Annotated in this window: 47 protein-coding genes, 4 pseudogenes and 1 riboswitch (1 of these 52 running past the window's edge); of the genes and pseudogenes, 34 read left to right on the top strand and 17 right to left on the bottom strand. The window is 66.9% G+C overall.

Annotated elements, in window-relative coordinates:
- The 6 genes from AO398_RS12775 to AO398_RS12800 all read left to right on the top strand — a co-directional run.
- Positions 1-513, top strand: a 513-nt coding sequence (locus AO398_RS12775; RefSeq protein WP_152997509.1) for an integrase core domain-containing protein, incomplete at its 5' end; no start/stop codon positions are given.
- Between the two features lie 361 nt (positions 514-874).
- Positions 875-2,113, top strand: a complete 1,239-nt coding sequence (locus AO398_RS12780) for an amidohydrolase (protein WP_058192424.1) — start codon at positions 875-877, stop codon at positions 2,111-2,113.
- Positions 2,110-3,024 carry a LysR substrate-binding domain-containing protein gene (locus AO398_RS12785; RefSeq protein WP_058192425.1) on the top strand — a complete coding sequence of 305 codons (915 nt, stop codon included), beginning with the start codon at positions 2,110-2,112 and terminating at the stop codon, positions 3,022-3,024. The genes AO398_RS12780 and AO398_RS12785 overlap by 4 nt, the downstream gene beginning before the upstream one ends.
- Before the next feature lie 98 nt (positions 3,025-3,122).
- On the top strand, positions 3,123-4,007 hold the full coding sequence (locus tag AO398_RS12790) for an NAD(P)-dependent oxidoreductase (RefSeq protein WP_058192426.1): 885 nt from the start codon (positions 3,123-3,125) through the stop codon (positions 4,005-4,007).
- Entirely contained in the window at positions 4,007-5,545 is a 1,539-nt protein-coding gene (locus AO398_RS12795) for an aldehyde dehydrogenase family protein (RefSeq protein ID WP_058192427.1), read from the top strand. The genes AO398_RS12790 and AO398_RS12795 overlap by 1 nt, the downstream gene beginning before the upstream one ends.
- Before the next feature lie 72 nt (positions 5,546-5,617).
- Positions 5,618-6,979 carry a DUF3100 domain-containing protein gene (locus AO398_RS12800; RefSeq protein ID WP_058192428.1) on the top strand — a complete coding sequence of 454 codons (1,362 nt, stop codon included), beginning with the start codon at positions 5,618-5,620 and terminating at the stop codon, positions 6,977-6,979.
- Positions 6,980-7,169: 190 nt separating this feature from the next.
- On the opposite strand, the gene AO398_RS12805 is transcribed toward AO398_RS12800, so the two are convergent.
- Positions 7,170-7,718, bottom strand: a complete 549-nt coding sequence (locus AO398_RS12805; RefSeq protein WP_082643260.1) for an XRE family transcriptional regulator — start codon at positions 7,716-7,718, stop codon at positions 7,170-7,172.
- Positions 7,719-7,769: 51 nt separating this feature from the next.
- Positions 7,770-8,911 (bottom strand): annotated as a pseudogene (locus AO398_RS12810) (IS3 family transposase).
- A gap of 133 nt (positions 8,912-9,044) precedes the next feature.
- On the opposite strand from AO398_RS12810, the gene AO398_RS12820 reads away from it, so the two are divergent.
- The 6 genes and pseudogenes from AO398_RS12820 to AO398_RS12850 all read left to right on the top strand — a co-directional run bounded on the left by AO398_RS12820 (position 9,045) and on the right by AO398_RS12850 (position 16,396).
- Positions 9,045-9,542 (top strand): DUF892 family protein, encoded by a 498-nt coding sequence (locus AO398_RS12820; protein ID WP_058192430.1) that lies wholly within the window; start codon positions 9,045-9,047, stop codon positions 9,540-9,542.
- A gap of 202 nt (positions 9,543-9,744) precedes the next feature.
- Positions 9,745-10,927: pseudogene (locus tag AO398_RS12830) on the top strand (IS3 family transposase).
- A gap of 263 nt (positions 10,928-11,190) precedes the next feature.
- Positions 11,191-12,309: a branched-chain amino acid ABC transporter substrate-binding protein gene (locus tag AO398_RS12835; RefSeq protein ID WP_058192432.1), complete on the top strand. Its 1,119-nt coding sequence runs from the start codon at positions 11,191-11,193 to the stop codon at positions 12,307-12,309.
- 40 nt (positions 12,310-12,349) lie between these two features.
- Positions 12,350-14,140 (top strand): peptide ABC transporter substrate-binding protein, encoded by a 1,791-nt coding sequence (locus AO398_RS12840; protein ID WP_058192434.1) that lies wholly within the window; start codon positions 12,350-12,352, stop codon positions 14,138-14,140.
- 185 nt (positions 14,141-14,325) lie between these two features.
- Positions 14,326-15,204: an EamA family transporter gene (locus tag AO398_RS12845; RefSeq protein WP_058192519.1), complete on the top strand. Its 879-nt coding sequence runs from the start codon at positions 14,326-14,328 to the stop codon at positions 15,202-15,204.
- Positions 15,205-15,403: 199 nt separating this feature from the next.
- Positions 15,404-16,396 (top strand): IS481 family transposase, encoded by a 993-nt coding sequence (locus tag AO398_RS12850; protein WP_058192436.1) that lies wholly within the window; start codon positions 15,404-15,406, stop codon positions 16,394-16,396.
- Between the two features lie 58 nt (positions 16,397-16,454).
- Here AO398_RS12850 and AO398_RS12855 read toward each other — a convergent pair whose 3' ends face one another.
- The 5 genes from AO398_RS12855 to AO398_RS12875 form a co-directional block, all read right to left on the bottom strand.
- The gene (locus AO398_RS12855; RefSeq protein ID WP_058192438.1) at positions 16,455-17,621 is read right to left on the bottom strand and encodes a Xaa-Pro peptidase family protein; all 1,167 of its coding nucleotides are present in this window, start codon (positions 17,619-17,621) and stop codon (positions 16,455-16,457) included.
- Positions 17,622-17,635: 14 nt separating this feature from the next.
- Positions 17,636-18,316: a GntR family transcriptional regulator gene (locus tag AO398_RS12860; RefSeq protein WP_058192442.1), complete on the bottom strand. Its 681-nt coding sequence runs from the start codon at positions 18,314-18,316 to the stop codon at positions 17,636-17,638.
- Positions 18,317-18,386: 70 nt separating this feature from the next.
- Positions 18,387-19,184 (bottom strand): transporter substrate-binding domain-containing protein, encoded by a 798-nt coding sequence (locus tag AO398_RS12865; RefSeq protein WP_058192443.1) that lies wholly within the window; start codon positions 19,182-19,184, stop codon positions 18,387-18,389.
- Positions 19,185-19,250: 66 nt separating this feature from the next.
- A complete protein-coding gene (locus AO398_RS12870) occupies positions 19,251-19,934 on the bottom strand; it encodes an amino acid ABC transporter permease (RefSeq protein ID WP_058192445.1) in 684 nt (227 codons plus the stop codon).
- A gap of 34 nt (positions 19,935-19,968) precedes the next feature.
- Complete coding sequence (locus AO398_RS12875; protein ID WP_058192447.1) at positions 19,969-20,775, bottom strand: amino acid ABC transporter ATP-binding protein; 807 nt, start codon at positions 20,773-20,775, stop codon at positions 19,969-19,971.
- A gap of 215 nt (positions 20,776-20,990) precedes the next feature.
- Between AO398_RS12875 and AO398_RS12880 the strand changes: the two genes are divergently transcribed.
- From AO398_RS12880 to AO398_RS12905, 6 genes are read left to right on the top strand one after another with little or no spacing between them, the layout of a single operon-like run.
- Positions 20,991-22,034: a hydroxyacid dehydrogenase gene (locus tag AO398_RS12880; RefSeq protein ID WP_058192449.1), complete on the top strand. Its 1,044-nt coding sequence runs from the start codon at positions 20,991-20,993 to the stop codon at positions 22,032-22,034.
- On the top strand, positions 22,031-23,314 hold the full coding sequence (locus AO398_RS12885; RefSeq protein ID WP_058192451.1) for a Zn-dependent hydrolase: 1,284 nt from the start codon (positions 22,031-22,033) through the stop codon (positions 23,312-23,314). Before AO398_RS12880 ends, AO398_RS12885 begins: the two co-directional genes overlap by 4 nt.
- Before the next feature lie 35 nt (positions 23,315-23,349).
- Positions 23,350-24,123 carry a 5-oxoprolinase subunit PxpA gene (locus AO398_RS12890; RefSeq protein ID WP_058192453.1) on the top strand — a complete coding sequence of 258 codons (774 nt, stop codon included), beginning with the start codon at positions 23,350-23,352 and terminating at the stop codon, positions 24,121-24,123.
- Positions 24,116-24,850 carry a 5-oxoprolinase subunit PxpB gene (pxpB, locus tag AO398_RS12895; RefSeq protein WP_082643262.1) on the top strand — a complete coding sequence of 245 codons (735 nt, stop codon included), beginning with the start codon at positions 24,116-24,118 and terminating at the stop codon, positions 24,848-24,850. The genes AO398_RS12890 and pxpB overlap by 8 nt, the downstream gene beginning before the upstream one ends.
- Positions 24,843-25,877 carry a biotin-dependent carboxyltransferase family protein gene (locus tag AO398_RS12900; RefSeq protein WP_058192455.1) on the top strand — a complete coding sequence of 345 codons (1,035 nt, stop codon included), beginning with the start codon at positions 24,843-24,845 and terminating at the stop codon, positions 25,875-25,877. Before pxpB ends, AO398_RS12900 begins: the two co-directional genes overlap by 8 nt.
- A gap of 42 nt (positions 25,878-25,919) precedes the next feature.
- Positions 25,920-26,333, top strand: a complete 414-nt coding sequence (locus AO398_RS12905; RefSeq protein WP_058192456.1) for a VOC family protein — start codon at positions 25,920-25,922, stop codon at positions 26,331-26,333.
- Between the two features lie 540 nt (positions 26,334-26,873).
- On the opposite strand, the gene AO398_RS12910 is transcribed toward AO398_RS12905, so the two are convergent.
- The 4 genes from AO398_RS12910 to AO398_RS12925 all read right to left on the bottom strand — a co-directional run bounded on the left by AO398_RS12910 (position 26,874) and on the right by AO398_RS12925 (position 31,514).
- Entirely contained in the window at positions 26,874-28,340 is a 1,467-nt protein-coding gene (locus AO398_RS12910; protein WP_244498757.1) for an MFS transporter, read from the bottom strand.
- Between the two features lies 1 nt (position 28,341).
- Positions 28,342-29,712 (bottom strand): MFS transporter, encoded by a 1,371-nt coding sequence (locus AO398_RS12915; RefSeq protein WP_058192459.1) that lies wholly within the window; start codon positions 29,710-29,712, stop codon positions 28,342-28,344.
- 1 nt (position 29,713) lies between these two features.
- The gene (locus tag AO398_RS12920; RefSeq protein ID WP_201025758.1) at positions 29,714-30,724 is read right to left on the bottom strand and encodes a phosphoglycerate dehydrogenase; all 1,011 of its coding nucleotides are present in this window, start codon (positions 30,722-30,724) and stop codon (positions 29,714-29,716) included.
- A 142-nt stretch (positions 30,725-30,866) separates the two neighbouring features.
- Positions 30,867-31,514: an RraA family protein gene (locus tag AO398_RS12925; RefSeq protein WP_058192464.1), complete on the bottom strand. Its 648-nt coding sequence runs from the start codon at positions 31,512-31,514 to the stop codon at positions 30,867-30,869.
- A 96-nt stretch (positions 31,515-31,610) separates the two neighbouring features.
- On the opposite strand from AO398_RS12925, the gene AO398_RS12930 reads away from it, so the two are divergent.
- Entirely contained in the window at positions 31,611-32,477 is an 867-nt protein-coding gene (locus AO398_RS12930; protein WP_058192466.1) for a LysR family transcriptional regulator, read from the top strand.
- A gap of 38 nt (positions 32,478-32,515) precedes the next feature.
- On the opposite strand, the gene AO398_RS12935 is transcribed toward AO398_RS12930, so the two are convergent.
- Positions 32,516-32,710 carry a hypothetical protein gene (locus AO398_RS12935; protein WP_058192468.1) on the bottom strand — a complete coding sequence of 65 codons (195 nt, stop codon included), beginning with the start codon at positions 32,708-32,710 and terminating at the stop codon, positions 32,516-32,518.
- 201 nt (positions 32,711-32,911) lie between these two features.
- Here AO398_RS12935 and AO398_RS12940 point away from each other — a divergent pair, with 201 nt between their 5' ends.
- From AO398_RS12940 to AO398_RS12950, 3 genes are read left to right on the top strand one after another with little or no spacing between them, the layout of a single operon-like run.
- Positions 32,912-33,736, top strand: coding sequence for an ABC transporter substrate-binding protein (locus AO398_RS12940; protein WP_058192470.1), 825 nt, complete (start codon positions 32,912-32,914; stop codon positions 33,734-33,736).
- A 41-nt stretch (positions 33,737-33,777) separates the two neighbouring features.
- Positions 33,778-34,476 (top strand): amino acid ABC transporter permease, encoded by a 699-nt coding sequence (locus tag AO398_RS12945; protein WP_058192472.1) that lies wholly within the window; start codon positions 33,778-33,780, stop codon positions 34,474-34,476.
- A complete protein-coding gene (locus AO398_RS12950; protein ID WP_058192474.1) occupies positions 34,476-35,225 on the top strand; it encodes an amino acid ABC transporter permease in 750 nt (249 codons plus the stop codon). The genes AO398_RS12945 and AO398_RS12950 overlap by 1 nt, the downstream gene beginning before the upstream one ends.
- 99 nt (positions 35,226-35,324) lie before the next feature.
- On the opposite strand, the gene AO398_RS12955 is transcribed toward AO398_RS12950, so the two are convergent.
- Positions 35,325-36,029 carry an IclR family transcriptional regulator gene (locus AO398_RS12955; protein ID WP_058192476.1) on the bottom strand — a complete coding sequence of 235 codons (705 nt, stop codon included), beginning with the start codon at positions 36,027-36,029 and terminating at the stop codon, positions 35,325-35,327.
- Positions 36,030-36,201: 172 nt separating this feature from the next.
- Between AO398_RS12955 and AO398_RS12960 the strand changes: the two genes are divergently transcribed.
- The 10 genes from AO398_RS12960 (at position 36,202) to AO398_RS13005 (ending at position 50,673) form a co-directional block, all read left to right on the top strand.
- Positions 36,202-37,536 carry an MFS transporter gene (locus AO398_RS12960; RefSeq protein ID WP_058192524.1) on the top strand — a complete coding sequence of 445 codons (1,335 nt, stop codon included), beginning with the start codon at positions 36,202-36,204 and terminating at the stop codon, positions 37,534-37,536.
- Positions 37,537-37,540: 4 nt separating this feature from the next.
- A complete protein-coding gene (locus AO398_RS12965; RefSeq protein ID WP_058192478.1) occupies positions 37,541-40,735 on the top strand; it encodes an FAD-binding and (Fe-S)-binding domain-containing protein in 3,195 nt (1,064 codons plus the stop codon).
- Between the two features lie 33 nt (positions 40,736-40,768).
- On the top strand, positions 40,769-41,677 hold the full coding sequence (locus tag AO398_RS12970; RefSeq protein WP_058192480.1) for a DUF1932 domain-containing protein: 909 nt from the start codon (positions 40,769-40,771) through the stop codon (positions 41,675-41,677).
- Positions 41,678-41,712: 35 nt separating this feature from the next.
- Positions 41,713-42,387 (top strand): RraA family protein, encoded by a 675-nt coding sequence (locus AO398_RS12975; protein ID WP_058192482.1) that lies wholly within the window; start codon positions 41,713-41,715, stop codon positions 42,385-42,387.
- An 82-nt stretch (positions 42,388-42,469) separates the two neighbouring features.
- Entirely contained in the window at positions 42,470-43,789 is a 1,320-nt protein-coding gene (locus tag AO398_RS12980) for an MFS transporter (protein WP_082643268.1), read from the top strand.
- A 34-nt stretch (positions 43,790-43,823) separates the two neighbouring features.
- Positions 43,824-44,744: an SMP-30/gluconolactonase/LRE family protein gene (locus AO398_RS12985; RefSeq protein WP_058192486.1), complete on the top strand. Its 921-nt coding sequence runs from the start codon at positions 43,824-43,826 to the stop codon at positions 44,742-44,744.
- 12 nt (positions 44,745-44,756) lie between these two features.
- The gene (locus AO398_RS12990; RefSeq protein WP_058192488.1) at positions 44,757-45,695 is read left to right on the top strand and encodes an amidohydrolase family protein; all 939 of its coding nucleotides are present in this window, start codon (positions 44,757-44,759) and stop codon (positions 45,693-45,695) included.
- A gap of 28 nt (positions 45,696-45,723) precedes the next feature.
- Positions 45,724-46,452 carry an amidohydrolase family protein gene (locus AO398_RS12995; RefSeq protein WP_244498758.1) on the top strand — a complete coding sequence of 243 codons (729 nt, stop codon included), beginning with the start codon at positions 45,724-45,726 and terminating at the stop codon, positions 46,450-46,452.
- Between the two features lie 446 nt (positions 46,453-46,898).
- Complete coding sequence (locus AO398_RS13000) at positions 46,899-48,827, top strand: PAS domain-containing sensor histidine kinase (protein WP_082643263.1); 1,929 nt, start codon at positions 46,899-46,901, stop codon at positions 48,825-48,827.
- Positions 48,828-49,311: 484 nt separating this feature from the next.
- Positions 49,312-50,673: an MFS transporter gene (locus tag AO398_RS13005; protein WP_058192490.1), complete on the top strand. Its 1,362-nt coding sequence runs from the start codon at positions 49,312-49,314 to the stop codon at positions 50,671-50,673.
- Between the two features lie 73 nt (positions 50,674-50,746).
- Here AO398_RS13005 and AO398_RS29390 read toward each other — a convergent pair.
- From AO398_RS29390 to AO398_RS13015, 3 genes and pseudogenes are all read right to left on the bottom strand, one after another.
- A pseudogene (locus tag AO398_RS29390) lies at positions 50,747-50,902 on the bottom strand (methyl-accepting chemotaxis protein); the annotation flags it as partial.
- Positions 50,903-50,987: 85 nt separating this feature from the next.
- On the bottom strand, positions 50,988-51,839 hold the full coding sequence (locus AO398_RS13010) for a helix-turn-helix domain-containing protein (RefSeq protein WP_152997512.1): 852 nt from the start codon (positions 51,837-51,839) through the stop codon (positions 50,988-50,990).
- A gap of 368 nt (positions 51,840-52,207) precedes the next feature.
- Positions 52,208-52,406: riboswitch (cobalamin riboswitch) on the top strand.
- 292 nt (positions 52,407-52,698) lie between these two features.
- Complete coding sequence (locus tag AO398_RS13015) at positions 52,699-53,646, bottom strand: IS110 family transposase (RefSeq protein WP_058192527.1); 948 nt, start codon at positions 53,644-53,646, stop codon at positions 52,699-52,701.
- 246 nt (positions 53,647-53,892) lie between these two features.
- Here AO398_RS13015 and AO398_RS13020 point away from each other — a divergent pair.
- A pseudogene (locus AO398_RS13020) lies at positions 53,893-54,786 on the top strand (IS481 family transposase).
- 412 nt (positions 54,787-55,198) lie between these two features.
- Positions 55,199-56,875: a methyl-accepting chemotaxis protein gene (locus AO398_RS13025; RefSeq protein ID WP_058192494.1), complete on the top strand. Its 1,677-nt coding sequence runs from the start codon at positions 55,199-55,201 to the stop codon at positions 56,873-56,875.
- A 275-nt stretch (positions 56,876-57,150) separates the two neighbouring features.
- On the opposite strand, the gene AO398_RS13030 is transcribed toward AO398_RS13025, so the two are convergent.
- Positions 57,151-57,671 carry the 3' portion of an IS110 family transposase gene (locus AO398_RS13030; RefSeq protein ID WP_058192496.1) on the bottom strand. It continues 508 nt past the right edge of the window, so only the last 521 of its 1,029 coding nucleotides appear in the window; its start codon lies beyond the right edge, outside the window; it ends in the stop codon at positions 57,151-57,153.

The raw sequence follows: 57,671 nt of genomic DNA on the forward strand, positions 1-57,671 counted from the left end.
CTGTCGACGGTCCTGGACGACTTCTCACGCACCATCGTCGCCTGGAAGCTGTGCACGACGATGCAGGCCAGCGACGTCACCGCCACGCTCGACCTCACGCTGGGTGCGGCGGGGCTCGATCAGGCGCGGGTGATGCCACGACCACGTCTACTCTCCGACAACGGGCCGAGCTACGTCGCCAGCGACTTGGCTGACTGGCTCGGCATTCGGGGCATGACCCACATCCGCGGTGCGCCATGCCATCCTCAAACGCAGGGCAAGATCGAGCGTTGGCACCAGACGCTCAAGAACCGCATCCTACTCGAACACGCCGACTTGCCCGGCGAGTTGGAGACGCAGGTTGCCGACTTCGTCGAACACTACAACCATGCCCGAGCCCATGAGAGCCTGAGCGACCTCACGCCCGCTGACGTCTACTTCGGACGCGGCGAAGGGATCCTGGCCGAGCGGGAACGCATCAAGCGCCAGACCCTGATGGATCGCCGCTTGCGCCACCACGCGCAGGCCGCCTAACCTCTTACCCCAGATGGACCAGAGCCTCCGCTCCTGAACACCGCAGACTGTCCCAAATCATCTGACGACGGACAGTCGACGGAGGCTGGATGGCGGCTTGAAGTCCAGCTACCGGCGCGAACGCGCGCTTGGTCGGTTCCGAGCGACAATCCATGGCAACCGATTTCATCGCCTGGCCCGCATCTCAGTCTTTGCCGCATGAGCGCGATGCTGCCGATTACGGGCGGCTGCACAACAATGTCTTGTCGCGCCCGCCGGGGGGGCGCCCGGCCGCAGTCGAGCTTCGCCATCCGGACTGTCGTGGCGGCGGACCAGCCGCGCTGATGGCTGACGCGGACTAGGATGCGTGAGGAACCCCGGCATGACGTCGACCCCCGAACCGAACGCGGGCGCCCCGTGCGACCTGCGCCTGCACGACGCCACGACCGCCGGGGGGCGCCGGGTGACCATCGACATCCTGGGCGACCGCGTGGCCGCCCTGCGGGATGCCGACGCGCCGCTGCCGCCCGCTGGCCGCACGATCGACCTCGGCGGTGCCCTGGTGCTGCCCGGACTCACGGACGGGCACGTCCACCTCGACAAGTGCCTGCTCGGCCTCGACTGGCGCCCGCACCGGGCGCAGGGATCCGTCCGCGCGCTCATCGCGGACGAGAAAGCCTTCCGCCGGACCACGCGGGTCCCGCTCGCCGAGCAGGGGGCTGAGGCGCTCCTCGAGCGCATGATCCGCGGCGGCACCACGAGTCTGCGCACCCATGTCGACATCGACGACGTGACGCGCCTCGATCACCTCGCCCAGATCCTCGATCTACGGGCGCGCTGGGCCGACCGGCTGCAGATTCAGATCGTCGCCTTCCCGCAGAGCGGGATCCTGAGCTGCCAGCTGGTCGCGGGTGATCTGGACGCGGCCCTGCGGATGGGCGCGGATCTCGTCGGCGGCCTCGATCCCGTTGGTATCGACGGCGACCCCGACGGGCCCCTCGATATCGTCTTCGCCCTGGCCGAGCGCCACGGACGCGGGATCGATATCCATCTCCACGACGGCGGCGCGGCCGGCCTCGATACGATCGGATCGATCGCGGCCCGTACGGAAGCGGCCGGGCTCGGCGGGCAGGTCACGATCAGCCATGCCTTCGCCCTCGCGGAGGCCGATGACCTGCAGCTCGGCCGGATCGCGGAAAGCCTGAGCCGGGCGAGCGTCGCAATCCTCAGCAGCGTGCCGGGCGGGCGTCGATGCCCGCCGATTCAGCGTCTGCGTGAGCTCGGTGTTTCGGTCTGCTTCGGTACCGACAACGTGCGCGATTGCTGGAATCCCGCCACGGTCACCAGCATGGTCGACCGCGTTCAGCTCGCCGCATACCGGTTCGATCTCCGCACCGACGCGGATCTCACGGCGCTCCTCGACCCCGTCACTGCCGTCCCGGCGCGGGTTCTGGGCTTGGGACCGGGCGTGGTGGCGCCCGGCGCGCGGGCCGACCTGATCGCCTTCGGTGCAGGCGGCGTGCCGCAGCTGATCGTCGAGCGTCAGGCGCCGGTGCTCGTGGTGGCTAAGGGCGCCGTCGCGATCGACCGGCGCACCGCAGGTAAGGTGCCGCAGCCGTGAACGACCGCGCCCTGCGCTACCTCCTCGCCGTCGTGCGCGCGGGCTCGGTCCGGGCCGCCGCCGAGGTCCTAAACGTCGCGGCCTCGGCCGTCAGTCGGCAGATCATCGAGCTGGAGGCGCAAGTCGGCGAGCCCCTGCTCGAACGCCTGTCCCGGGGCGTGATCCCAACCGAGGCCGGCCGTCTGGTCGCCGAGCACGCGCAGCGGCAGGCCGACGAGGCGGCGCTGCTGGAGGACCAGCTGAAGCGCCTGCGCGGGGTGCAGCGGGGCACGATCAGCCTGCGCTGCGGTGCCGGCTTCCTGATCGACCTCCTCGACAACGCCCTGGCGGGCTTCGCCCAAGACCATCCGGGCATCGCCTATCAGGTCGAGATCGGCACCACCGACGGCATCCTCGCGGCGATCGCGCGGGGCGAGGCCGATATCGGCCTCGTGTACAATCCGCCCGCGCATCCGGATGTCCGCGGCGTCGTCTCCGCCCGGCAGCCCCTGCTCGCCGTCCTGCCGAAGGGCCATCCCTTAGCCGACGGGGCGGCCCCGGTTCCGCTGCGCAGCTTCGCCACCGAACCGGCCGCCCTCCTGCCGCCCGACCACGGGGTGCGCCAGCTGATCGGCCGCGTCGAGGCGGATGGCGGCTTCCGGCTGGTCCCGCGGTTGGAGACCGCGTCCTTCGATATGCACCGCCGCTTCGTGATGGCGGCTATGGGTGTCGCCTTTTTGCCCCGCTTCGTGGTCGCGGCCGAGCTGCGCGACAGAGTCGTTGATGCGGTGCCGCTGCGCGACGCCATCCTGTCGGAGGCGAGCGCCCACCTCGTCATCCGGGCCCGACGGCGGCTGCCCGAGGGCGCCGCGCGGCTGCTCAGCTGGCTGGCCGACCACATGGTAGCGTTCCGGCCGCCGCCGGTCTCATGAAAGCGTGCTGAATTTCCGCACGGATCGTGCAGAAATCGGTTGTTGTCGCAACACGCGTTTACCGGAACGATCTTGCCGCATCGCGAGGACGGATCGGCATGACCATCGCAACGGTAGGAGTCGTCGGGCTCGGCAACATGGGGCTGGGCATGGCCGCGACCCCGGCCCGCGCGGGCTTCGCGGTCCTGGGCTACGACATCGCCGCGGAACGGCGGCCCACCGCCGCGGCGGCCGGCGTAACCACCCTCAACGCTCTGAACGACGTCTTGCGCCGGGCCGACGCGCTGGTCTTCTCGCTGCCGCTGGCGCGGGACGTCGAGGCGGTGGTCACCGCAGAGGGCGGCCTCCTGTCCCGGACCGACCGGAAGGTGGTCGTCGTTGACACCTCGACCTCAGATCCCGGCACGACCCGGCGCCTGGCGGAGCGCCTCGCCGCCGCCGGCCACGGCCTCCTCGACGCGCCGGTGAGCGGCGGCCCGTCCGGCGCCACCGAAGGCACCCTGACCATGATGGTCGGCGGGGCGGAGGCTGACTACGACCTGGCCCGGCCGGTCCTGGAGGCAATGTCGGCGCGCGCGCCGCATGTCGGTCCGTCGGGGGCCGGCAACATCGTCAAGCTAATCAACAACCTGCTGGTCGCGGCGCATCTCGTCACCACCGGCGAGGCCCTGCGGCTGTCCGAGGCGGCCGGCCTCCCGGCCGAGGAGGCCGTCAAGGTCGTCAACACTGCCACCGGCCGCAGCGCGATCAGCGAGGTCATGGTCCCGCGCTGGGTCCAGTCCGGCACCTTCGACAGCGGCTTCTCGGCCGGCTTGATGCGCAAGGACGTGCGCCTCGCGCTCGAACTCGCCGCCGAATGCGGCATCGACCTGCCGCTCTCCGCCGCGGTGAAGCAGATCTGGCAGGCCGCGCAGGACACCATTCCTGACACGGCCGACTTCACCCGCATGGCCGATTACCGCGATCGCAAGGGAGCCCACTGATGTCCGGGATGCCGCACTCGCCCGCCGCCGAGCGGGGCCCCGCCCTACTGGCCGACCTGCTGCCGGGCGGCCGCATCGGCAGCGTCGTGGCCGGCGAGATCCTCGACGGGACCGGCGGCGCCCTCGATCTGGTCAACCCCGCCGATGGCGGCGTGCTGGCGCGCTTCGCCGATGCTGGGCCGTCGGTGATCGAGGCCGCCATGGCGGCGGCGCGGGACGCCCAGCGCGCGTGGTGGGGCCTGAGTGCCGCCGCCCGCGGCCGGGCACTATGGGCGGTGGCCGCCCTGGTCCGGCAGCACGCCGCGGCGCTCGCCGAGCTGGAGACCCTCTCGGCCGGCAAACCGATCCGCGACACGTGCGGCGAGGTCGCCAAGGTCGCCGAGATGTTCGAGTACTATGCCGGCTGGTGCGACAAGCTCCACGGCGAGGTCATCCCGGTCCCGACCTCGCACCTGAACTACACCCGCCACGAGCCCTTCGGCACCGTGGTGCAGATCACCCCCTGGAACGCGCCGATCTTCACCGCCGGCTGGCAGATCGCCCCGGCCCTCTGCGCCGGCAAGGCCGCGCTGTTGAAGCCCTCCGAGCTGACGCCGCTGACTTCGCTGGCGCTGGGCCTGCTCTGCGACCGCGCCGAGGGGATACCGCGCGGCCTCGTCTCGGTCCTCGCCGGCGCCGGCCCGACCACCGGGGCGGCGGCGGTGGCCCATCCCGACACGCGCCTCGTGGTGTTCGTCGGCTCGGCCGAGGCCGGGGCGCAGATCGCCGCCGCGGCGGCCCGCAACATCGTGCCGAGCGTGCTCGAACTCGGCGGCAAGTCGGCCAACATCGTGTTCGCCGATGCCGATCTCGACCGGGCGCTGATCGGTGCGCAGGCCGCGATCTTCGGCGGCGCCGGCCAGAGCTGCGTGGCCGGCTCCCGGCTCCTCGTGCACCGCTCGATCCACGCATCCTTCGTCGAGCGCCTGTCCCATGCCGCCGCGCGCATCCCGGTCGGTGCGCCGACCGACCCGGCGACGCAGATCGGACCGATCAACAACCTGCGTCAGCGCGACAAGATCGCCGACATGGTCGAGGCCGCCGCGGGTGCCGGCGCGACCATCGCGGCGGGCGGGGGCTGCCCCCCGGACCTGCGGGACACGGGGGGCTTCTATTACGGCCCGACCATCGTCGATGGCGTGGCGCCAGACGCGGCGATCGCCCGGGAGGAGGTGTTCGGCCCGGTCCTGACGGTCCTGCCGTTTGAGAGCGAGGCGGAGGCGGTCGCACTGGCCAACGGTACGCCCTACGGCCTCGCCGGCGCGGTCTGGACCGGCGATGGCGGGCGCGGCCACCGGGTTGCGGCGGCGCTCCGGGCCCGGACGATCTGGGTCAACGGCTACAAGACGATCAACGTGGCCTCGCCGTTCGGCGGATTCGGCCGATCGGGCTTCGGCCGCTCCTCCGGCCGCGAGGCGCTGATGGCCTACAGCCAGACCAAGAGTGTCTGGGTCGAGACCGCCGCCGAGCCGGCGGTGACCTTCGGCTACGTGGGCTGAAGCCTTCCGCGCGCCGGGCATCGGATCAACCGACGGGACCGGCGGGCCGGGCAGCAGGCAGAAAGGACGGCGATGGCGGGCGAACTCTCTGAGGCGGATGCGCGGCCGGGCGCGCCACCTGTCTCGGGCGGCGGGAAGCTGACGCTGTTCCTCCTCGCCCTCGTCATCGTCGTCATCGCTGAGGCGATCGGCAATGTCAGCATCCCGGTGGGTGCCGGCAAGATCGTGCTGCTCCCGCTGCTCTGGGCCCTGCTCCTCGGCGGGGCGCTGGGGCTGATGAGCCCGCGCCTCCCGGCGCCGCTGCGGCTGTCGGGCGCCCTGCAGAACGCGGCCTCCGCTTATCTCCAGCCCGCGCTGCTGATCTTCATCGCCAAGCTCGGCCTGCTCGTCGGCGGGTCGCTGCCGAAGCTTCTCGCCTCGGGCTGGGCCCTAGCCTTCCAGGAATTCGGCCACTTCTTCGGGACGATGGTGTGCGGTTTGCCGGCCGCGCTCCTGCTCGGCATCAAGCGCGAGGCGATCGGCGCAACCTTCTCGGTCGGCCGCGAGCCGAGCCTCGCCATCATCGGCGAGCGCTACGGCATGAATTCGCCGGAGGGCCGCGGCGTGCTGGCCGAGTACTTGACCGGCACGGTCTTCGGCGCGGTATTCATCGCCCTGCTGGCCGGGCTGATCGCCAGCCTGAAGATCTTCGACCCGCTGGCCCTGGCGATGGGGGCCGGCGTGGGCTCCGGCAGCATGATGGCCGCCGCCTCGGGGGCGATCGCGGCCCAGCAGACGCCCGAGGTCGCCAGGGACGTCGCCGCCTTCGCAGCAGCCAGCAATCTCGTCACCACGACGATCGGCACGTACTTCACCCTGTTCCTGTCGCTGCCCTTCACGATCTGGGCCTACGGCAAGCTGGAGCCGATCCTCGGCCGCAACCGGCCGGACGCCGCCCGCCCAGCGGTCGACCCACAGGCGGCCGAGCCGGTCCATCAGGAGGTGCGAGTCGGCCTCGGCGAGACCGTGCTCGCCTGGGTCCTGATCGGGGCCTACGGTCTCATCGGCAACTGGCTGACCTACGGTGTCGTCCCCGACGCGCAGGTTGTCGCCGGGATGGCGATCATCATCGGCACTGTCCTGGCTGGATGGGGCCTGTACCTTCTCCTCGGCCGGCGCCTGCCCGCCGTCCTCTGGGTCTCGATCATCGGCATGGCGCTGACCTATCCCGGTACGCCCTACGCCGCCGAGATCGCCGCCCTGACCGGCAAGCTCAACTTCCTGGCGCTGGCCACGCCGATCCTGACCTTCGCAGGGCTCTCGGTCGCCAAGGACGTGCCCGCGTTCCGCAGCCTCGGCTGGCGGATCGTCGTGGTCTCCTTCCTGGCCAATGCCGGGACGTTCCTCGGCGCGGTGCTGATCGCGCAGTTCTTCATCCACGCGCCGCCGGGGTGAGCCGCTACGCCGACCGGCATAAGGTCGCGTGGGTGATTGCGGCGCGCGCTCCTGCGTCGAACCGCGATCCATCTCGGCGAAGGGCACCCCGGCGCATCATTTCGAAAGGCGGTCGCCGGTCTTCGGTAAAAGACGATGCCAAGAGCGCGACCTAAAACCTCCTTCCGGGTCCGGTGCCCGGAACGATGCGCTATCTGACCTTGGCTTGAGCAGGCCCGAGGACGTTGACCCAGAGCACGATGGACTGGCCGCGCGGGTCGGGATTACTGAAGCGATGCGGCCGCCGGCTCTCGAAGCGGAAGCTGTCGCCTTCCGCCAGCTGGAGCTTACGCGCCTCGACCGCCAGGGTCAGCCTTCCCTCGAGGACGAGGCCGGCCTCCTCGCCTTCATGACTGAACGACTCGTCGCCCGTGCTGGCGCCGGGTTTCAGGACCATGTGGAACAGGCTCATGCCCTGTGTCCCGTCGGGCGGCGTTAGAAGCTGCTTGGTGATGCCGGCACGCCAGAGCTGCAGCTCGGGTCGATCCTTCCGGAACACGACGATCGGATCCGGATCGGGCTCGTCCAGGGTGGGTTCGAACAGGCCTCCGATCCCGATCTGCAGCGTGTCCGCGAGGAGCGCCAGCACGCGCAGCGACGGCGAGGATAGGCCCCGCTCAACCTGGCTGATGAAGCCGATCGACAGGCCCGTGCTGGAGGCCATCGCCTCCAGCGAGAGGCCGCGCAGGCGCTGCCCCACGGCCCTGTCACCGTGACCTGACCGGTATTTTGGACCGAGCCGATTGAGAGGCTACTGCATGGCCGCTGCCATGGGTAGCCGGAAGGCCAGATCCGGGAAGCTGACAGGCGCGGGCGGCCGATAGCCCAGGGACGAATGCGGCCGGACGCGGTTGTAGGTAGTTTGCCAAAGACCGATCACGATCTGCGCCTCCTTCAGCGAGTAGAAGATCTCTTGTCTCAGGCACTCATCCTGAAGCTTGCCATTGAAGCTCTCGCAGTACCCGTTCTCCCACGGCGAGCCCGGCGCAATGTACTGGATCTGTGCTCCGGCTTTGGCGACCCATTTGCGCAACGCCTTGGAGATCATCTCAGGGCCATTATCGCAGCGTATGTGCTCCGGGATGCCGTGCAGGCACATGGCGTCGGCCAGCGTCTCGATCACGCCGACGCTGTTGATGCGTCGCGCCACCTTCAGCGCCAGACAAGCTCGGCTATGCTCGTCGATCAGCGTCAGGACCCGGAGCGAGCGTCCGTCGTGGGTCCGCGCCTGGACGAAGTCGAAGCTCCAGACGTGATTGCGGTGGAGCGGACGCAGCCGCACGCTGGATCCATCGTTCAGCCACAGGCGGCTGCGCGGTCGGTGCTTCTGTGGGACCTTGAGCCCCTCGCGACGCCAGATGCGTTGAACCCGATCCTTGCCCACCTGCCAGCCGTCCGCTTGTAGCAGCGCGGTGATGCGGCGGTAGCCATAGCGCCCGTACTCGGACGCCATGGCAATGATGGCGCGGGTCAGCGCATCCTCGTCGGCCAGCACGGTCGGCACGTAGCGTTGCGTGCCCCGGTGCTGACCGACGATCCGGCAGGCGTGACGTTCCGAGAGGCCGTACTTCTCCCGGATCCCATCGACCGCCTGCCGGCGTCGCTCGGGGGCTACAAGTTTCCCGCGGCGACGTCCGCCAACACCTGCTTCTCCAAGGATAGATCGGCTACCAGTCGCCGCAGCCGCGCGTTCTCGCGCTCCAGGTCCTTCATCTTCCTGGCCTGATCGACTTGGAGACCGCCGTACTCCTTGCGCCAGCGGTAATAGCTCTGCTCGGAGATCTCCGCCTCCTTGCACGCTAGCGCTAAACTCTTGCCCTGGGCCGTCTGCACCTCGATCTGCCGCAGCTTCAGCACCACCTGCTCCGCGCTCGTCTTTTGACCTCGCCGCATGTCCGACTCCTTCGGTCCTGGCTGATCCTCTCAATCAGTCCGGTCCAAAGCCAGCCGGTCAGGTCAAAAGCCCGGTGCCGACAATTGTTGAGCCTGCACCAACCCTTTTGATCGTTCAGATAAGGATGAAGGTATGAGCAACGCAAAGCGGGCGATGGATACCTACCTGAATGGGCTGCGCAATCAGCACGCGGTTGAGACCCAAGCGATCGGCACGATTCAGAACGAGCTGCCTCGAATGGAGGCGTACCCCGATCTGCACACGAAGATGAAGATCGACCATGAACGATCGGTCACGCAGGCTGCGCGGCTCGACGACCTCCTTGAAAAGCCCGGATCGAAGAAGTCGTTGCTCAAGGAGGCAGTTACGGGCGCGGTCGCTACGGTAGCGGGGTTCACTCATGCCGGCGCAGGCGACGAGGTATTGAAGAACGTCCTCGCGGCTATTGGCTTCAAGGCCTATGAGATCAGTTCTTACAAGGTTTTGATCGTGCTCGCCGAAGCGGCTGGCGCGGACGACGACAGGTCGACGCTCGAACAGTCAATGAAGGATGAGCAGGAGATGGGCGATTGGCTCGGGAGCAATCTGCCCAACATCGTTCATGCCTATCTTGAGCGGAAATCTGTGTAGCTCGGTTACACGCACACCCGCCAGCCTGTAATCATATCGGGCGGCGGGACCGAGCAGGCCGCGAGGGAAATGGCTGGGATGAGCGTAAAGCCGAACAGCCGGTTTTGCAGGATTTAACGATCCGGCGTGGCGTAGTCTGGTGATCCTCCCCCGGTTCCACGGACACCTCTGATACGCTCCTTGTGGGCGGGGAAGGTGTTTGATGGCCATGACAAGACGCGAGTTCACGCCCGAGTTCAAACGCGAGGCGGTAGCGCATTTGGAGAGCAGCGGCCGAACACAGATGCAGATCGCGGCCGAACTCGGGATCCACCCTCCATGCTGAGGCAGTGGCGCACTGGGCTGATGGGTGGCTCCCCACCGCCGCGGGCAGCAGGTTCACCGGAAGCCGCATCCGCGAGCCCGGTGGCTTCCCCCTCCGACCAAGCGGCCGAGATCGCCCGTCTGCGGCGTGAACTTGACCGGACGCGCATGGAGCGCGACGTCCTAAAAAAAGCGATCGGCATCTTCGCGGAGATGCCCAAGTGACGTTTGCCTTCATCGAGCAGCATGCGAACACCTGGCCGGTGCGTCTCATGTGCCGCGTGCTCGAAGTCTCTCACAGCGGCTACTACGAGTGGCGATCACGCTCCGAGAGCGCCCAGGCGACGTCCAACCGTCGACTTCTCCACGACGTCCGGCGTATCCACACCGGGCATCACAGGCGCTACGGCTCGCCTCGGATCCATGCTGCCCTGCGCGCAGAGGGCCGAACGGCCAGTCGCGGGCGGGTGGAGCGTCTGATGCGCCGTCATAGCATCCGGGCTCTGGCAGGACGTCGATTCCGACCCTGCACGACCGATAGCCGCCACGATCTGCCGATCGCGCCCAACCTTTTGAAGCAGCAGTTCTCGGCGGCGTTGCCCAACACGGTTTGGCTGGCAGATATCACCTATCTGCCCACCGGAGAGGGCTGGCTCTACTTAGCCGCCGTCCTCAATCTCGCCACTCGCAAGATCGTCGGCTGGTCCATGCGCAAGCACATGCGGACCGAGTTGACGTCGGCGGCTCTGATGATGGCCACCCAACGGCAACGACCGGGGACTGGCCTCATCTGCCACTCGGATCGCGGCAGCCAATACGCGGCCGAGGCCTATTGCAAACAGCTCGCCGACATGAAGGCGACGCCCACCATGAGCCGGACGGGCTGGTGTTACGACAACGCTCCCATGGAAAGCCTCTTCCATACTCTCAAGGTCAAACTCGTTCACCAGCGACGATGGGCGACCCGGGACGAGGCCCGACGCGACTTGTTCGCCTACATCGAAGGCTACTACAATCGGCAGCGCATCCACTCGACACTCGGCTACATCACGCCCGAGCAGGCCGAACGGAACGCGAGCTAACCCCCCTGTCCGTGAGATCGGGGGAGGATCAATCGAGAGCTTACCCGTTTTGGCGTACCGTGGCCGCACAGGGGGCGCGGCTGAATGCCTGCACTGGCAGGATCTACGGCGCAGGCAGAACCTCATAAGGTCGCTGGACGCCGGTAAAGGGCACATGAGTAGAACGGTTCGACCGTTTGACCGGTGTGAGCTCCGCTCTGGACGGCCACGATCTTGCAGGCAGGCACGGGCAACGCCTGAGAGCGGTAGCCTGAGAGATCAACATGCGCGCTTCTGTGTTGGCCGGCATTCTCGGCTTCCTGATGGCCGGCTCAGCGCAGGCTCAGGTCAAGATCGGCATCGTCGGTGCGATTACTGGGCCTAACGCGGCGTTCGGCGCTCAGATCAAGAACGGCGCCAGCCAAGCAGTTGACGACATCAACAAAGCTGGCGGGATCAACGGCCAGAAGCTCGTGGCCGTCATCGGCGACGATGCAAGCGATCCCAAGCAAGGCGTCTCAGTGGCCAACAAGTTCGCCAGCGAGGGCGTCAAGATGGTCGTCGGTCACTTCAACTCCGGTGTGTCAATCCCGGCCTCCGACGTCTACCTCGACGGTGGCATCGTCCAAGTCACGCCCGCCTCCACGAACGTGAAGTTCACCGAGCGCGGCATGTGGAACACGTTCCGCACCTGCGGCCGCGACGACCAGCAGGGCGCGGTGGCGGGCACCTACCTGGCCGAGCACTTCAAGGGCAAGAAGATCGCCTTCGTCCACGATAAGACGCCCTACGGCAAGGGACTCGCCGACGAGACCCTGAAGTTTCTCAAGGCCAAGGGCGGCAAGGAGGTGATGTTCGAGGGCATCAATCCTGGTGAGAAGGACTACTCGGCGCTCGCCTCCAAGCTAAAGTCAGCCGACATCGACATTATCTACTTTGGCGGCCTGCACACCGAAGCTGGGCTGATCATCCGGCAGATGCGCGACCAGGGCCTGAAAGCGCCGATGATGAGCGGTGATGGCATCACCGACAAGGAGTTCGTCCAGATCGCCGGCCCAGGCGCAGCGGGGACGCTGATGACCTTCTCGCCGGACGCGCGCAAGAACCTGAACGCCAAGGATGTGGTGACGGCCTTCAAGGCTAGGGGCATCGATCCCGAGGCCTACACGCTCTACTCGTACGCGGCCGTGCAGGTTCTGGCGAAGGCGATGGCCGAGACCGGCTCCAGCGACGGCAAGACGCTCGCGGACTGGCTGCACCAAGGCAGGCCGACGCAGACGGTGATCGGCGAGATCGCCTACGACAAGAAGGGCGACATCACCCGACCCGACTACATCATGTACGAGTGGGCGAAAGGCGCCGACGGCAAGATCGACTACACAGGGCACGAATTGACTCAATGATCACACTGCGCACAGCGCGGCGGAGATCGAGGGCAAACTCATGGATGAGCGGTATCTGCGTGGCTTCATCGAGCAGGTGAAGGACGGCCGCTTGTCGCGGCGCGGCTTCGTGCAGCGGATGCTGGCGCTCGGCCTCTCCGCGCCGATGGCCGGGCTGATGCTGGCCGGGAACGGGGTGGCGATGGCCGCCGACATCCGCGCCGGCTACAAGCCGGCCAAGGCCGGGGGCGGCGGGGCGCTGCGCCTGCTCTGGTGGCAGGCGCCGACCCTGATCAACCCGCATTTCGCCATCGGCACCAAGGACCAGGAGGCTTCCCGGATCTTCTACGAGCCGCTGGCCGCCTGGGACCCGGACGGCAACCTCGTGCCGGTGCTCGCCGCCGAGATCCCGTCCAAGGACAATGGCGCGCTGGCCGCGGACGGCCGATCGGTGGTCTGGAAAATCAAGCCGGGCGTCACCTGGCACGACGGCAAGCCGCTCACCGCCGACGATCTCGTCTTCACCTGGGAATACGCCCGAGACCCCGCCACCGCGGCGGTCACGGTCGGCTCCTACAAGGATTGCACCGTCGAGAAGATCGACGACCTCAGCATCCGGGTCCTGTTCGACAAGCCGACGCCGTACTGGAGCGATGCCTTCGTGGGCACCGTCGGCATGGTGATCCCCAAACACCTGTTTTCCGCCTATACCGGCGCCAAGTCCCGGGAGGCGCCCCAGAACCTCGCGCCGGTGGGCACCGGCCCGTACCGGTTCCTCGAATTCCGGCCCGGCGACATCGTCCGGGGCGAGCGCAACCCGAACTACCACCTGCCCAACCGGCCGTATTTCGACACGATCGAGATGAAGGGCGGCGGCGACGCGGTCTCGGCGGCGCGCGCGGTGCTCCAGACCGGCGAGTACGATTACGCCTGGAACCTTCAAGTCGAGGACGAGGTGCTCAAGCGCCTGGAGACCGGCGGCAAGGGCCGGGTCGACGTCGTCTACGGGGGCAATCTCGAGTTTCTGCTGCTCAACACCACTGACCCAAACGTCGAGGTCGACGGCGAGCGCTCCTCGCTGAAGACCAAGCATCCCGCCTTCTCGGACCCGAAGGTCTGCCAGGCGATGAACCTCTTGGTCGACCGTAAGTCGATCGAGACGTACATCTACGGCCGCACCGGCAAACCCACCGCCAACACAGTCAACGGCCCGGAGCGCTTCGTTTCCAAGAATACGAGCTTCGCCTTCGATCCGGCCAAGGCCAACGCGCTCCTCGACGAGGCCGGCTGGGCGAAGGGCTCGGACGGCGTGCGGGTCAAGGACGGCAAGCGCCTGAAGCTGCTGTTCCAGACCTCGATCAACGCTCCGCGCCAGAAGACCCAGGCGATCATCAAGCAGGCGGCAGCCAAGGCCGGCATCGAGATCGAGCTAAAATCAGTCACCGGCTCGGTGTTCTTCTCTTCCGACCCGGCCAACCCCGACACATACCCGCATTTCTACGCAGACATGGAGATGTACACGAACAACATGACCCAGGCCGATCCCTCGATCTGGCTCCTTCAGTACGTCTCGTGGGAGGTCGCCACCAAGGAGAACAAGTGGCAGGGACGCAACGTCGTGCGCTGGCGCAACGATACCTACGATGCGGCCTACAACGCCGCTCAGCGGGAGCTCGACCCGGTCAAGCGGGCGGCGCTTCTGATCAGGTGCAACGACCTCGCGGTCTCGGAGAACGTGCTGCCACTGATCCACCGAGCGAAGGTATCGGCGGTGGGCGCACGACTCACTGCCTTGCAAAGCGGTTGGGACAACGACCTGTCGTTCCTGCCCGATTGGTACAGGGAGGCCTGAGCGGGAGGCGAGCGCCATGGGCACCTACATCGCGCGACGGCTTCTGATCGCGCTTCACAGCACAATCCGTCGTCGCTCCACGTTTCCCAAGGCTTGGACCGGTGCTTGTCATGAGCGGCTGGCGATGAGTGCAGCATGAGTGTCGGGAGCGATCCGGCGTGAGCCGCCTCGTAGCCTTCGGCATCATGGCGCTGATCTGGGGAGTGACGTGGTTGCCGACGAAGATCGCCACGCAGGCCGTCCCGCCGATCTTCCTCGCCACGGCGCGCTTCCTCCTTTCCGGCGTCCTGTTCCTCGTCATCGTAAGCGTACGGCGCTTGCCACTGCGCATACATGGGTTCGGCCGGATCGTCGGCGCCTCGCTCCTCATCACGACTGGCTGCTATAGCTTCGTGTTCTGGGGTGTCGCTCATGCTCCCAGCGGCCTATCGGCGATCGTCAATCTGTCGCTGATGCCGATATTCCTCGCGTTCATCGGTTTCCTCTACGACCAAGAGCGCCTCAGCGCGCGTCGAGTCGGCGCGATCGGACTCGGTATCAGCGGGCTCGTGCTCCTGTTCTCCGGCCGGGCTGAAGCCGCGCAAGATGGCGTTACGGTGGTGCTCGCTCTCACTTCGGTGGCATTCGGCACGGTCTGCTACGCCTGGGGCTCCGTGATCAGCCGGCCCTTGACGCAGTCGATGCCGCCGCTGGTTCTCGCTTTCTGGGAGACGATCATCGGCGCGATCGGGCTCGTTCCTGTGTCGTTGCTTATAGAGGGCTACGACTCAGGCCGCTTCGCCGCCCTGTTGGATGGACGGGTGCTATTCTGCCTCGGCGTGATGGTCATCGGCGGCTCGCTAACCGGCTTCTCTATCTTTCTCTGGCTTGTGCGGGACTGGGGCGCCTTCCGCGCCGGCCTGTATGCCTTCGTCAGCCCGGTGATCGCAGCTGCGATCGGCGTCATCTACGCGCACGAGCCCTTCGGATGGGCGGAGGCATCGGGTATGGGGATCATGCTCGCAGCGACCGCGTTGGCGCTCACCGATTGGCCACGTGTGCAGGTCGACCGAGACACCTCTTAAGCCGTTCGTGGTCAAGGCGCAGTCTGATTACTCCGAAGTTCGATCGCGCCGCCATCACGGCTTGTGCAGCAAGAACGCATTTGACTGCAGTGAGTCGGGAGCGGTCTACCGGGTCTTGCCGTAAGCAGAATCACAGTTTTAGATGTTTGATCCCAGGGTTTGATGGTGCACTCTTCACGTTGGAGTGGAGGGACGCGCTATGGGCCAGGTTCTTCACGGCAGCGCCACAACGACGGAGGCGATCCGTCGAGCAATCCAGCATAGTCAAGCGAGTCTAAGGGTGCTCTCGAAGCGCTACGGGATCAACCCGAAGACAGTTGCCAAGTGGGAGAAGCGGACTTCGGTCGCCGACCAGCGCACGGGGCCGAAGGATCCCCGCTCGACGGTGCTGTCATTGAAGGACGAGGCGGTCATCGTCGCCTTTCGCCGACATACGCTCCTGTCGCTCGACGACTGCCTCTACGTCCTCCAGGCCACGATCCCGCACCTGACCCGTTCGTCGCTGCATCGCTGCCTGCAGCGCTACGGCATCAGCCGACTGCCGGAGGTCGACGGCGACAAGCCCAAGCGGTCGCGCTTCAAGGCCTATCCGCTCGGCTATTTCCACATCGATTTGGCTGAGGTCCACACGGCGGAAGGGCGGCTCTACCTACTCGTCGCCATCGACCGCACGACCAAGTTCACCTTCGTCGAGCTGCACGAGAAGGCGACCCGGTGGGTTGCGGGTGACTTCCTCCGCCATCTCATCGAGGCGGTGCCCTACAAGGTGTACACGGTGCTCACCGACAATGGCACCCACTTCACGACACCCGGCAACGTTGCCACGGCCGCCTCCATCATCAAGGAGGCGATCGCAGCCGGCGACACCTTCCGAGCCCACAACTTCGAGTCCGCCTGTGCCCGCAACGATATCGACCATCGCCTGACCAAGCCGCGGCACCCCTGGACGAATGGGCAAGTCGAGCGAATGAACCGCATGATCAAGGACGCGACGGTCAAGCGCTGCAACTACGACAGCCACGAGCAGCTCCGCGCTCACCTGGCCGACTTCGTCAGCGCCTACAACTTCGCACGCCGCCTGAAGACCCTCTGGGGTCTCACGCCCTACGAGGCCATCTGCAAAGCATGGTCCGCAGAGCCCGGTCGCTTCAGGTCAAACCCGCTCCACCAAATGCCGGGACCAAACATCTAGACTAGAGGCGCCGGAAAAACGGACGAGCCCCTTCCGACCTAACAGGTCTCTGGCGACCTCACCGCAGCGTCAGGGCGCGGGGCAGGTCCGAGAGTGGTTCGGCCCCATGCTCGGTGACAATGACGGTCTCGGATGCGCCGACGGTCCAGGCGCCATAGCTGCGCAAGGTCGCTGGCAGGTGAAAGACCATGCCTGGCTCGATCGGCCGGTCGACGCCGGTGAAGAGGCTGAGCAGACCACCCTCGCCCCAGTCAGGCGCGAAGGCGATACCCATCGAGTAGCCGATGCGCTTGCGGAAGGCTGGGCCGTAGCCCGCCGCGTCGATGATGGCTTGGGCGGCCTCGTGAGGGACGGAGCAGGGCCGGCCCGGTCGTATTGCGTCGAGGGCCGCGTCGAGGGCTCGCAGCGCGCAATCCATCATCCGCCGCGCCTCGGACGGCGGCTCGCCGATCCAGACGCTGCGCATCATTGCCGCATGATAGCGGGCATGGCTGCCTGCAAGTTCAAGGAACACCGCGTCGCCCGCTTCCAACCGGCGCCGGCGCCACGTCATGTGTGGCAGCCCGCTGCGGGGGCCGGACGAGATCAGGGGCTCCATCGCCATCGCCTCGGACCCGGCCGTCGTGGCGGCAGCAAGCATGGCGGCAGCGACCGCATTCTCGTCGTTGCCCACTGTGCAGGCGGCGATGCCGGCCGCGAGCCCGGCCTGCGCGTAACGGGCGGCGGCCCGGATCGCCTTCAGCTCGACCGCTGATTTCACTGTCCGCAGCGGGCCAAGGAGGCCCGACCCGTCCGGAACCAGGGCGATGCCGAGCGCCATGCCGATCCGCGCCGCCAGGGCGGGCGAGACGAACCAGCCGTCCCGCTCCAGCGCCAGCCGGGCGAAGCCTCGGCGACGCACGAGAGCGGCCAGGGCGTCGGCCGGGTCGGTCCCGTCCGGATAGGCCTGGATGTCGTCGAGCCAGGTATTGGCCGCCGCCCCCGACAATTCGAGCTGGCGCACCAGCAAGGCCGGCTCTCCCTCCACAGGCAGCACGAGGGCCTGAAAGGCGAAGTAGCCCGCCGTCTGGCGGCCGGTCAGCCAGTAGATCGCCTCCGGACCGGTCACCACCAAGGCATCGTGGCCGGCGGCGGCGATTGCAGCCCGTGCCGCCATCTGCCGCGCGGCGAACTCCGCCTCCGGGAAGGCCGCCTCACAGCCGCGCAGGTTCGCAAATTTATCCATCGCGCCGCCACGCCTCAGAATTCGCTCAGGCGGCGAATGATGCCCAGCTTGAAGTTTTCGAGATGAGCCGCGATGGCATCGGCCGCCGCCGCCGCGTCCCCGGCTCGCAGGGCGGCGACCACCGCCAAGTGCTCGCGATGCACTGCCTCGAACCGTTCGGGCATCCGGCTCAGGTTGAACATCTGCGTCTTGAGCCGCAGATCCTTAATCGTCTTGGCCAGGATCGCATTGTGACTGTGATCGGCGAACAGTTCGTGGAAACGGCGGTCGACCTCCCAGTTGCCAGGGGCATCCGGATCCCCCGCCGCCAGCAGCCCCTCGATCTGGCTCTGCAAATCCTCCAGCACGGCGTCGGCGATCCGGCCCGCGGCGAGCACGACGCTCTCCCGTTCCAGCAGGCGGCGGACGTGCAGGATCTCGATCAGCTCGCGCAGGGAGAACTCCTTCACGACGAGCATCCCGCCGGGCTGCCGCTCGATCAGGCCCTCGGTCTCCAGCCGCGACATCGCCTCGCGGGTCGGCGTGCGCGAGATGTCGAGCATCTCGGCGAGGCGACGCTCGTGCAGCACGGTCCCGGCCGGAAGGTCGCGCCGCACCAACATGTCGAGCAGCTTGTCATAGGCCATCTGACCCAGGCTCTGTTCGCGCCGGGCGTTGAGCGCCGTCGTGTACGACGATGCGTCAAGGGTCTTCATCGGTTCCTCCCGGAGCAGCCGGCCGGGCCGCCCCCGTCTTCTTGTCGGTATGCCGTGTCGCCGCGGCCTTTCACATGGCGTTCGTGCGGATCGGCTCCTTCGGCGCCGGGTCATAGCCGATCAGCGGGGTGACGAGCTTGGCATAGGTGCCGTCGGCGACTATCTCGGCCAGAGCTTTGTTGACGGCCGCATGCAGGTTCGGCTTCCCCTTCTTGATGGCAAATCCCTTCTGGATGGTGCTGAGCGGGGTCTCGATCATCACCAACGGCAGCTTGCGGGCCTTGATCGCGTAGTTGCCGGCCACCGCGTCGTTGATCACCGCGTCGATGTTGCCACCGACGAGGTCCTGCATGGCGTCCGCAGCGGTCTTGTAGCTCTTCAAGGTGGCGCCGTGGTCTTCGGCGAGCTTTCCGAACGTCGAGGCAGAGAGGGCGCCCACATTCCGGCCCTTTAGATCGTCCGGACCCTTGATGCCCGTATCCTTGCGGGTGACGATCCGCGCCCCGGATTCGAGCCACCCGTCCGCGAAGGCGACCTGCTTCTGCCGGGCGGGCGTGATGTCCATTGACTCGCTGGTGATGTCGTACTGATCGGCCATCAGGCCGATCAGGAGGGCATCGAACTTGACGTTGACGGGGCTGTATTCGAGCCCGAGCCTGCGGCAGACCTCGCGCATCACCCGGACCTCCAGCCCGTCGAGCTCGCCGCTCGGCGTACGCATGCTGAAGGGCGCGAAGGTGCTGTCGGTCGCCACGATCAGCTTGCCGGGCTCGATCAGTTCCAGCTTGCCCTCGGCCGCGCGGACCGCGGGAGCAGCCAGCAGGCTGGTGTAGAGGGCAGCGAGTGCGAGGAGGTGTCGGCGGTTCATGGCAATCTCCGATGTTGGGACGGGGCGAGAGGTGTGAGCCGCGGCCCGACCCGCGGCAGGCGCTGCTCAGGACAGACGGGCGTAGCGCCGCTCGAAGTAGGCGGAGAGCTGCGACAGGATCGACGTGAGGCCGAGGTAGATCAGCGCCGCCGCGATGTAGAAATCGAACGGGCGAAACGTGGTGGCGATCATAAGCTGGGCGTAGAGGGTCAGCTCGACCACCGTGATCGTCGAGAGCAACGACGTGTTCTTGACCGACGAGATCGCCTCGTTGGTGAGCGAAGGCAGGATCATGCGGAAGACCTGCGGCATTACGATCCGCGCCATCATGATCCGCGGGTTCATGCCCAAGGCCAAGGCCGATTCCATCTGACCCCGGGGGATCGCCGCGAGGCCGGCACGGATGGTCTCGGCTACGTAGGCGCCGCTGCTGACGCCCAGCGCGATGATCCCGGCGGTGATCGGCGACAGCTTCACGCCGATCTGCGGCATGCCGAAATAGACGATGAACACCTGGACAAGGGTCGGCGTACCCCGAATAAACCAGACGTAGAAGCTCGCCAGGGCCCGGAAGGGAGCGAAGGACGAGCGCTTGCCCAGCGCCCCGAGCAGGCCGCAGACCCAGCTCACGAGAATACTCGCCACCGTGACGCCGAGAACGACGATGGTCGCCGAGAGAAAGCCGGGGCCGTAGGTGACGACCTCTTCCGAGAGGCTGAGCCCCCAGTCCTGAATTGCCGTCACGCTCATCACCGTCCGAACTCCCCGCTGGATATGCGGCTGCTCACGCCGAGTGCTCGAGGCCGGTCGGCTCGTGCAGCACACGCCGGAGAAAGTGGCGCAACCGCTCGCTCCGAGGGGCACCGATGACTTCCTTCGGCGGGCCGTCCTCGGCGATCACACCACCGTCGAAGAACAGAGTGCGGGTGCCGACGTCCCGGGCGAAGGCCATCTCGTGGGTGACGAGCAGCATCGTCATCCCATCCGCCGCGAGGGAGGCCATCAGCGCCAGCACCTCGCCCACCAGCTCAGGATCGAGGGCCGAGGTCACCTCGTCGAACAGCATCACCTTGGGTGCCATCGCCAGCGCGCGCACGATCGCCACGCGCTGCTGCTGCCCACCCGAGAGCTTCGACGGGTAGGCTTGCCTCTTCTCGTAGAGGCCGATGCGCTGGAGCAGCGCCTCAGCTTCCTCCACCGCCTGCCGGCGCGGCATTCGTCGCACTCGGATCGGCGCCTCGACGACGTTCTCCAGCACGGTCATGTGCGGCCAGAGATTGTAGCTCTGGAAGACCATGCCGATCCGCGCCCGCAATTCGCAGAGCTGCTGCGGGGTCGGCTGACGACGGGCGCCCAGCTCGTAGTCAAAGGCGAATCGCTCGAAATCCATGAAGCCAGAGGTCGGCGTCTCCATGAGGTTCAGGCACCGCAGGAACGTGCTCTTGCCCGAGCCGCTTGCGCCGATGATCGACACCACTTCGCCCTCGTGGATATCGAGGGAGATACCCTTCAAGACCTCGTTGGCGCCGTAGCTCTTGTGCAGCTTCCTGACTTTCAAAAGTGGTGTCTTGGCGACTTCGGTCTCCGTCATCGTTCACCCTAAATCGCTATCATGGCTTCAACTTTGATTTAAATACTGTACTATTACTTGAGCGTATAGACATATTGGCTCTAACGTTCAAGAATATTACCGTGATCTGCTGATCTGTATTGGATTTTTATGTTGCCAATTTTGGGGCGATGCGATACTCTCTTCGGTATACCACCGGCATTCAAGCGGTATTTATGAGCAGGGCTGCCTCGTACGTGTCCAGTGAGCCTTCCTTCCCCCGTTCCCCCTCCGCGGAACCGTCGGGCGTCTGCCTCATCGTTCAGCCGATCCACGCAGCCGGGCTGGCCCGTCTCCGGGCGGCGGGGCTTGAGCACCGGATCGCCACCGACCTCGCCCCCGCGACTCTCGCCCGCGAGGCGGCCGACTGTGTCGCGGTGATCACGCGCAACGGCGGCTTCCCCGCAGAGGCGGTGCTGGCCGCGCCCCGGCTGAGGGTGATCGGGGTTCATGGCACCGGGACTGACCCGGTGGCCGTCCTCGAGGCGACGAGGGTAGGAATTCCGGTCGTCAACACGCCGGGGGCCAATGCCCAGTCCGTCGCCGAGCACGCGATCGGCCTGATCTTCGCCCTGGCGAAGGCGATCCCGCAGGCCGACCGGGCCATGAGGGAAGGCGACCACGATTTCCGCTACGGGGCGCGCCTCGTGGAACTCGCCGGGCTGACGCTCGGTCTCGTGGGGTTCGGTGCCATCGGGCAAGCGACCGGCCGACTGGCGGCGGCCCTCGGCATGGAAGTGCTCGCCTACGGCCCGACACGGCCCGCCTCCCATTTCGAGGCCATAGGAGCCGAGCGCGCCACCTCCCTGCCGGACCTCCTCGCCCGGGCCGACGTGGTCTCCCTGCACCTGCCGCTCACGCCCCTGACCCGTGGGGTGATCGGTTCGGGGGAGCTGACCCGCATGAAGGCTGGCGCTTTTTTGATCAACACCGCCCGTGGCGCCCTAGTGGACGAGGGTGCCCTGGCCAAGGCTCTCGCTGCTGGGACCATTGCTGGCGCGGGGCTCGACGTGGTGTCGGGGGACGCGCTCGCGCACGACCATCCGCTCCATGGGGAGCGGCGGGCGATCCTTACCCCCCATGTCGCGGCATCCACCGAGGCGGCCCTGATCCGTGCAGCCGAGCGGGTCGCCGGGCAGGTGGTCGACGTGCTCGCCGGCCGCCGCCCACCGAACCTCGTCAACGCGGAGGTCTGGAACCGGCGGCGGCAGGGTGAACCGTCCGCGGAGTTTCCGGCATGAACGGGTTAGAGGCTGCAACGGGCGCAGATTTGATCGCCATCGACCCGGACTTCTGCGCCGGACTGTTCGCGCAGCTCCTGTCCTTCAGTCGCGACGAGCCCGGGGTCACGCGGGTTGCCTACGGCGAGGGGGAGGAGCAGGCCCACGCCCTTATGCGAGCGACCGGGCTCGCACTGGGTCTGAAGCCCGAATGCGATGCCGCCGGCAATCTCTTCCTAACAATGGTGGGACGCGACCCGGCACTGTCACCCTGGATGGTCGGCTCGCATGTGGATACGGTACCGCACGGTGGTAACTTCGATGGTGCGGCGGGGGTGATTGGTGGCCTCGCAGCCCTTGAAGCCCTGCGCCGGCCGGCCGTCGTGCCGGCGCGCCCGGTGACGGTGGCGGTGTTCCGGGCCGAAGAAAGCGTGTGGTTCCCCGCCTCCTATGTAGGCAGCCGCGCGGCCTTCGGCTTATTGCCGCCCGACGTGCTCGACCTGCCCCGCGCCGATTCCGGCCGGAGCCTGCGCGACTACATGGCTGAGCTCGGCCTGCGGCCGGAGGCTGTGGCGCGGGGCGAGCGGCTGCTCGACCCGACGCGGATCCACGGTTTTGTGGAACTGCATATCGAGCAGGGTCCGGCGCTGGAGGCGACTGGGGTCCCGGTAGGCTTCGTCACGGCGATCAGCGGCAGCTTCCGCTACCGCAAGGCCGCCTGCTTCGGTTGCTACGGACATTCCGGCGCGGTCGCGCGGTCCGAGCGTAGCGACGCCGTCTTCGCCCTCGCCGACTTGATCACCGGTCTCGATGCCCTGTGGGGCACGCTGGAGGGTGAGGGGCTGCCCGCCACGATCACGCTGGGCGAGGTCGCCACCGACTCGGTCCAGCACGCCTTCGCCAAGATCCCCGGCGAGGTCCGCTTTTGCCTCGACGTGCGCAGCACCGAGCCAGCCGTTCTCGACCGGATCGAGGCGGCCTTGGCCAAATTGGTTGCCGCCATCGAAGCCGCCCGCGGTGTGCGCTTCGTCTTGGGCGAGCGCACGGGCAGCACGCCGGCCCGGATGAGCTCGGCGCTGATCGAGGCCCTGTCGGGCCATGCACGCCGGCTCGGGATGCCGTTCCGGACCATGCCGAGCGGGGCGGGACACGACACCGCGACCCTCGCCGGCCAGGGCGTGCCGAGCACGATGATCTTCATCCGCAACCAGAACGGCAGCCACAACCCGGACGAGGCGATGCGGATCGAGGATCTATGCGCGGCCGCGACGTTGGTGGCCCACCTCATCGCCGAAGCCTGATCCTGTAGAGAAAACCTGCGCCAAAGGATGCACCGATGATCGTCGATTTGAACTGCGACATGGGCGAGGGCTTCGGCATCTATCGCCTCGGCGACGACGCCGAGATGCTGACAGTGGCAACCTCGGCCAACATCGCCTGCGGTTTCCACGCCGGCGACCCGCTGGTCATGCACGAGACCCTGCGCGGCGCGTCCGCGAACGGTGTGCAAGCTGGCGCGCATCCAAGCTTCCTCGACCTCTGGGGATTCGGCCGGCGGCCGATCCACGGTGAGCGACCGGCCGACATCGAGAAAGCGGTTCTCTACCAAGTCGGTGCCCTCCTGGCGCTCGCCCAGGATGCCGGCTGCCCGGTGCGCCACGTGAAGACGCACGGGGCGATGGGCAACATGGCCAACGAGGATGCCGACCTCGCCCTGGCGGTGGCGCGGGCAATCCGCACTCTCGACCGCGACCTGATTTTCGTGGTGATGCCGGGCTTGGAGACCGAGAAGGCCGGCGAGAAGCTAGGCCTACCGATTGCGCGCGAGATCTACGCCGACCGCGCCTACGCCGATGACGGCACCCTAGTATCGCGTAAGCTCCCCGGCGCCGTGCTGCACGATCCCGATACCGTCACGGAGCGTGTGGCGCGGATGCTAGAGGATAGCGCGATCACCTGCTTGTCTGGCCGGCGCATCCCGACGCGGATCGACACCGTCTGCGTACACGGGGACACGCCCGGCGCCGTCGTTATGGGCCGCCGCTTGCGCGAGGATTGCGCGACCAAGGGGATCGCCGTGCGCCCGATGGCCGAGGTGCTCGGTGTCTGACCCCGGCTACCGGCTGCTCGATTGCGGTGACCGGGCCATGACGGTGGAACTGGGCAAGACGGTCGACCCCACCGTCAATGCGCAGGTCATCGCCCTGGACGCGGCGCTCCGCGGCGCAGGGCGCTCGGGCCTCCTAGAGACCGTGCCGACCTACCGCTCGCTTCTCGTCCTCTATGACCCGGACCTGCTCACTCGGGCCGACCTCGTCGCGCTGATTTCCGCGCACTGGCCGCCCCCGGATGGATCGGCGCAGGCGCTGCGCCGCTGGCGGGTGCCGGTCCATTACGGCGGCGAGCACGGTGCCGACCTCGCCGACCTCGCCGGAGGGGCCGGTCTCAGCCCTGAGGAAGTAATCGCCCTTCATTCCAATCGCGATTACCGAGTCTACATGATCGGTTTCGCCCCCGGCTTCGCCTATCTCGGCGGCCTCGATCCCCGCATCCATGCGAGCCGACGCACCGATCCCCGACCCAAGACCCCCGCGGGCAGTGTATCCATCGGCGGGAACCAGACCGGCGTCTCGCCGCCCCTGGAGTTGCCGAGCGGCTGGCAACTCATCGGCCGCACGCCCGCACGCTCCTACGATCCGGCGCGGGCTGAGCCGTTCCTGTTCACGGCCGGAGATTTGATCCGGTTCGACCCCATCGGCCGCGCCGAGTTCGATGCTCTCAGCGAGGCCGCCCGTGCCGGCGAGACCGTCGCCACTCTGGAGCGAATCGATGGCTGAAGGCCTGCGCGTCGTCGCCCCTGGTATCACCTCGACCCTGCAGGATGCCGGTCGGCAGGGCTACCTGCGCTACGGCATCTCCGGGTCCGGGGCGATGGATCCCGATCTGCTGGCCCTGGCCAACGCCCTTGTCGGCAATCTGCTCGACACGGCGGTGATCGAGATGGCGATGGTTGGCCCTACCCTCGTCTGCGAGGTGGAATCCTGTCGCATCGCCCTCGCAGGGGCGCCCTTCGCGATGAGTCTGAATGGGCGCATACTTGACTCCTTCACCGCCCACGACCTACGGCGGGGGGATCGGCTCATCCTGGGCGCCCCACGGCAGGGCTTACGGGCCTGCCTCGCGGTCACCGGGGGCTTCGCCGTGGCGCCGATGCTCGCCAGCGTCTCGACGCATACCCGCACTCGCCTAGGCGGCCTGGATGGCAATCCTCTCGCCGCGGGCGACCTGCTACCTCTCGGCGCGCCCAAGTTCAGCGACCGACCGCTGACCCTGCCGCCGCTCCACCGGCCACGTTTAGGCGGTCCGATCCGGGTTGTTCTCGGGCCGCAGGCTGACAGCTTCACCGAAGAGGGTCTGCGAACCTTCCTCTCCGTGCCCTACACGCTCACCGCGCGGGCGGACCGGATGGGCTGCCACCTCGACGGGCCGCCGATCGCCCATGCAGACGGCTTCAACATAGTCTCAGACGGGATCGTGAACGGCTCGATCCAGGTGCCCGGACACGGACGCCCCCTCATCCTGCTCGCCGACCGCCACACCACCGGAGGGTATCCAAAGATCGCGACGGTGATCACGGCCGATCTCGGTCGCCTGGCGCAGGTGCGGCCGGGCGAAACGATTGTGTTCGAAGCCGTCACCGTCGAGGAGGCCCAGTCCCTCGCCCGCGGGGCGAGACGTACCCTGGCAGCGCGACGGGCGGCCCTCGTACCGGCCGGCGGCGCAGAGCTCGACAGCGCATTCCTGCTGTCCTGCAACCTCATCGGTGGCGTCATCTCGGCGGGCGCCCTCGAACCGGCCGCCTGAGGGCGCGACGGTCCCATCCATACACAACGAAAAGGCTTATCGATGCTGACGCCATTCCACCTTGCTTACCACGTCACCGACCTCGACGCGGCGCGCCGCTTCTACGGCGGTGTGCTCGGCTGCCGGGAGGGGCGCAGCACGGAAACCTGGGTGGATTTCGAATTCTTCGGCCATCAAATCTCGCTGCATCTGGGTGAGCCCTTCGCGACGACCCGAACCGGAAAGGTTGGCAACCACATGGTGATGATGCCCCATCTCGGCGTGGTGCTGCCGCTCGACACCTGGGAGGCACTGGCCGCCCGCATTGAGGCGGAGGGGGTTGCTTTTGACATCCCACCGGTAATCCGTTTCGCGGGGGAGCCCGGCGAGCAGCGCACGATGTTCTTCTTCGACCCAAGCGGAAACCCCATTGAAATCAAGGGTTTCAGGGATCTTAATAGCGTCTTCGAACACTGAATTGCATTTGCAGTTAGCTCTTACGCGCCTGAATACCGGCTCGTACATTTCGCTACGCAGTCGAGCCGACGGGGGGGCGGAGCACTGAGGCGGATTGCCGTTGAATGTCCGCTTCGAGGAAAAGGAGGAAGGCGTTTAAATGACTGAAATGGGCGCAGAGCCGAACGACTGGTTTTGCGCTCATTGGCGATCCGGCATGACGTAGTCTGGCCGCAAGCGGAATGGCTGCTTTGGTGCAGCTGCGTCGAAGAAGCGGACGAACCCCTATCGCTCCAACGAAAACATAGGCCTGTGTGAATATCATCGCGAAAGCGGACCGCTACGGGTTCGGCTGGCCGGTCGATCCACCTCCACCCGATAGGTCCGAGGGGCCCCTTCTGCGTGCGCTTCGCAGCACGAGCGTGGCGCAGGGGTACGTCGCGATCTTGCCCGTCCTTGCACGACCCGCCGGGAAGCCTCCGGCGCCGGCCTGGAACGGCCGGCCGGTGGCGACCGCCGCCGCGGGATAAGGCGATGGGGCCGGTCAGCGGAGAGCAGTGCCTAGAGCGGGTCGTCGCGTTCGATCGGCTCGACCACCAGCAGCATCACCCCCAGCGCCAGGAGCGACGAAGCGCCGAGAAACAGGAACACGGCATCCCAGCTGTAGGCGTCCAGAAGCAGCCCGGTCAGGAAGGGAAACAGCGCGCCTCCGGCTTGGCCGCCGGTGTTCACCACCGACACGGCCAACGGATAGGCGTCCTTCGTCGTCAGCCCCGCGGGGTAGACCGTGAAGGACGAATACCCGACGTTCAGCAGGAAGCCGGTGAGAAACAGTAGGATCGCGAGGGTTACCGGCTCGTTCGGGGCGTGGACGAGCGCATACATCATGAACACGGTCGAGACCGTGCTGATTAGGATGGTCGGCTTGCGCCTCTTGCCGACGAGGCGGTCGGAGAACAGGCCACCCATGATGTTGCCGAGCACGCCCCCCACGAACGGAGCCGAGGCGACGAACCCGACGTTCATCAGCGAGAAATGTTTGACGTTGGTCAGGTAAGTCGGCAGCCAGGCGAGGATGACGTTGATGATGCCGGTCATCATCAGATAGCCGATGGCAAGACCCCAGATATTGCCGGACGCGAACGTCTCCCGGGCCGTGGCGATGGATCGGACCGATCGCCCCCGAATGACGCGATCGAGGCGGTCGAAGCGCGGCGCGACGGATAACGTCGGCCTCGCGGCGGGGGCGGGGCCGGCGGGCGTGGCCACGCGCCCGCTGGCGATATGGGCCGCCTCGGCGGGGGACACGAAGCGGCTACGCGCGGGCTCGTCCACCACGAGGACATACCAGAGCACGGCGAAAATCAGCCCCGGCAGCGCGCAGATGAAGAAGACATACTGCCAGCCGAGCGTGGCGATGATCAGCGCCCCGAGCGGCGGTACGATGACGGGTCCGAACTTGGCGGCCGCGAGGAACAGGCCGACCGCGGTTCCCTTCTCTTGGTCTGGGAACCACCGGTTCATGGTCGAGAGCATGGTGACCGGCAGGGGTGCCTCGGCAAAGCCCAGGGCGAGCCGATTCAGCTTCATCGACAACGCCGAGCTCGTCGTGCCCAGCAGTCCCGTGAACAGCGAGGTCAGGATCATGAAGATCGGGAAGATGATGCGTGTGCCAAGGCGCTTCACCAACAGACCTGCTGGGATCTGCATGACCGAATAGCCAACGAAAAACAGGCTGACGACCGCGCCCGCCTCGGTGTTGGTCATCGCGAACTCCTTCTTCACGAAGGGGAGTACGATCCCGATGTTGGCCCGGTCGGCAGCAGCCAACGTGTAGACGACGAAAATGAGACCCATGACGACCCAGCGATATCGGGTCATCTGCTCCGTCGCGGGAACCGACGCCCTGGTGGCTGCGCCTCTGGCCATGTCCGTTTCCTCCGATCGCGCGCCGCGCCTTGTTCGAGCACGGTGAGCGTACTCCGTCCTTCGCCGACGCCGCCCGCAGGAGCCGCCGGGCTGTGCCACCTCAGCGTCGCGGTGTCTCCGCCGCGGCGGTGCGGAGGATCGGCTCTCGCATACTGACCACGGTGAGGAAGGTCAGCAGCGAGGTCGAGGCGAGGAACAGGAACACCGCGTCCCAGTCCGCCCAGTCGAGCACCATGCCGACCACGAAGGGCGCGAAGGCGCCGCCCAGCGAGCCGCCGGTGTTAACAATGGCCGCCGCCAGCGGTGTCTTCTCCTTGGCGGTCAACCCCATTGGATAGACGAGGAACGTCGAATAGCCGAGGTTGAGCAGAAGACCCGTCGCGGAGAACAGAAGCGCCAGCAGCCACGGGTCGGCCGGCGCGTAAATGAGGCCGTACATTGTGACGATCGTAGCCGCCGAGGTGAGAAGCATCATCGGCTTGCGCCGTCCACCGAGGAGCTTGTCGGAGATCAGGCCGCCGAGCACATTGCCGATGATCGCGCCGATCCATGGCGTCGAGGCGACAAAGCCCATCGCGAACAGCGGGTACTTCTTCACGGTGACTAGATAGGTCGGCACCCAGGTCATGATTGCGTAGGCAATGCCGACCATGAAGAAGTATCCGATCGCGCAGGCCCAGATGTCCCAGGAACGCAACACCTCGCGGGTTGTGGAGAGCGGTGCGCAGGTGCGGGCTCGGATCAGTCTGTCGAGGACGGGCATTTCCCTCTGCACCGGTACAGAATTGCCTGCCGCCGCCGCGCCGCGCCCCGTCTCGATGAGCGTGCGTTCGATCTCGGAGACGAACCGGCTGTTCTGTGGCGTATCGCGCACCAGCAGCAGCCACGCCGCAGCCAGCACGAAGCCAGGCACCGCGAAAATGAAGAACACCTCGCGCCATCCGAAATGGTAGATGATGAGCGCGCAGAGGGGCGGCACGAGCGCGGGTGCGGCCTTGATCGAGGCCATGAACACGCCCGTGGCTGTGCCCTTTTCCTGGGTTGGGAACCAGCGGTTGATGATGGTGAGGATGCCGATATTGATCGGTCCCTCGGCGACCCCCAGGGCGGCGCGTCCGATCTTGAGTTGCAGGGCACTGCCGGCAAAGCCCATGAAGAAGGTCGCGATCGAGGTTGCGATCATCGCCAGGCTGAACGGCCAGCGCACACCAAAGCGCTGATAGATCAGGCTGAACGGTACTTGGACGATGGCGTATCCGATGTAAAACAAGCTCGCAAGCGCGCCGATATCGGTATTCGAGAGTTCGAATTCCTTCTTTATATAGGGAGCAACAACGCCGATATTGGCGCGATCGGCACCCGCGATGAGGTAGATGAGGAAGCACAGGGTCAGCACGACCCAGCGAAAGCCGCTCTTGGCCGGCCGAGCTGCGGCTGCGGCGGGCGGGTCCAGGGCGAAGTCGGCACGCATGTCAGCACACCTCCAGCGCGGCACGGCCGTCGGCGACGATGCAGTCGGCGGGCGGGGATCGGCCGGTGAGTATGTCGACCACGGCCCTGGCCGCGATCAGGTTGGTGCGGGCGAGGCCGCCATCGGTGGCGGCGGCCGTGTGCGGCGTGGCGACGACGCGCTCCAGCCCGATCAGCGCATTGGCGGCTTGGCTGGCCGCGGGGTTCTTCTCGGCCTCGAACACGTCGAGACCCGCTCCAGCAACGTGACCGGAGATAATCGCCTCGTAGAGGTCCCACTCGTTCACCAGCCCGCCGCGGGCGGTGTTGACGAGGATTGCTCCGGGCTTCATCTGGGCCAGGGCAATCCTGTCGATCAGGTGCGCTGTCGAGGCGTCGAGGGGCGCGTGCAGGGTGACGAAATCCGACTCGCGCAGCAGCGTCCCTAGATCCACCCGCGCGACCTTGTGGGCGGCGGCGAAACCGTCATCCGCTGCAATGTCGGTGGCGAGGATCCTGACATCGAAGCCGGCGAGGCGGTGGGCGACGCAGCGGCCGATGCGCCCGAGCCCGATGATGCCGACCGTGCTGCCGGTCAGCTCCTCGCCAATGCGGTAGGTCCAGTCGCCCGCCCGGAGAGCGAGCGGAAAGGTCGCCAGCCGCTTGGCCACCGCCAGCATCAGGCCAATCGTATGGTCGGCCACTGAGGCGCTGTTGCCGCCGGCGGCAATGGTGACGACCTTGCCGAGCCGCGCCGCGGCGAGATGGTCGATCTGCTCGAATCCGACGCCGCGGCGCGCCAGAACCTTGAGCCTGGGAAAGCGTGCCATCAGGTCGTGGCGGACGAAGGTACTGCCAAGAATCCAGGCGTCGACATCCCCCAGCAGGTCCGGCAGCATGTCGGGCGCGGGATCCGTGTTGTTGAGGTCTGGCTGGCGCACCTCGAAGCCCTGATCTTCGAGATAGACCCGCGCCCTGGGGTCGAAGCCCCGCGGCGTGACGAGCACGCGCATCCGATTCGCGAGTGGGCTCACGGGTGGTGTTTCCTCCTGGGCGGCGAGAGGCTTGGTGCCATCGCCGGCGCCCCTCTCCGGGGGCCTTGTCGGTCGGTTGCCCGCGCCGCATGCGCCGCGAGCCGACTCCTGGCCATCGGTGGACGGCCTGAGACCGTCCCGCTCAACCAGCGGGGACCTTGCCGTAGCGGCCGTCGTAGCGACCCTCTCGGATCATCTGGAGAACCTCGGCCTCGCGCGCGTCCTGTGCGCGCACCGCCTCGATCAGGGAATGCGCGATTGAGGCCGGGAAGGTCACGACACCATCTTCATCGCCGATCACCACGTCGCCGGGCTTGACGGTCCAGCCGCCGATGGCGACCGGTATATTGGTCGCGCCGGGCCCCAGCTTGTACGGCCCGCGATGGATCGCCGCCCGCGCGTAGCAGGGGAAATCGGACGCGGCGAAAACGGCCGAGTCTCGGATCGCCCCGTCGATGACGAAGCCGGCGCAGCCCCGGCTCTCAGCGATGGCTTTCATTATATCGCCGACCAGAGCCCGGGTCGTATCGCCGCCGCCTGCGACGACCAGGACGTCGCCGGGGCGAACCTCGTTGAGGGCTTGATGGATCGCGAGGTTGTCGCCGGCGCGGACCTGCACGGTAAAGGCCGTACCGATGAGCTTGCCGCCGCGATGGAACGGGCGCAGTCCGACGAGGCCGGGCATGCGATCAAGGTTGTCGCTGATCGACGGCGTCGTGGCGTCGCGGAACGCCGCGATGATGGCCGGGTCGACCGCCGGGGCGGGCGGGTTCAGGCTGACATTCGCCACGGCATTCCTCCGTTTTCTTTGACCGGAGAGAGTACAGGCTTGAGGGAACGGGAAAACCCGTGTTTCCCCTGCTTCTCAAGCAGGAGAATCCGGGCTGTGAACACACGTTTCTTGGGCACACTCTGCGCCGTGGCCGATACTGGCTCGCTGGCCGGGGCGGGGCGCGCGATCAGGCTCTCAAGCGCCGCCGTCGCAGAACAGATCCAGGCCCTCGAACGCGACCTCGGCGTTCGGCTGATCACCCGCCTTGGACGCACCGTGACCCTGACGGACGAGGGGCGCGCCGTCGTCGGCGCGGGCCGGGAGATCCTGACGCGGGTCGCGGACTTGACGCAGGTCGCTCAGCTCGGGCGGCTGAGCGGCACCCTGCGGATCGGATCGGTCTCGACCGCCCTGATGTCGGTCGTGCCGCCGGCCTTGAGACACATGGCCGAGCATCATCCGGAGATCGCCCTCAAGATCGTACCTGGCACTTCCTCCCAGCTGCAATTCATGCTGGAGAGCAGCGAGATCGACTGCGCGATCACGGTCAGGCCGATCTTCGAGACCGCCAAGGAGTTCGGCTGGCATCTGATCCGCGAGGAGCCTTTGACTCTGGTGTGCCCGGCCGACCTCACCTTCGAGGGGGTGGAGGAGTGCCTATCCTCCGCATCGATGATCAGCATGTACAGGAACTCGCCGACCGGGCGCATCGCAGAGAGATTTCTTCAAGATAAGATGATCGTTGCGAAGGAACTGTTCGAAATCGAGGCGGCCGAAGTCATCCTCGTGCTGGTCTCGCAGGGCCTCGGTATCTCGCTCCTACCGAATTATGGCTTTCGGTCGAGCGCGGAGCGGCGCTTCCGGAAGGTGGCCATCGCCGACCGCGCTTATGGCAGATCCATCGGCATCCTCTATCGGCGCGGTGCGCGGATCTCGCTCATCAACACTTTCCACGCCGCCATCATCAGTGCCCACGCGTGAGGGCGTACGGCTCCGCTCACCGGAGAGGGGCCGTGGACTCAATCCAGCTTCAGGATGCGCCTGCAGCGGGCAAACAGCATTTCGACTGTCTTGCGCTGGCATCGCGGGTCCCACGTGAGGCCACCCAGTGTCGCCGCCCAGTCGAACATTGCGAGCTGCTTGATGCTCGCTGCCATCGCGCCACTTGGCTGGTCGCGCGGCCCATGAAGGAAGACGATGTTAAAAGCGAACATTCTTCGCTTTCTTTCATGGCAGCCAAGCTCCATCACAACGTAAATGATTCTTTCGCGGCACGCTCCCATGCCGACCGACGTCCCCCCACGAGCAAGACACCAGTTCCGACGGACGGCGACTGCCGGGATCCTCAGGTTACAGGTCCGCCCGGCGACGGCGCGGTCGACACTCTGCACGCACGATCAGACGGTGGCCATTCCATGAGGCAGATTTCACTGGGGCTCAGGTCGCTCCTCGCAGCGTTGACGGCGCTCGTCGCCGTCGTCGGGGCCGCCCAGGCCGACCAGCTCGCCGACATCAAGGCCCGGGGCAAGCTGATCTGCGGGACGCTCGGAACCGTCGAGCCCTTCTCGTTCCAGCACCCGCAATCGCGCCAGATTGTCGGCTACGACGTCGATATCTGCCAGAAGGTCGCCGACGCGATCGGCGTTCCGCTCGAACTCAAGACCATCGCGGTCGAGGCGCGGATCCCCGAACTATCTCAGGGGCGCGTCGATATTCTCGCCGCCAACCTCGGATACACGGCCGAGCGCGGCAAGCAGATCCAATTTTCCGATACCTATTTCGTCAGCCAGCAGAAGCTGATGACCACGAAGGAATCCGGCTTCACCACGATCGATCAACTCAACGGCAAAAAGATTAGTGCCCTGAAAGGCTCGTCCTCCGAGCAGGGCGTGCGCCGCCTTATCCCGACCGCCGAGACAGTGACCTTCCAGGACACGTCCTCGGCCTTCCTGGCCCTGGCACAGGACAAGGTCGATGCCCTGTGCGCCTCCGAACTGATCCTCGTGAAGCTCCAGCACCAGTCCAAGGTGCCAATGTACATCATCGAGAAGGCGCTGTTCGTAGAGCCCTGGGGTCTCGGCATGCGCAAGGATGAGCCGGCCTTTACCAACTTGGTCAACGCCACCCTGGCCAAGCTCGCCGAGTCCGGCGAACTCGACACGATCTTCGCGAAATGGCTCGGCGAGGGCACGCCCTACAAGATCAAGCGCGACTTCGCGGTCGCCGCGATCAAGGACTGAGCCGCCTCGGTGGACCGAAGTCGGAACCTGGGTAGGACCCGATGATCCACCTGTTCGACGCGGGTGGCGTGCTCGAGGGTCGATATCTCGACTGGTTTGCCGTCGGCATCGGGACGACGCTCGCCCTGACCGCGGCGGCCTGGTGCATCGCCCTCACGGTCGGGATCCTGCTCACCCTGATCCGGATGCTTCCGGCGCGACCCTGCGCGTGGCTCGTCGGGGCTTACGTCGAATACCACCGCAACGTGCCGCTCCTGGTACAGATCTTCCTGTGGTACTTCGGCGTGCCGTCGCTCCTGCCGCGCCCCGCGCGCCAGTGGCTCAACACCCATGACGGCCAGTTCCTGCTCGCCGCCACTGCGCTCGGGCTCGCGGCCGCGGCCTATGTCGCCGAGGACATCCGCAGCGGCATCCGCTCCATCCCGAAGGGCCAGTATCAGGCCGCGCTCTCCCTCGGCTTCGGATACCTCGGCGCGATGCGCAACGTTGTGCTGCCACAGGCCCTGCGCCACGCGATTCCACCGCTGATCAACCAGACCCTGCTGCTGTTCAAGAACACGAGCCTCGCCATGGCGATCGGCGTCGGCGAACTGACGTATCGCGCCCGCGCGGTCGAGAGCGAAACGTTCCAGACCTTCGACGCCTTCGCCGTCGCCACCGTGATCTACCTCGCCGTCTCCCTCGGCATCATGCTGCTCGGGGCCGCCTGTGCCCGACGCCTCCAGGTTAGGGCACGTTGATGCTGGAGATCCTGAGGGACAACTGGCTCCTCTTCCTCATCGGGCAGTATCCCTACGGGCCTATCGGCGGTCTCGTCATGACGCTGTTCATGGCAATTGCGTCGCTCGCGCTCTGCTTCCCCTTCGCGGTCGGTTTAGCCCTCGCGCGGCTCAGCCCGTACCGCTGGCTGCGCCTGCCGGCGACGGCGCTCGTCTACGTCGTGCGCGGCCTGCCCCTGATCATGTTCATCTTCTGGGCGTACTTCCTGTCGCCGCTGGTGGTGGGGCGCCCAATCGGCGGCGTCGAGACGCTGATCATCACCCTCGTCGTGTACGAGGCCGCCTACCTGTCCGAGGTCATCCGAGCTGGAATCGAGGGGCTGCCCAAGGGGCAGGTGCAGGCGGCGACCGCCCTGGGACTGGGCTACTGGCCGACGACCCTGTCGATCGTCCTGCCGCAGGCCCTCCACAACATGCTGCCGAGCATGGTCAGCCAGTTCGTCTCGACCATCAAGGAGACGTCCCTCGGCTACGTGATCAGCGCCCACGAGGTGACCTTCGCGGCTGCGCAGGTCAACAACCTGCTGCTGACGCAGCCCTTCGAGGTCTACGGGCTTCTTGCGCTGACCTATTTCACCCTGTGCTTCACGCTCACGTCCTGTGCGCGCATTCTCGAATGGCGCCTCACGCGGGCGCGCAGACAGGCCGGAGCAACGCGGATCAACGTAGCGAACATCGGAGTGGCCGTTCGAAGATCAGAGTTTTCCTAAGTCTTCGATCTCTCGGATGCACGGCGGAGCCCAGTATCCAGCTTCGCCGGCTCGCTTGAGCGCGCCATCATGAATGTCCGCGACGTACTGCAAACTGCGTCAAAGCTGGGCGCCCAGTTCCGAGGACAGGCGCTCGCCCGCCTCGCGCAACTGCGGTTTAAGGGTCTCGGCCCGCTCCGCCGTGAGCCTGGATGATGGGCCCGAGAGCGCGAGGGCGCCGATCAGCCGCCGCTCGGTCCCGAACACGGGCATTGCGACCGACGCAACGTGAGGGTCCGTGATGCCGGAGGTAAAGAGCGGGACCTCGATCGCCGCTCTTTCCGAGACGCGTCGATCGCTGAAGGTCCTTAGAACCTGCGCGATGGCCGACTCGTCCATCGGCCGCATGTCGCCGGGGCGGACGTTCATCCGGAGCGGCGACGGCGAGTCCGCTCGGAACAGGCACAGCCGCTGGTTGCCGCGCCGGATGTAGAACGACGCTGTCTCCAGCGACTCCGCGGCGAGCCGCTCCAGCACCGGGACGATCCGCTCCTCCAGGGCGAAGGACTGCTGGTAGACTGAGCCGATCCGCGCCGCCTCGACACCGAGGCGATAGCGCCCGTCATCCAGGCGTTCGATCAGGTCGAACTTCTCCAGCGAGATGCACAGCCGCATGATGGTGCTCTTCACGAGCGACGTGCGGCGGGTGAGTTCCGCCAGCTCGATTGCATCGTCGCCCCGCCGGAATGCCGTCAGTACCGTCAGGACTCGATCGGCCGAGGCCACCCCTTCGAGCTTGGGGCGCGTCCGAGCCTCCTTCGCCATGGCTTCGTGCTCTCTCCGGTTTCACGATGATCGGCGATCGCGATCCATAACCATCGACCGTCTGCACACCAAGCCATGACGCCGCGTTGCCCACGCCGTCGTTGACAGGGCAAGCCGTTAGAGAGATAAAAACGAAACGCCGTTTCAAAACGGCGATTCGGGAGTGGACGTCATGGCACTAGGGCAGGCGGCCGAATCGGTTCGTGCTCAGACCTGTGGGGTCGATGAGCGGAGCCTCTACGGGAAGATGATGCGGCGGATCCTGCCGTTTATGTTCGCCTGCTACGTCGTGAGTTATCTGGACCGCGTGAACGTAGGCTTCGCCGCGCTCACGATGAACAACGACCTCGGGCTCAGCGCCACGGCGTTCGGGATCGGCGCCGGACTGTTCTTCTTCGGCTACTTCATCGCCGAGATTCCCAGTAACCTGATCATGATGCGGGTCGGCGCTCGGCTCTGGATCGCACGCATCATGATAACTTGGGGCCTGGTCTCCGCCGCGACGGCGTTCGTCACGGGTCCGGTGTCGTTCGGCGTCGCGCGCTTCCTGCTCGGGCTCGGGGAGGCCGGCTTCGTGCCCGGCGTCTTCCTGTACCTCGGCCTATGGTTTCCCGCCGCCGTCCGGGCGCGCGCCACCGCCATGTTCCTCCTAGGGATCCCGGTCGCCAACATCTTCGGCTCGCCGATCTCAGGGGCGCTGATCCAACTCGAGGGCTTCGGCCTGAAGGGCTGGCAGTGGCTGCTGATCCTGGAGGCCGTGCCCGCGATCCTTCTCGGCGTCGCCTGCCTGTTCGTGCTGACCGACAAGCCCGAGAAAGCGGGCTGGCTGTCCGCACCGGAGCGCGACTTCCTGGTCGGCCAGCTGGCTGCGGAGAAGGCCGCCATCGAGAAGAAGCACAGCCTCTCGCTCGGGCAGGCCCTGCGCAACTGGCGCGTCCTGACCCTCGCGGTCGTGAACCTCTGCACCATCATCGGGTCGCTCGGCATCGGCCTCTGGCTGCCGCAGATCATCAAGCAGCTCGGCGTCTCGACTACGCTGCTCGGCTTCGTGACGGCGATCCCCTACCTCTGCGGCGCCGCCGCGATGGTCGTGTGGGGCCGGATGTCGGACCGCGGCAGCGACTGGACGATCTACCCCGCGATCGCGCTGTTCGTCGGCTCGGTCGCCCTCGTGTCCAGCGCCTTCACGCCGACCCCGGTCCTGACGATCGCCGCGCTCTGCGTGGCGGTGGCCTCGATCAACGCGTGCGTGGCGACCTTTTGGGCCGTGCCCTCGGGCTTTCTCACCGGCCGAGCGGCCGCGGGCGGCATCGCGATGATCGTGTCGATCGGCAACCTCGGCGGCTTTGCCGGCCCGTACATGATCGGGTTCGTCCGCGACCTCTCGGGCGGGTTCACGGCGCCGCTGCTGGCCATCGGCTGCACCCTTCTGTTCGGCGCGACCCTGATGATCATCTTCGGCCGCCTCGGGCGGCGGGACGCCGTCCCCGCGGCCGTCCTGGCGTGACGCCATGATCCCGCGTCTTTCATCCGAACCGGCCGCGTCCTCGATCTACCAAGAGTTCTGCGCCGAGCTGCAGGCGCGGGGCTTCTTGGGGGATTTGACCCTCGGAGCCGCCGATCGGACGGTGCTCGCCACCGACAATTCCATTTACCAGCTCGTTCCACAGGCGATCGCTTTCCCACGCCTCACGGACGATCTCGTGCGCATCGCGCGTCTGCTCGGCGAGGCGCGCTTCCGCTCGGTCAAGGTCGCCCCGCGCGGCGGCGGCACCGGGACCAACGGCCAGTCGCTCACGGACGGCCTCGTGATCGACCTGTCACGGCACATGAACAGCATCCTGGAGATCGACCCGAAGCGGCGCACGGCGCGGGTCGAGGCGGGCGTCGTGAAGGACCAGCTCAACGCGGCCTTGAAGCCTCACGGCCTGTTCTTCGCGCCGGAGCTGTCGACCTCCAACCGCGCCACCATCGGCGGCATGATCAACACGGACGCGTGCGGCCAGGGCTCCTGCCTCTACGGCAAGACCCGCCATCACGTGCTCGCGCTCACAACCGTACTGCTCGATGGTACGGTCTGGATGTCGCTGCCCCTCGAAGACGCGGAGCTGGCGTCCGTGTCGGCCCGTCCCGACCGCGTTGGCGCCGTACACAGGCTGGTCGACCGCATCGAGCGGGAGAACCGTGCGCTCATCGCCGAGCGCTTCCCCAAACTCAACCGCTCGCTCACCGGCTACGATCTCGCCCACATCCGCGAAGCCGACGGTCGCTTCAATCTGAACGCGGTCCTATGCGGGGCGGAAGGCACCCTCGGCTTCGTCGTGGAGGCCGAGCTGAACGTCCTGCCGATCCCGCGCTACGCGGCGCTCGTCAACATCCGCTACGACAGCTTCGACGCGGCCCTGCGCGACGCCCACGCCCTGGTGGAAATCGGGGCGGCTTCGATCGAGACCGTCGACTCGAAGGTGCTCGACCTCGCCCGCACGGACATCGTTTGGCACGAGGTCGCCGCGTACTTCCCGGATGACCCCGAGGGCTCGGCGGCCGGGGTCAACCTCGTCGAGTTCCTGGCCGACGAAGCGGAGGATTTGGAGGCTCAGATCGTCCGCGTGACGGACAGGCTGGACCGGGAAGGCCGCCGGTTCGGGCGGCGCGGCTTCACGGTCGCGCGGAACTCCGGCGGTCGGGCCGCACCCGGACGCCCGACACGGGATGAGCGCGCCTATGCCCTGGCTGCCGATGGCGGCGCCCGGGTGGCGGAAGACGGCGATCAGGCCGGAGGCGAGGCCTCTAGCCGCGGACCGACGGCCGGCGCGTCGGACCCGGTCGAGAGCATCTGGGGCATGCGCAAGAAGGCGGTCGGCCTGCTCGGCGCGATGCAGGGCGGGCGACGCCCGATCGCCTTCGTGGAGGACACCGCCGTTCCGCCGGAAAACCTCGCGGACTACATCGCCGAGTTCCGGGCAGCGCTCGACCGCCGCGGCCTCGCCTACGGGATGTTCGGTCATGTGGACGCGGGCGTACTCCACGTCCGCCCGGCCATCGACATGACGGACCCGGAGCAGGTGTCCCTCATCCGCTCGGTGACCGAGGAGGTCGTGGCCCTCACTCAAAAATACGGCGGCGTGCTGTGGGGCGAGCACGGCAAGGGTGTGCGCTCCGAGTTCGTCCCGACCGTCTTCGGCCCTCTCTACCCTCAGCTTCAGGCGATCAAGGCCGCGTTCGACCCGCATCACCAGCTCAACCCGGGCAAGATCGCGGTGCCCGACGACGGCCGGCTGCTGCGCATCGACGAGGTGCCGGTCAAGGGCGCGGGCGACCGTGCCATCCCGCTTGCCATACGGGAGAGCTACGACAACGCGCTCCACTGCAACGGCAACGGGGCCTGCTTCAATTGGGATCCGGACGATGCCATGTGCCCGTCCTGGAAGGGTACGCGCGAGCGGCGGCACTCGCCCAAGGGCCGCGCCCAGCTCATGCGCGAGTGGCTGCGCCGCCTCACTGTGGCGAGCGTCGATCCGGTCGCGGAGGCGCGGCGTCTGCGCGGGGTATCCGGTTGGCGCGGCCTGCCGAACCGGGTGCGCAACACGCTGGCGCGGCGCCGGGGCGAAGACGACTTCTCGCACCGCGTCAAAGAGGCGATGGACGGCTGCCTCGCCTGCAAGTCCTGCGTCGGGCAGTGTCCGATCAAGGTGAACGTCCCGGCGTTCCGCGCCAAGTTCCTAGAACTGTACTACGGGCGCTACCTGCGACCGCTCCGCCACCATGCGCTCGCATCCTTGGAAGCGCTGGTGCCCTGGCTCGCCAAGGCCCCCGTCCTCGTCAACCTGGCCACCTCGCTCAAAAGCTCCGATGCGATCGGCCTCGTCAAAACCCCCAAGCTCTCGCGCCTGAACCTCGCGCGTGAGATCGCCCGGCGCGGCGTCCGGCTCGCGACAGCGGAGGCGCTGTCCGGATTGTCCGCGCCCGAGCGTCTGACCAGCGTCGTCGTGGTGCAGGACGCCTTCACGAGCTACTACGAGACGCCGGTCCTGCTCGACCTGCTCGATCTGCTGATCGCGATCGGCGTCCGGCCCTGGCTCGCGCCCTACCGGCCGAACGGCAAGCCGCTGCACGTTCACGGCTTCCTCGGCCGGTTCGAGCGCCTCGCCGCCAAGAACGCGACCGAACTCGACCGCCTCGCCGCGACCGGCGTCGACCTGATCGGCCTCGACCCGTCCATGACCCTGACCTACCGGTCGGAATACGCCGAGGCGCTGCCGGGCCGGGACATTCCGCGCGTCCAGCTCGTGCAGGAGTGGCTCGCCAGCCGCCTGGACGGCGTGCCGCGCGCGGGCGGGCGCGAGACGGTCTGGCTGCTGCCCCACTGCACCGAGCGTACCACTGCGCAGCCGGCGATGGCGGCTTGGGCCACGATCTTCGACGCCTACGGGCTCGATCTCACAATCCTCCCGAGCGGCTGCTGCGGCATGGCGGGCACCTACGGCCACGAGGCTGAGCACCGGGCGATGTCCGAGCGCATCTACCGGCTCAGCTGGGCGAACCACGTGGCCGAACGGGGGGGCACGGGCCGGCTGATGGCCGACGGCTACTCGTGCCGGTCGCAGGCCAAGCTCATGGACGAAGTCCACCTGCCCCATCCCGTCTCCGTCCTTCTCGACCGCGCGCGCGCCGGCGCCCCCCGTCGTTCCGCATCAACGAACTAAACCCCTCACCAGGAACAGACCCAGGAGAACCCCATGGCAGATCGCGAACAGTTCAGGCTCGGCCTCGTCGGCTACGGCGAGATCGGCAGCACCCTCGGGGCCGGCCTGCGCGGCGCCGGGCTTCAATCGATCGCCTGCTACGACAAGTACGCCTTCGACGGGCCCTACGCCGACCTGATCCAGGCACGGGCGCGGGAGGCCGGCGTCACCCTCGTGCGATCGAACGGGGAGCTGGCCGAGGTCGCCGAACTGATCGTCAGCGTGACTCCGGGCGTGGCCTCGCTGGAGAGCGCCGACGCCTTCGCCCCGGTGCTGACGAGCCGCCACACCTTCCTCGACTTCGCCTCGGCCACGCCGAAGATCAAGCAGGGTGTCGCGAGCAAGCTCGAAGCGACCGGCGCCCTTCTCGGCGACGCCTCGATCGAGGGCACACCGCTGCACGGCTATTCCATGCGGATGCTGTCGAGCGGCCCGGCCGGCGAGCGGGTGCGCGATCTCTTGGTGCCCTGGGGTATGCAGATCGAGTTCACCGGCCCGGTGCTCGGCACCGCCTCGGGAATCAAGATCATCCGCTCGGTCCTGATCAAGGGGATCGAGGCGCTCACCGACGAGATGCTGCTCGCCGCCCGGCAATACGGGATCGACGAGGTCGTCCTCGCGTCGGCCTCCAAAACCCTCGCCCGGCCGTGGATGGACACGGTCCAGAGCCTGACCCCGTCGGGGGTGATCCACGCCAAGCGCCGGGCCGAGGAGCTGGAGATGTCGGCCGACGCCGTCGCCGATGCCGGCGTCGAGCCGATCATGGCCCGCGCCGTCGCCCAGCGCCTGCGGTGGAAGGAGAGCCTCGGCCTCAAGGATCACTTCAAGGGCGTCGTCCCCCGGACCTACCAGGAGGCACTCGACGCCATGGTGCTCAAGGCCGGCCTCAAGCCCGTCGCCTGACACCGCCCATCCCCCGTATCGAAGGAGGAACAGTTATGGCCATCGGTTTCAAGATCCACCCGCGCACCCGCACGGTCGACCCCGCCACCGTCGAGAAATTCAAGGTGATCGCGGTCGCCAACATCAGCGACTCGATGAGCCGCATGAGCCACGGCGGCGCCCGGATCCGGCCGCTCCATGCCGGCGGCGTGCTCTGCGGCGTCGCCCTGACCGTGCGGGTGCGCCCCGGCGACAACCTGATGATCCACGCGGCCCTCAACCGCGCGAAGCCCGGCGACGTACTCGTCGTCGATGGCGACAGCGACCTGACGAACGCCCTGATGGGCGAGCTAATGCTTTCCCACGCGCAACAGATCGGCATGGCCGGCGTCATCCTGAACGGCGCGGTGCGCGACTACGGCTGGATCCGCCAGAACACGTTCCCGGTCTACGCCGCCGGCATCACCCATCGTGGTCCCTACAAAAACGGGCCGGGCGAGATGAACGCCACCATCGCCATCGAGGGCATGGTGATCGAGCCGGGCGATCTGATCGTCGGCGACGACGACGGCTTCGTCTGCGTGCCCTTCGACCAGACCGAGGCGGTCTACGCCAACGCCGACAGGAAGCAGCAGGGCGAGGCCAAGACCATGGCGGCGATCCAGGCCGGCACCGTGGACCGCTCCTGGGTCGAGCGCGCCCTCGCGGAGACGGGCTGCGAAGGGATCTGATCCCCGAGCCACAGGATCACCAGAGGCTCAAGCACGACGAACGTCGGACGGGCCGCATCTCACAGCGATGGGAGGATGGAACGTGAGCATCTCCGAACACGATATGCACGCGCTCGAGAAGGCGACAATGCGCCGGGTGATCCTGCGGCTCGTGCCGTTCCTGATGGTCTGCTACTTCTGCGCCCTGCTCGACCGGGTGAACGTCGGCTTCGCCGCCTTGCAGATGAACAAGGATCTCGGGCTCACCCCGGCCATGTTCGGCTTGGCGGCGAGCCTGTTCTTCGTCTCGTACTTCCTGGTCGAAGTGCCGAGCAACCTCGCCCTGCAGAAGGTCGGCGCCCGGCGCTGGATCGCCCGGATCATGATCACCTGGGGTCTGGTCACCGCGTGCATGGCCTTCGTAGTCGGGCCGTACTCGCTCTACGCGATGCGCTTCATCCTGGGCGCGGCGGAGGCCGGGTTCTTCCCCGGCGCGATCCTCTATCTGACCTACTGGCTACCCGCCGAATACCGGGCGCGGATCCTGGCGACCTTCACGGTCTCGATCCCGCTCGCGACCTTCCTCGGTTCGCCCCTCTCGGTATCGCTCCTCGAACTCGACGGTGCCCTCGGCCTCAAGGGCTGGCAATGGCTGTTCGTGCTGGAGGGCATCCCCACGATCCTCCTCGGCATCGCCTGCCTGTTCGTGCTGACCGACCGGCCCCGCGACGCGAAGTGGCTCGGCGAGACCGAGCGGGCCTGGCTCGTCGGGCGCCTCGACGAGGAGGCGGCCCGCAAGAAGCCCATCGGCCACATCTCCCTGTGGCAGCTCGTGCGCAACAAGTACTTCCTGACGATGGCTCTGGTCTGCTCCGGCGCCTCCGCGACCGGCAGCGTCCTGTCGGTCTGGCAGCCGCAGATGATCAAGTCCTTCGGACTGACCAACCTGCAGACAGGCTTCGTCAATGCGATTCCCTACGGCTTCGCGACGGTGCTAATGGTGCTCTGGGGCCGCCACTCGGACCGACACAGCGAGCGCCGCTGGCACACCGCGATCCCGTTGCTGTTCGCCGCCTTCGGCCTGTCGTACCTGTACCTGACCGGTAGCATCGCCACCGCCATCCTGGCCGTGACCTTCGCCCTCGTCGGCGCCTACTCGTTCAAAGGGCCGTTCTGGGCGCTCTCGGCCGGATGGCTCTCGCCGGGGACGCTGGCGGCCGGGCTTGCCGGGATCAATGCGATCTCCAACCTGATCGGCGGCGGCCTGATGGTGAACGTGGTCGGCCTCGTGAAGGACGCGACCAGCAGCTTCCCCCTCGGCATGCTCCCGGTCGCCGCCCTCGATGCCGCCGCCGCGATCAGCGTGATCCTGATCAGCCGCGCTCATGCCCGCGAGGCACACGCGGCGGCGCTGCCCGCCTGAGCCACCGTCTACGCTCCCCCACCGAGGACATGCGATGTCGTTCTTCGCACCGCCGCCGGCCGTGACGGCCGAACTCTTCACGCGCCTGCCCGACCGCTTCCGCATGGTCCGGCCGACAGCCTGGGCGAACGCCAACCGGGGCGGTCACGCGATCGATTCCTTCTTGGAAGGCCCCGTCTTCGACCGGGCCGGCCGCCTCTACGTGACGGACATCCCCTTCGGCCGGATCTTCCGCATCGACCAAGCCGGCGAATGGGATCTCGTCGCCGAATATGACGGCTGGCCGAACGGGATGAAGATCCACCAGGACGGGCGGATCTTCATCACCTGCTACAAGCGGGGCCTGATGATCCTCGACCCGGACACGGGGGCGGTGACGCCATTCCTGGAGACGGCTGGCTCGGAGGGCTTCCGCGGGGTCAACGACCTGACCTTCGCCAGGAACGGCGACCTCTACTTCACCGACCAAGGCCAGACCGGGCTGCAGGACCCGACCGGCCGGGTCTATCGGCTTCGGTCCTCCGGCGAACTGACCTGCCTCGTGGACACGATCCCGAGCCCGAACGGCATCGTCATCGACGATGCCATGGGCAGTCTGTTCATCGCCGTGACCCGCGCCCAGCAGATCTGGCGGATTCCCCTGAACGGGAGCGGGCTCGTCGCCAAGGTGGGTGTGTTCGCGCAGCTCCACGGTGGTCTCGGCGGCCCGGACGGCATAGCACTGGATGCGGAGGGCTGCCTGATCGTCGCCCATACTGGGTTCGGTTCGATCTGGCGTCTGTCGCCGGTCGCCGAGCCGGTGCTGCGGGTTAAGTCCACCGCCGGGATCTCCACCACCAACGTCGCCTATGGCGGCCCGGACGGGGCGACCCTGTTCATCACCGAATCCCAGACCGGCAGCATCCTGACGGCGCGGATGCCGGCCCCCGGCCAGACCCTCTTCTCGCATCATTGAACGGACCGGACGATGACCTCCCCGATGACCCGCCGCGCGCACCTCGCGACCCTGATGGCCGGCGCTGCCCTCGGCGTGGGGTTGCGGGCCGCCAGGGCTCAGACCGTCCCCTGGTCTTCGGGCACGGAGCGGCCGACTTTTCCCGTGCCGCCGGGCGCCACCGACTGCCACCACCACATCTACGATGCGCGCTTCCCCGCCGCGCCCGGCGCGACCCTGCGGCCACCGGATGCGAGCGTGGCGGATTACCAGCTCCTGATGCGACGCCTGGGCCTGACCCGCCACGTCGTCGTGCAGCCCTCGACCTACGGGGTCGACAACAGCCTCCTCGTCCAGTCCGTCCAAGAATTCGGGCCGACCGCCCGGGGCATCGCCATGCTTAACGCCTCGGTGACAACCGAGGCGCTGAAGCGCCTCGACGGGGCCGGCATCCGCGGCGTGCGCTTCGGGACGCGCCTGCCCGGCGGGGCGCCGATCACCGACATGATGCCGGTCGCCCGCAAGATCGCCGAATTCGGCTGGCACATCCAGCTGGTCTCCGACGGCGACAAGATCGTGGAGCTGGCCGACACCCTGAAGAGCCTGCCGGTCCCGATCGTGTTCGATCATATGGGGCACCTGCCCGAGCCCGCCGGCCCTGATCACCCCGGCTTCCGCGTCATCGCCGACCTGATCGAGAAGCACGGTGCCTGGGTGAAGCTCACCGGCGCCTACATTCTCTCGAAGGTCGGACCGCCGAGCTACGCCGACCGGAGCCGCCTCGCCCGCGCCTACGTGCAGCTCGCCCCTGAGCGCCTCGTCTGGGGCAGCGACTGGCCGCACCCGACCTCGCCGGCCGACGCGAAGCCGGACGATGCCGTGCTCCTCAACCTCCTGGCGAGCTGGGCCCCTGATGAGGCGGTGCGGAACCGGATCCTCGTGACCAACTCGGCCAAGCTCTACGGCTTCTGACCGCGCGAACGTGGGGAGGAACCCGACGATGGATCCCGAGACCACAGCGATGCGGCGGAGCATTCTGGGGACGGGCGGCGCCCTCGCCCTAACCACAGCTCTCGGGCTCCGTAACCGGCCAGCGGACGCGGCGGACGGTATTCCGTTCTCCGCAGGCACGGAGGCGCCCGCGATCCGCGTGCCGCCGAAGGCCTGCGACTGCCACATCCACATCCTGTCGACCCGCTTCCCGGCCTCGCCCCACTGGAAGGGCCGGCCGGTGTTGGACAGCAATGTCACCGCCTATCGCCGTCTGCAGACGCGCTTCGGGACGAGCTGGGTGGTGGTGGTGACGCCCTCGACCTACGGCACGGACAACCGCGCGACCCTCGACGCCGTGGCGCAGTTCGGCCCTTCGGCTCGCGCGGTGGTCGTGGTCGATCGCGACATCGCCGATGCCGAACTCTGGGCGATGGCGGCACAGGGCGCGGTGGGCATCCGGGTGAATTTCAGCACGCCGCAATCCTGGGAGCCGACCACCGCCGAGCGCCTGGAGTCGATGGCCCGCAAGGTCGAGCCCCTCGGCTGGCACGTTCAGATCTACGCGACCGGCGACCAGATCACTTTATTGGATCCCGTGCCGCGGCGTCTGCCGACGCCCCTCGTCATCGACCACCTCGCGCGGCTCCAGCCCGACCAGGGCGTGAGCCATCCCGCTTACGCCGTCGTGCGCAGGATCCAGGTTGATCTCTCACATTGTTGTGGGCGCTTCCCGTAAGTAGCCGTTCGCCGACCGCATCGCGACCTCGGTTCGGGGTGAAAAGCCGGCACCATAGCTCCGGCGGAGGAGCACGCCCTCGGCGACCACTCAGGGCGCATGTGCCATAAGGGGGGCATGGCCCCTGAGATGTCCTCCGATGAGCTGCGGCGCGCGATCACGTCTTTGCGCGACTGCGAAGAGCACTACCGCACGGTCTTCAATACGCTCAATGAGGGGTGTCACCGACCCAGCAAGACGACGCCAGGGCGCAGCCCTTGCTGCTTCGTACGGCGTCCGCTGGGCATGACGCGGTGAGCGACGCGAGGGCCTTCCTAGCTGGAGGCGGTGAGGCCGCGTGCCTCATCAGCGGGCGCGACTGGTCGGCCCATCCTCTCGGCTCCCCCGAGACGTGGCCGCAATCTCTCAAGACCGCGCTCTCGCTGGTCCTGAACTCGCCCGAGAGCATGATCCTGGCCTGGGGGCCGGACCTGCATTTCTTCTTCAACGACACCTATTCCCGCCTGCTCGGTCCCCGGGTGGCCTGGGCCACGGGCGAACGTTTCGACAGAGTCTGGGCCGACGCCTGGGAACAGGCCAAGCCCATCATCGAAGACGCCTTCGCCGGGCGCAGCCATCGCTTCGAGGACCTTCCGTGGAAGCTCGATACCGACCGGGGGGCGGCGCAGACCTGGTTCTCCTTCTCCTACTCGCGGGTGCTCGATGCCGACGGCAGGATCGCGGGCCTGTTCATCTTCGCCGACGAGACCACGCAGCGGGTGCTGACCGACGCCGCGCTCAAAGACAGCCAAGAGAGCCTGGAACGGGCACTCTGCGAGGTGCGCAGCCTGAACACGACCTTGGAACAGCGCGTAGAGGAGCGCACAAACGAGCTAGACCTGATGTGGGACACCGCTCCCGACCTGATGCTGATTATCGACTTCGAAGGCGTCTTCCAGCGGGTCAACCCGGCATGGACCCGCCTTCTCGGCTACGAGCCGCACGAATTGGTCGGGCACCACGTCAACGAGTTCGTCCTGGTGGAGGACCATGTTGAAACGGTTGATGCCTATACCGAGGCGGCCGAGGGCGGGATGCCCCACATCGTCAACCGCTACCGGCACAAGGATGGCTCGACGCGCTGGATCTCATGGACCGCCGCCCCGGCCGGAAAGCTGACCTATGCGACCGGGCGCGACATCACCGAGGCCCGGGAAAGGCAGGCCGAGCTGGAGCAGGCACAGGAGGCCCTCCGCCAATCCCAGAAGCTGGAAGCCGTCGGCCAACTCACCGGCGGGGTCGCGCACGATTTCAATAACCTGCTGACCATCATCCGCTCGTCCGTGGACTTCCTTCGACGACCGGACCTGCCAGAAGTGCGCAAGGATCGGTATCTCAACGCCGTTTCCGATACGGTTGAGCGCGCGGCCAAGCTCACCGGCCAGTTGCTCGCCTTTGCACGCCGGCAGACCCTCAAGCCAGAGGTGTTCGACGTCGGCGAGAGGATGCGCGGGATTGCGGAGATGCTCGATACCGTGACGGGCGCACGCGTCCACGTGGTCGCGGAGGTGCCCGATGCGCCCTGCTTCGTCCGAGCGGATCTAAGCCAGTTCGAGACCGCGCTCATCAACATGGCCGTCAACGCGCGCGATGCCATGGACGGGGAGGGAACGCTCACCCTGCGCCTCGGATGCCGGACGGCCCTTCCCGTCATCCGCGGCCATGCCGGCTCGCGCAAAGCCTTCGCCACGGTCTCCCTCGTCGACACGGGTTCAGGCATCCCCCCGGACCTGCTCAGCCGGATCTTCGAGCCGTTCTTCACGACCAAGGAGGTCGGCAAGGGCACGGGGCTCGGCCTGTCGCAGGTATTCGGCTTCGCCAAGCAGTCGGGCGGCGACATCGACGTTGCCAGCACCGTCGGGGAAGGCACAACCTTCACCCTCTACCTGCCGGAAGTCGAGCAAGAGGAGGTCCAGGACCGTGTCCGCGGGCCCGACGGGGGGCAGACGCCGCTCGGCACGGGGCAGCGCATCCTCGTCGTTGAGGACAACATCGGCGTCGGTCAGTTCGCGACCCAGATCCTTGAGGACCTAGGTTACCGACCGACCTGGGCAGCCAACGCCGAGGATGCGTTGGACCGGGTAGGCGGCAACGGCGCAGGCTTCGACCTGGTGTTCACCGATGTGGTGATGCCAGGCATGGGTGGCGTAGAGCTCGCCAAGGCACTGCAGCGGCGGTTGCCGCACCTGCCGGTGGTCCTGGCATCCGGCTACAGCCACGTGCTGGCGCAGGAAGGCACGCACGGGTTCGAGCTACTGCAGAAGCCGTACTCGGCAGTGCAACTGGGCGACATCCTGCACCGGCTTCTCGGCCTTCATGGGAGGGGTTCGGTCTGATCAGGCCCAGCTTCCCGCTTGGTCGGTGCGTTCGAAACTTCACTATGTCCGCTTCGATGCCCGGACCGTCCGAAAGCGGACGGGCGGAAAGCCACCCCAAGCCGCCATTCGGCTACCGACCCAACCCAGCCACCCGGACCGCCATCGGCGCTTCTCCAAAGCAGCCGTTCGTCAGCACTCCGGCAACTTCGGCACAGGGTGGTAAGCGGCCTTCGGCGCCGCAGCTGAAACCGGACGTTCGTGCCAGCAGCAATTGGTCTGATTTGGGTGCACCCACAACGAATTGCCGCCGATCGCTCCGATGGGCATACCCAAACCGAACCGGCTCGACCGGCTGCTTTGGGTGGAGGAGGTGGATTTTGTTCCCGGAACGCGCAACTCGCGGCTATCAGGCCCTATCACCGGCCGTGATCGACCGCCGGTCCGGAACGGAACCGCTTGCGTGATCGAGACGTCCCGACGACCTGTCGCCCCCGGTGCTCTCGTGCAAGAGGACCCGGGGGGAGCGCCGCATACGATCGCCTCCCGGCTCGACCGTCTGCCAATCACATCGCTGCACCTGACGATCCTAGCGGTCTGCACCCTCGGCTTGTTCACCGACGTGGCCGAGGTCGCTTTAAGCAATGCCCTAGCGGCGATCTTCCTAGCGCCGCCTTACAGTATGCCGCGGGGTAGCTTGTCCCTACTGCTGGCCTCTGTCTTCGCCGGGGGCGCGGTGGGTGCACCGGTCTTCGGCTTGATCGGCGACCGGTTCGGAAGGCGGCCGGCACTCCAAGCCACTCTGGTGCTGATGGCAGTCGGATCGGCGGCCGCCGCCATGAGTTCGGGCCTCACCGAGCTCACCGTCGCCCGGGCGGTGTCGGGCTTCGCGATCGGCGGCTTCCCGCCACTGGCGGCGACCTACCTCGCCGACGTGATGCCGCCCCGGCGGCGCGGCGCGATGCTGATGGTCTGCACCGGGATCGGCTTTCTGGGCGGGACCGGGGTGATCCTCTTGGTCCAGGCCCTGGCGCCAGCGCCGCCGCTCGGGATCGCGGCCTGGCGCTGGGCTCTGGTGCTCGGTGCGGTCTTGGCGGTTCTGGGGGCGGCCCTGTTCGGCGTTCTGCCGGACTCGCCGCGCTGGCTCGCTGCAGTCGGGCGCGCTGTTGAGGCCGAACGCGCTTGCAGGCGCTTCGAGGCAGCGAGCGGCATCGTCCCACTCGAAACGCCCGCTGAGGCGACCAGGCATCCCCAGCCTCCGATGCATGCGGGTTTCCGAGGGCTGCTCGCTGACCCCCAGCAGCGCCGCCGGGCCGCCTTGTTCGTCGCCCTCTATGCGCTCAGTCCGTGGGCGACAGTAGGCTTTCCCCTGCTCAGCGCGGTCGTGATGCTCGGGAAAGGCTTCCGGGTCGATCAGTCCCTGGTCTTCGCTGGCCTGTCGATGCTGGGGCCGCCGCTCGGGACCCTGCTCACTGCTACGGTAATCGACCATCTGGAGCGGCGCACTTGTCTGGTCGCCATGGCGGCCGCGATGGTGGTTCTTGGCACGGCCTTTGCCGTCGGCGAGACCTTCGCGACCCTCGTTCTGTTCGGCTTGGCGTTCAACACCGCAGCGGCGATCTACGGCGGCCTCCTCGCAGTCTACGCGACGGAGCTCCTGTCGACCGCGTCGCGGGCCTCGGCCCTCACCTGCGCCTGGGCCGGTGGGCGGGTCGCTGCAGCTCTGACGCCGATTGTCCTGCTGCCGCTGCTCGACGGCTACGGGATCCACGCCATGTTCGCCGTGCTCACCGCCACCCTGATCGCCAGCGGCGCCCTCGTGCTCGGCGGTCCACGCGGCCGGTCGGGCAGGCCGGTGACGCGATAGAGCGCTCGCCTGACGAAGCTAAATCTTCGGTTGAATGGCACGTCGGGCGTTACGGCACGCCATCCGACTGGCCTCAGAACGCGCGCACGGTGGCGAGGAAGCGGTCGACCTCGGAACCAAGATGCTCGGATTGCCTCGACAGCTGAGAGGCCGCTGACAAAACCTGGACCGCCGCGGCCCCCGCCTCCCCCGACGCTTGCCCCACACCCGCGATGTTTCCGGTCACTTCGGCCGCTCCTTCCCGGCAACGCGGCGTCCTGGCCCGGCCGGTCACGCGGCTGGTCGCCGCCCCAGGTCCGGTAAAGCATCCGCCCTCAGGTGTTTGAGGCTCTGAGATCGCGTGGCGCGGTTCCGAAGCGCCGACGAAAGGCGGTGCTGAAGCCCGACGCGTTGGTGAAGCCGCACCGGAGCATGATGGTCGCGATGCTGTCGCCGGCATGCGCAGGCGCCGACAACTGCCGATGCGCCCGGTCGAGGCGCGCGTCGCGGATCGCCGCCGCTACGCCCTCGCCATCGGCGAAGGCGGTGTAGAGGCGGCTGCGGGAGACGCACAACGCCCGGTACAGGGCGTCGGGACCGAACGCCGGATCGTGTAAGCTGCGTTCGATGTGCACCGTGGCCAGCGACCGCAGCGCATCCGCCGTGACCTCGCCCGTAGGGGCGCCCACCAAACCTCGGAACAGGTGGAGGGTGCCCTCGACCGCAGTGTCGGCCTCGGCCTCCGTCATGCTCGGCACCAAGGCCGCGTAGGACCGCAGGTAGGTCGCAAACAGCGCATTGAGGGGGCCGTGGCCGATCAGGCGCCCGGCGTAGGCGTCCGGCTCGCCGACATGGGCCCTGAAGGCCGCGCGCGTCGTGCTAAGCCGGATCTCCTCGTAATCCTCGTAGGCCCCTATCAGGAACGGGCGTCCAGAGTCGGTGATGCTGATGTCGCCGGGAGCCATCCGCCCGCCGCGGGTCCCTTGTTCGAAGTACTGGGTACCGCGCAGGACCAGGGCGATTGTGATGGTGTCGCGCCCGTCTTGGCGGACATGGCGCGCCGAGCGCTCGACATCGACCCGCGGCCCTTCGGTGTGCAGCAAGGTGCTGTGGGCCGTGACGGCGACGAGGCGACTGGCTGAGAACGACCGCCGTTCCTCGGTGCAGGCGCTGGAGACGCCGGACATGGCCAACGCCGTATCGCGCCAGAACTCGTACGCTCGCTTCGACTCAACCTCGGCCGTGCTCTGCCTCAGCGTTTTGACGCGGGGGCGCTCGGTCAATCTATACTCCCTGGTTCAGACGCTTAAAGATCGAGACTCGGTCCGTCTGAAAGGTATGTCTATTTGTAAGATAGCAAGGCTGGGTCAGGTTGCCCATAAACGGACCTTCTAAACTTCAGACAAGGGTCGAGAGCGAGCGCGGTGGTGATGTCCGTTCTTATGCATGGCCGCCCGGAAGCGGACGGTCGCAGATCCACCCACTCCAGTCATCCCGACTGGCTTACTGGCGAGACCGAAGCTGGCCGAATTCGTTGACTCACGAGTACGTGAAGTTGTAGCTCGGCCGTGACGGTTCCCCTTGGGGATCAAAAGGGAACGCGGTGAAGGTGCAAGCCTGAGGCCGCGGCTGCCCCCGCAACTGTAAGCGGCGAGCCCAGCACCACCGCGTCGCTGGATGACCTTCATCCGGGAAGACGGTGCGAGGGCGACGGCCCGTGAGCCAGGAGACCTGCCGTCAGCCGTGGTCACACGCGAAACGCGTCGGGCGGGGTGTCCTGACGGGTGTCGAAGCGCCGCCCTTGAGGTGGCCGCTCAGGCCTTGTTCGCGGTGACGTGCCACTGCCGTCCCGAGGTCTTAGGCCCGTGTTTCGTCCCCCTCTGCCATGGCGACGCTGCGCTTCCGTTGCGTCGCTTGCACTCGCTCTTCAGGAGCTAGATGTTCGTTCCCGCTGTGTGGTGGTACGACTGATACCGCATGGAGGGACGCGCTATGGGACAGGTTCTCCACGGCAGCGCCACGACGACTGAGCGGCTGTGTTGAAGGTCAAGCCTTGAGGGGCCGCCAGGGCGTGCGGTCGCGGACGATGGCGTTGAGCGTCACCAGGAGCTTTCGCATCACTGCCACGAGGGCGACCTTCCTAGGCCGGCCCCGCCCAGTGAGCCGCTCGTAGAAGGGCCGGAACGGAGAGCCTCGCCGGATTGCAGTCAGCGCAGCCATGTACAGTACGCCTCGCACAGATGTTCGCCCACCCGCGATGGATCGCCGGCCCCGCATCAGGCCAGAGTCGCGGTTGATTGGAGCGATGCCGACGAGAGCCGCGAGCTGGTGGCGACCGATCGTGCCCAGTTCAGGCAGCTGAGCCAGAAGCGTGCGCGCGGTGACGTCTCCAACTCCGGGAACGGATTTGAGCAACGCCTCAGTCTCGCACCAAACGGGAGAGGCCTTGATGGTTTGGCCGATATCCCCATCGAGCTCGACGAGCTCTTTTTCCAGGAAGGCGATGTGGCGGCTAAGCCGCCGGCTCAGCTGCTTGTCCACGGCTTGATCGCGGCGGTTGGTCTCCATGTTGATCATCCCGATGATCTGCCGCCGCCGGCTCACGAGCTCGGCGAAGTGGCTTCTCTCCGGTTCCGGCAGAGGCCTGACCGGTTGTCTGATGCGTTCGGCGAAGAGGGCGATCACCTCAGCGTCGAGCGTGTCGGTCTTCGCCAACCGGCCCATGGCTCTGGCGAAGTCGCGGATCTGGCGCGGGTTGACGATGCAGAGCGGCAGCCCGGCTGCGGCGAGTGCTGCAGCTACGCTCGCCTCGAAGCCGCCAGTGGCTTCCAGGACGACGAGGGCAACCGGGAGGCTGGTGAAGCGGCGCGCGAGAGCTTCAAGCCCCTTCACGTCCCGAGGAACATGGAAGGCCTCGTCCAACGGCCTGAGATAAACGTCGAGACGGTATTTGGACACGTCGATGCCAACGAAGATGGTCGGTTGTTCGTCCATGACCCTACCTTGCAAATGCGGGCTTGGGCCCGAGCGGTTGTCCGGGTTTGGGACTGTGGCGGTGAGGGCCGCACCTTGCTCTGTCGCGGGCTTGAGAGCCCCAGACGGACACGGGCTGACCCTCACCGTGTAACCTCACTGGCTTCGCGCCAGCGGGCAACTTCAAGATACAAGACGGTCCGTCGGGCAATCCAAGCTCGTCAAGAGAGCGTAAGGGCGGCCGCCAAGCGCCACGGCATCAGCGCCATGACGGTGCAGAAGTGGCGCTCACGCCGGACCTGCACCGATGCGCGGATGGGACCGAAGGAGCCCCGTTCCAGCGTGCTCAGCGTGGAGGAGGAGGCGGTGATCGTCGCCTTCCGGCGGCATACCCTGCTGCCGCTGGACGACTGCCTCTACGCGCTGCAGCCGAGCCTACCGCATCTGACCCGCTCGTCGCTGCATCGCTGCCTGCAGCGTCACGGCATCAGTCGCCTGCCGGACGTCGACGGCGACAAACCCAAGCGCTTGCGCTTCAAGGCCTACCCGATCAGCTACTTCCACATCGACATCGCTTAGGTCAGCACCGAACAGGGTAAGCTACACCTGTTCGTAGCGATCGACCGCACGAGCAAGTTTGCCTTCGTTCAACTGCATGAGAAGGCAACACAGCGGATCGCGGCAGCCTTTCTACACGACTTGGTCGCCGCCGTGCCGTACACGATCCACACGGTGCTGACGGATAACGGCATCCAGTTCACCGACAATCATCCGGTAGACGAGGAGGCCGAGGCCAAGGCAGCCGCCTACTGGGCGACTCAAGATCGACCGCGCATCTACCGTTGGCAATCGTTCGATTGGGCCTGCCAGCAGACCAAGATCGAGCATCGCCTAACCAAGCCGCGCTGCCCGTGGACGAACGGTCAAGTCGAGCGGATGAACCGAACCATCAAGGACGCCACGGTCAAGCGCTACCATTACGCCAGCCACAACGAGCTCCGGCAGCACCTGCAGCTGTTCGTGGATGCTTACAACTACGGCCGTCGCCTCAAGACCCTGCGCGGCCTCACCTCCTACGAGTTCATCTGCCAGACCTGGACGAAAGAGCTCGAACGCTTCAGGCTCGATCCGTCACACCACATGCCGGGACCGAACACCTAGTGCTTGACGCATTCGGTAAAGCGTCGCGACCGACGAGCTCCGCAGCGGGCGTCAAAGCGGCAAAGCCGGCGATCAGGGCAAGAGCGAGAAGGGCTTGAAGGTTGCGCATGATTACACCTGTCTACGTGTAACCCGATCATGGCGGCTGACTATGAACGATCGCATCACAGCAATCCCGACAATTCGAATATCCATCAGAGAATGTTCAAGTCATCTAGCTATAGTTTGTATATAAGTGGCTTCAACTTGCGGATGTATAACCAATTATTAAGATATATATGTGATAAATGATCGCTGGTATCAAGCAATTAGCCACTGGCGGCCATATCGCGCGTTAGGCCGCGGACTGAACGGGACGTTCGCTGGCAAGAATGCCCGTCCCCAAACTTGGCGCACTCTGCAGACGGATCTCATGGCTCTCCACGTCGGCACCCGCATACAGCTGATCACCCTGATCGCACTCGGTGGCATGGCGGTACTGATAGGGCTGGCAGGCTGGGATATGTCCCAGACGGTCACGGACGCGCGCGAGTTGAAGACGCGTGATCTCGTGGAGACCGCGCAAGGGGTGCTCGCTTATTTCGAGGGCGAAGAGCGCGCCGGCCACCTGAGCCGCGATGCTGCCCAGCAAGCAGCCGTGGCGGCCGTTCGAGGCCTGCACTATGGCGGCAGCGAGTATTTCTGGATCCAAGATATGCAACCTCGCATGGTGCTGCATCCCAAGGCTGACCTGATCGGCAAAGATCTTGGCGGGATCGTCGATCCGGCGGGCAAGCACCTCTTCGTGGATATGGTCGAGCAGGTGAAGCAGTCGGGCGCGGGCTTCGTCCCCTATCTATGGCCGAAGCCCGGCCTGGATCAGCCGGTGGCGAAGATTTCCTATGTGAAAGGCTTCGCGCCTTGGGGATGGATCATCGGATCGGGCATCTACGCGGACGACACGGCGGCGCAGATGCGCCCGACCCTGATGCGTCTGCTCGGTGGCGCGGCCATCGTTGCGATGATGATCGGTCTTCTAGCTACCCTTATAGGGCGTAGCGTGGTGCGCCCGGTGCGGGCCATGACGGCGTACATGACCGGGCTCGCCGCGGGCGACGTGACCCGAGATGTGCCAGGCGCGCAGCGCCGAGACGAGATCGGCGCCATGGCGGCGGCCGTTCAGGTCTTTAGGGACAACTTGATCCGCACCCGTGCCTTGGAGGCAGAGACCGCGCAGGCGCGGCTGACCGCGGAGGAGCAGCGCAAGGCCGGCATGCGGCAGATGGCCGACAGCTTCGAGGCCGCGGTCGGTGGCATCATCGGCACGGTGTCGTCGTCGGCGACCGAACTACAGGTCACGGCAGGTGCGATGAGCGGCACCGCCGCCGAGACTGCCGCGCAGTCGACGGCCGTGGCCGCGGCCGCGGAGGAAGCGGCTAGCAACGTTGGTACGGTCGCGGCGGCGGCCGAGGAACTCGGTTCCTCCGTCCTGGAGATCGGCCGGCAGGTGGACGGCTCCGCGGCCATCGCGCGGCAGGCCGTGGCCGAGGCCGATCAGACGGGTGCCCTGGTGCTCGAACTGAGCGGGGCGGTCGAGCGGATTGGCGACGTGGTCGGGCTTATCTCCTCCATCGCCGGGCAGACCAACCTGCTGGCGCTCAACGCCACTATCGAGGCGGCCCGGGCCGGCGAGGCCGGCAAGGGCTTCGCCGTCGTGGCGTCTGAGGTGAAGGAGCTGGCCGGCCAGACGGCTCGGGCGACACAGGAGATCTCGGGCCAGATCAGGCTGATCCAGGCCTCGACCGGTCAGGCCGTGGCGGCAATCGGCGGCATTACGCAGCGGATCCGGGACATCAGCGCCACCGCGACCTCGATCGCCGCGGCCGTGGAGCAGCAGGGCGCGGCCACGCAGGAGATCGTGCGCAACGTCGCCCAGGCGGCGGCCGGCACCAGCGAGGTGACCGGCAATATCGCTGGCGTGGCGAGCGCGGCGAAGGACACGGGCGCGGCAGCGAGCCAAGTGCTTGGGGCGGCGTCGGAACTCTCGCGCCAGTCCGAGCATCTCACGGCCGAGGTCGGACGCTTTCTTGCAACCGTCCGCGCGGCCTGACACAACTCGCAAACGTCTTGTGTGGATGGCTCCCGCATTGCAAGCGGCGAATTGAGCTTCTGACGCGTTGGTCGGGTGCAGTCTTGTGTCCGGCCTGTTGATGCAGTCGTTCTTGTGACTGCTGGCCCTGATGGTATCTGCGAGCTGGGTCCCACTCTGCTTTGCGGGCTATGATGCCCTGGACATTCAGCGGGGTGTCCCGGCTCCCGGTCTGACCGGTTCGCCATCAACTCTCATCGTCCTCGCAACTCGGAAAAGTGCTCCCCTTCCTGCAGTCAGGCGGCCGTGGCCGCTGGTGCGCGGTAGGTGCCGCCGCGGGTCATGATCGCCCAGGCGACCCGTGCGGTGCGGTTGGCCGCCGCAACGGTTACCACGCGCACTGGCTTGCGCTGGAGCAGCGCCGGCAGCCGTGGGTCGACCGACGTCGGCGCAGCCTTCGCGCGCCGGACTAGAGAGGTCATGCCGACCACGAGCAGGCGGCGCAGATAGCGGTCGCCCATGCGCGAGATCCGGCCCATGCGCTCTTTGCCGCCACTGCAGTTCTGCAGCGGTGTCAGCCCCAACGAAGCTGCGAACTGCCGACCGGAGCGGAAGCGCTCGGGCTCGCTCACTGAGGCGGCCAGCGCCGTTGCCGAGACGATGCCGACACCGGGGATCGTCGCCAGGCGCTGTGACAGGTCGCTGTCCCGATGCCAGGCCAACAACTCCTTCTCCAGCCGGGTGAGATGGATCTGTACGGCGCCGATCTGATCGGCCAGCCCGGTCACCACGCGTTGCGCCAGTGGTGGCACCTCGG

Origin of the sequence: Methylobacterium sp. GXS13, assembly GCF_001455965.1 — a bacterium.
Taxonomy (GTDB): Bacteria; Pseudomonadota; Alphaproteobacteria; order Rhizobiales; family Beijerinckiaceae; genus Methylobacterium.

Bases quoted from the DNA above. Each gene is read 5' to 3' on its own strand.
- AO398_RS12820 (WP_058192430.1), top strand. From the start codon at position 9,045: ATGAGCAACGCAAAGCGGGCGATGGATACCTACCTGAATGGGCTGCGC.
- AO398_RS12800 (WP_058192428.1), top strand. From the start codon at position 5,618: ATGGCGGGCGAACTCTCTGAGGCGGATGCGCGGCCGGGCGCGCCACCT.
- AO398_RS12955 (WP_058192476.1), bottom strand. From the start codon at position 36,029: ATGGCGAAGGAGGCTCGGACGCGCCCCAAGCTCGAAGGGGTGGCCTCG.
- AO398_RS12795 (WP_058192427.1), top strand. From the start codon at position 4,007: ATGTCCGGGATGCCGCACTCGCCCGCCGCCGAGCGGGGCCCCGCCCTA.
- AO398_RS12840 (WP_058192434.1), top strand. From the start codon at position 12,350: ATGGATGAGCGGTATCTGCGTGGCTTCATCGAGCAGGTGAAGGACGGC.
- AO398_RS12890 (WP_058192453.1), top strand. From the start codon at position 23,350: ATGATCGTCGATTTGAACTGCGACATGGGCGAGGGCTTCGGCATCTAT.
- AO398_RS12935 (WP_058192468.1), bottom strand. From the start codon at position 32,710: ATGTTCGCTTTTAACATCGTCTTCCTTCATGGGCCGCGCGACCAGCCA.
- AO398_RS13025 (WP_058192494.1), top strand. From the start codon at position 55,199: ATGGCTCTCCACGTCGGCACCCGCATACAGCTGATCACCCTGATCGCA.
- AO398_RS13015 (WP_058192527.1), bottom strand. From the start codon at position 53,646: ATGGACGAACAACCGACCATCTTCGTTGGCATCGACGTGTCCAAATAC.
- AO398_RS12960 (WP_058192524.1), top strand. From the start codon at position 36,202: ATGGCACTAGGGCAGGCGGCCGAATCGGTTCGTGCTCAGACCTGTGGG.
- AO398_RS12860 (WP_058192442.1), bottom strand. From the start codon at position 18,316: ATGAAGACCCTTGACGCATCGTCGTACACGACGGCGCTCAACGCCCGG.
- AO398_RS12975 (WP_058192482.1), top strand. From the start codon at position 41,713: ATGGCCATCGGTTTCAAGATCCACCCGCGCACCCGCACGGTCGACCCC.
- AO398_RS12940 (WP_058192470.1), top strand. From the start codon at position 32,912: ATGAGGCAGATTTCACTGGGGCTCAGGTCGCTCCTCGCAGCGTTGACG.
- AO398_RS12845 (WP_058192519.1), top strand. From the start codon at position 14,326: ATGGCGCTGATCTGGGGAGTGACGTGGTTGCCGACGAAGATCGCCACG.
- AO398_RS12780 (WP_058192424.1), top strand. From the start codon at position 875: ATGACGTCGACCCCCGAACCGAACGCGGGCGCCCCGTGCGACCTGCGC.
- AO398_RS12985 (WP_058192486.1), top strand. From the start codon at position 43,824: ATGTCGTTCTTCGCACCGCCGCCGGCCGTGACGGCCGAACTCTTCACG.
- AO398_RS12900 (WP_058192455.1), top strand. From the start codon at position 24,843: ATGGCTGAAGGCCTGCGCGTCGTCGCCCCTGGTATCACCTCGACCCTG.
- AO398_RS12950 (WP_058192474.1), top strand. From the start codon at position 34,476: ATGCTGGAGATCCTGAGGGACAACTGGCTCCTCTTCCTCATCGGGCAG.
- AO398_RS12915 (WP_058192459.1), bottom strand. From the start codon at position 29,712: ATGCGTGCCGACTTCGCCCTGGACCCGCCCGCCGCAGCCGCAGCTCGG.
- AO398_RS12885 (WP_058192451.1), top strand. From the start codon at position 22,031: ATGAACGGGTTAGAGGCTGCAACGGGCGCAGATTTGATCGCCATCGAC.
- AO398_RS12990 (WP_058192488.1), top strand. From the start codon at position 44,757: ATGACCTCCCCGATGACCCGCCGCGCGCACCTCGCGACCCTGATGGCC.
- AO398_RS12870 (WP_058192445.1), bottom strand. From the start codon at position 19,934: ATGAGCGTGACGGCAATTCAGGACTGGGGGCTCAGCCTCTCGGAAGAG.
- AO398_RS12855 (WP_058192438.1), bottom strand. From the start codon at position 17,621: ATGGATAAATTTGCGAACCTGCGCGGCTGTGAGGCGGCCTTCCCGGAG.
- AO398_RS12965 (WP_058192478.1), top strand. From the start codon at position 37,541: ATGATCCCGCGTCTTTCATCCGAACCGGCCGCGTCCTCGATCTACCAA.
- AO398_RS12875 (WP_058192447.1), bottom strand. From the start codon at position 20,775: ATGACGGAGACCGAAGTCGCCAAGACACCACTTTTGAAAGTCAGGAAG.
- AO398_RS12865 (WP_058192443.1), bottom strand. From the start codon at position 19,184: ATGAACCGCCGACACCTCCTCGCACTCGCTGCCCTCTACACCAGCCTG.
- AO398_RS12995 (WP_244498758.1), top strand. From the start codon at position 45,724: ATGGATCCCGAGACCACAGCGATGCGGCGGAGCATTCTGGGGACGGGC.
- AO398_RS12970 (WP_058192480.1), top strand. From the start codon at position 40,769: ATGGCAGATCGCGAACAGTTCAGGCTCGGCCTCGTCGGCTACGGCGAG.
- AO398_RS12790 (WP_058192426.1), top strand. From the start codon at position 3,123: ATGACCATCGCAACGGTAGGAGTCGTCGGGCTCGGCAACATGGGGCTG.
- AO398_RS13000 (WP_082643263.1), top strand. From the start codon at position 46,899: ATGATCCTGGCCTGGGGGCCGGACCTGCATTTCTTCTTCAACGACACC.
- AO398_RS12850 (WP_058192436.1), top strand. From the start codon at position 15,404: ATGGGCCAGGTTCTTCACGGCAGCGCCACAACGACGGAGGCGATCCGT.
- AO398_RS12905 (WP_058192456.1), top strand. From the start codon at position 25,920: ATGCTGACGCCATTCCACCTTGCTTACCACGTCACCGACCTCGACGCG.
- AO398_RS12945 (WP_058192472.1), top strand. From the start codon at position 33,778: ATGATCCACCTGTTCGACGCGGGTGGCGTGCTCGAGGGTCGATATCTC.
- AO398_RS13010 (WP_152997512.1), bottom strand. From the start codon at position 51,839: ATGTCCGGCGTCTCCAGCGCCTGCACCGAGGAACGGCGGTCGTTCTCA.
- AO398_RS12835 (WP_058192432.1), top strand. From the start codon at position 11,191: ATGCGCGCTTCTGTGTTGGCCGGCATTCTCGGCTTCCTGATGGCCGGC.